This window comes from Streptomyces sp. NPDC006643, assembly GCF_042870175.1.
Taxonomy (GTDB): domain Bacteria; phylum Actinomycetota; class Actinomycetes; order Streptomycetales; family Streptomycetaceae; genus Streptomyces.
Map to the genome: position 1 here is coordinate 403,049 of NZ_JBIAHA010000001.1, position 56,661 is coordinate 459,709.

Below are 56,661 nucleotides of genomic sequence, written 5' to 3' on the forward strand. Positions count from 1 at the left end.
CGCTCAACGAGCTGCCCTCCGTACGGAAGTCGGCGAAGGCGGCCGATCTCGCGGGCCTGGACGTGGTCGTCTCGACGGCGGCCAAGTGGGCGCATGTGCAGGGCGTGGAGCCGTGGCGGCACGCGATCGTGGACGAGGCGTACCAGATGCGCTCGGACGCGCTGCTCGCCGTCGCCGGGCTCTTCGAGCGGGCGCTGTTCGTGGGCGACCCGGGCCAGTTGGACCCGTTCAGCGTGGTCGGCGCCGACCAGTGGGCGGGTCTGTCGTACGACCCGTCGGCGAGCGCGGTCACCACGCTCCTCGCGCACAATCCCGAACTGCCGCAGCACCGGCTCCCGGTGTCGTGGCGGCTGCCGGCGTCGGCGGCGCCGCTGGTGTCGGACGCGTTCTACCCGTACACGCCGTTCCGCAGCGGTACGGGCCCGGCGGACCGCCGGCTCACCCTCGCCGTCCCGTCCGACGGCTCGGGCCCGGACCGCGTGGTGGACGAGGCGGCGGCCTCCGGCTGGGGCCTGCTGGAGCTGCCGGCGCGGCGTACGCCCCGTACGGACCCCGAGGCGGTACGGGCCGTGGCCCTGGTCGTCCGCCGGCTGCTGGACCGGGGCGGCGCGACGACCGGCGAGCGCGGCCCGGACCCGACGCCGCTGACGGCCGACCGCGTCGCGGTCGGCACGGCGCACCGCGACCAGGCGGCGGCGATCCGCGCGGCGCTCGCGGAGCTGGGGGTGACGGGCGTGGCGGTGGACACGGCGAACCGGCTCCAGGGCCGCGAGTTCGACGTCACGGTCGTCCTGCACCCGCTGTCGGGCCGCCCGGACGCGACGGCGTTCCACCTGGAGACGGGCCGCCTGTGCGTGCTCACCTCCCGCCACCGCCACGCCTGCATCGTGGTCTGCCGCGCGGGCGTCCCGGAACTGCTGGACGAACACCCGTCGACGGAACCGGTCCAACTGGGAGTCACGATCAAGTTCCCCGACGGCTGGGAGGCGAACCACGCGGTGCTCTCCCACCTCGCGGAACACCGCGTGCCCTGGACACCGTGAGCCACCGGACACCTCACACGAGGCCAACCCCCGCACCCCACCCGCCGGACGGAGTCCGGCACGCCGCCGGAAGCGGCCGAAAGACACAGCCCCGACGGCTGGGAGGCGAACCACGCGGTGCTCTCCCACCTCGCGGAACACCGCGTGCCCTGGACACCGTGAGCCACCGGACACCTCACACGAGGCCAACCCCCGCACCCCACCCGCCGGACGGAGTCCGGCACGCCGCCGGAGGCGGCCGAAAGACACAGCCCGGACGGCTGGGAGGCGAACCACGCGGTGCTGTCCCACCTCGCGGAGCACCGCGTGCCCTGGACACCGTGAGCCACCGGACACCGCGTGACCTGGACGCCCTGAGCCACCGGACACCGCGTGACCTGGACGCCCTGAGGCCCCCTTGCGCGGGGCGGGACAATGGACGGTGGCCGAAGCCGTACGTATGCCGGCGCGGACGCCCGCACCAGGAGCAGTAGGAGGACCACATGGCGGAATCCGAGTCCAGTCAGCGACGGCTGCGGCCCGCCCCGCTGCTGTTCGAGCCGTCGGAGGCAGCCGCCGATCCGGAGCACTTCTTCGACCTGGAGTCCATCGACGACCCGGGCGCGCTGCTGGACCGGGCCACCGAGCTGACGCTCGCCTTCCGGGCGGCGACCGACCGGGCCGTGGAGTTCCAGGCCGTCGCCGCCGCGCAGCTCGCCGACCCGCGGCGGTTCGACCGGCTGACGGCCGCCGACATCGCCGAACGGGCGGAGTGGACGGAGGACTACGCCAAGAAGATGGTGGAGTTCGGCCGCGATCTGCTGCGGAACGGGCGCACGCCCGGGGAGTGACGGCCGCGTCATCCCGGCCACCCACCTGGCATATGCCGACGCGCAGGTTACGCCCTCCCGCACCACCCTGTCCCGGTTTCCGACAACTCCCCGGAACGAGACGGTTACTCCAGGTAGACGTAGGTGTCATGAGCGCATGGCTGCGAGATGAATCCCCTCTGAGCCCGGGAGCTTGCGACGACGAGCGCCGGACCGACATCTTCAACTACCTCCGCGAGGAGGGCCACCACCACACCGCACAGGTCACCGCGGCCGGTGCCGGATGGCTCGCCTCCGCCGGGTCGTACCCCCGCTCCACGCTCTCCCTGTGGGAGGCCAGGCCGACCGCGCCCGGTGTGCTGCCCTGCGGCGGTGTCTTCGACGTCGTGAACGTGCCCGCGATCTTCGGCAGGCGCATGCTCGACCGTCTGTGGTCCGAGGGTCCGGGCTCCGGTCCCGTCGCCACGCACCGGGGGCGGATGTTGCTGTTCGCGGCGCCCGGCACCGCCCAGCGGCTGCCGTCGCTGCTGTCCTGGGAGGAGTGGGGGCGCTCGGCCCCGGAAGGCGCGGCGCCCGCCGTTCCGCCGCTGCTCTGCCATGGTTCGGGCGACGCGGTGACCGTCCCGTCGCTGGTGCCCGGCGCCGGTCAGGCGCCGCGCTGGGTGGTGGCCCCCGACACCCGTCATCCGTGGCTGCCGGGCCCCGAGGTGCTGCTGTGGGCGTGCGTACGGGCGAGCCGCCCCCTGGTGCGGACGGCGGCCACCCGGCCCCGCACCGGCGCGGTGACGAGCCTGCCGGGCTCCCGCCCCTGAGCTGCGCGGGGGGCCTGTCATATCGATTTTTCTTCGCACCGATCCTGGTGCTAAAGTCAACGACGTCAGCAGGCGCCGCTAGCTCAGTTGGTTAGAGCAGCTGACTCTTAATCAGCGGGTCCGGGGTTCGAGTCCCTGGCGGCGCACAGACAGAGAAAGCCCCTCGCGGAAGCGGGGGGTTTTCTCGTGCGGCCCCGCCGCCCCCGCCGTCACACCCCCGTCGTGACCTTCACCGTCCACGCCCCCGTCCGTGTGCGGTCCGCCACCTCCACCTTCGTCCCCGTCCCCTCCCCCGGCACCGTGAACGCCTCCCCGATTCCCAGCGGCGCGTCCGCCAGCGGCGGGTAGACCGACTGGTCCCAGCACGCCTCGCTGTCCGGATGGGTGTCCACCACGTCGATGGGCCCGCCGCCCGACTCCGCCTCGCCGCGCACCCGGTAGATCAGCACGCCCTCGGTACAGGTGGTCGCGTCGTTCCCGGTCGAGCCGCGCGCCTCGATCGCCAGGGCCGAGTGCTCGCTCGTCCTGACGACGGCGAGCCGGGTCCCGGCGCTCGCGCCGGCCGGGGGCGCGGCGTCCAGCGGTTCCAGGGTGAGCATGCTGGTGCCCGTGGGCTTCACACAGCTCACCTGCCGCCGCTCCAGCCAGCCCAGCTTCCACTTGTGCCAGCCGAACAGGTCGGGCGCCAGGCCGAATTGACTGCCCATCACGTCCCAGTCGCCGACGTGGGTGTCCCAGTCGCCCTTGCCGTCGGTCGGCCGGTGGTAGAGGTCGGGCAGGTCGAAGACGTGCCCGGTCTCGTGGGCCAGCACGTTGCGGTCGGGCGGGTGCCGTTCGAAGACGGTGACGACGCGCTTGATGTCCGTACCGTCCGCGCTCATGGGGTGATCGAAGTTGACCACTTTCGTCGCGTCGGAGTCCACGCCGGGCGCGTCCGGGTCGGCGACCAGATAGACGACGTCGTACCGCGAGAAGTCGATCACCGGATCGGCGACCGTCAGCGCGTCCCGCAGGTAGGCCGTGCGCATCGCCGGATCCCAGTCGCGCTTTATGGCGTAGTCCGTGGAGCCGCGCGGCATCTCGATCCACTGGAGCCGCGGGTGCGGGCGCAGGGCGAACTTTCCGTACGAGGCCCGCTCGAAGAATCTGCTGGTCGCCGGGAAGTGGTCGGCCACCAGCTCGGCGGGCCCGATGCGCGGCGTCGCGTCCGGGAAGGACAGGAAGACCATGACCGCGTCCAGGGTCCTGGCCGGGCGCGGGTAGGAGGCGTTCCAGGTGTCGAGGCCGAGCGAGTGGTGCGCGGTGGTACGCGGCAGGGCGCACGGCCCGGCGGAGCCGGCGGCCACGGCGGGGCCCGCCACCAGTGAAGTGGCGGCGACCGCGACGAGTGAGGTGAAGGCCGCCGCGGTACTGCGCAGGCGCGGCCGTCCCACTCCCCCGGGTGTCGGGCGACGCTCCACGTGGACCTCCGGCTGAGGAATGCGGGACAGCTCACCCACCTTGTGCTGTTTTGAGGCGATACGCCCTGTTCCAGTGGCCCAGTTGGGTGAGTGCGCCGACACCCCCGACGGATCACGGAAAGTCACAATCGATCAGCCCTGAAACATGGGGAGACATCCCGCGCCGCAGCCGAGCAGAAACGATCGTCCGCCGTCCCGGCGTCCACGGCGTACGCCCGGGTTCACCACCGGGGAGCTGGAACGGCCTACCGGCCAGCCTCTATGATCGGCACACTTTCTGCGCCGAACTTCGCGAATCACACCCCTGTACGACACCACTGCACCGCGGGAGCCAGCCGTGAGCGGAATCTCCGAAGGGCCGCGATCCGCGGCAGTCGCGGCACCCGATCCCACCACGCCGTCCGTCACGGAACGTGATGCTCTGGGCAGCGTGCAGCGCGACTGTCGCGCCGCCTTCAATGCCGCCCAGTTCCCCATGGCCGTCGTGGACCGCCGAGGCACGGTCGTCACCGCCAACGACGCCCTCGCCGAGCTGGTCGGCACCGACCGCGCGGCCCTGCGCGACCGCGCCGCCGCCGATCTGGTCGACCTCGCCTCCGACGAGCGGACCTGGTACGCGTACCACGAGGTGCTGCGCGGCCGGCGCTCCCGCTTCCGCTGCACCCGTCGCCTCAAACACCCCGACGGCCGCGCACTGTGGGCCGAGGTCAGCGTCGCGCCCCTGCCCGACGGCGGCAGCGTCCTGCTCTCCGTCACGGACATCAGTGAGCGGCGCGAACTCCAGGCCAGGCTCCGCCATCTCCAGATGCACGACCCGGTGACCCGGCTGCCCAACCGCACGCTCTTCTTCGAGCGTCTGTCGACCGCACTGGAATCGTCGTACGACCATGGCAGAACAGGGCGGATCGGGCTCTGCTATCTGGACCTGGACGGGTTCAAGGCCGTCAACGACACGCTCGGACACCGGGTCGGCGACCGGCTGCTCGCCGCCGTCGCGGGCCGGCTCACCGAGTGCGCCGACAACGACCCGCACCGCCACGGCGGCAGTCATCTCGTCGCGCGCCTCGGCGGCGACGAGTTCGCGATCCTGGTCGAGGACTCGGCCGGTACGGAACAGCTCGCCGACCTCGCCCGCGCCGTACTCGCCGCGCTCCAGCTCCCCTTCGACCTGGCCGGCCAGCGGCTGTCGGTCTCGGCGTCGATCGGCGTGGTCGAACGGGCCGCCGATGGCACCACCCCCACCGGGCTGATGCAGGTCGCCGACACCACGCTGTACTGGGCGAAGGCGGACGGCAAGGCGCGCTGGACCCTCTTCGACCCGGAGCGCAACGCGCACCGGATGACCCGTCAGGCGCTCTCGTCCACACTGCGCCCGGCGGTCGAGCGCGAGGAGTTCGTGCTCCAGTACCAGCCGCTGGTGGGCATGGCCGACGGCGCCGTCCACGGGGTGGAGGCGCTGGTGCGCTGGAACCACCCGCAGTTCGGCATCCTCGCGCCCAACCGCTTCATCGGGATCGCCGAGGAGGACGGTTCGATCGTCCAGCTCGGGCGCTGGGTGCTGCGTACGGCCTGTCTCCAGGCCCGCCAGTGGCACCGGGACCATCCGGCGGACCGGCCGCTGTTCGTGAGCGTCAACGTCGCCGTACGGCAGGTGTGGGACTCCGACCTGGTGGCCGATGTGGCGGCGATCCTGGCCGAGACGGGGCTCGCGCCGCATCTGCTGCAACTGGAGCTGACCGAGTCCGCGGTGATGGGCTCGGCGGGCCGGCCGCTCCAGGCGCTCCAGGCGCTGAGCGACATGGGTGTGCGGATCGCCATCGACGACTTCGGGACGGGCTACTCGAACCTGGCGTATCTGAGCCGGCTGCCCGTCTCCGTACTGAAGCTGGACGGGTCCTTCGTACGGGGCTTCCGTTACGACGAAGGTGTGCACCCCAATCCGGCGGACGAGACGATCGTGGAGACCCTGGTGCATCTCGCGCACCGGCTGGGTCTCACCGTCACGGCGGAGTGCGTGGAGACGGCGGGGCAGGCGGCGCGGCTGCGCCGGATCGGGTGCGACACCGGGCAGGGCTGGCTGTACTCGCGGGCGGTGGCGCCGGAGCGGATCGCGGAGATGATCGGGGTCGGCCCGCTGAAGGCCTGACCCCGGTCACCACGGACGAAGGCCCGGATCGGCACGGACGAAGGCCCGGATCGGCACGGCGGAGGGCCCGGCCCCGGGCGCCTCCGCGGTCAGACGGGGGCGCGCGCCCGCGGGTCCCGCGCCGCCGGGCCCCGCGTCCGTCAGGCGGGCAGCCCGTACGCGTCGGCGATCAGACCGTAGCTGCGCAGCCTGGCCTCGCCGCCGTGGGCGTTGGCGGTGATCATCAACTCGTCGGCGCCGGTGCGCTTCTGGAGGTCGTCGAGGCCGGTTCGGACGGCGTCCGGCGTGCCGTGGACGATGTTCGTCAGCCAGCCGTCGACGAAGTCACGCTCCTGCGGGCTGAAGCTGTACGCCTCCGCCTCCTCGGGCGTCGGGACCAGCCCGGGGCGCCCGGTGCGCAGCCGCAGCATCGACAGCGCGCCGGTCAGGACCTGGCGGCGGGCCTCGTTCTCGTCGTCGGCGGCCAGGGCGGCGACGCCGATCACCGCGTACGGGGCGTCGAGCACGGCGGACGGCCGGAAGGACTCCCGGTACAGCTCCAGCGCGGGGATGGTGTTCTGCGCGGAGAAGTGGTGCGCGAAGGCGAAGGGCAGCCCGAGCGTGGCGGCGAGCCGGGCGCTGAAGCCGGAGGAGCCGAGGAGCCAGAGCGGCGGCCGGGCGGCGGGGCCCTGGACGGGGCCGGGGACGGCGTGGATCCGGGAGTACGGGTGCCCGTTGGGGAAGTCGTCGTCCAGGAAGCGGGTGAGTTCCGCGAGCTGCTGCGGGAAGTCGTCGGCGCCCTCGTTCAGCCGGTCGGTGCGGCGCAGCGCGGCGGCGGTGGCCCCGTCGGTGCCGGGCGCCCGCCCCAGCCCGAGGTCGACCCGGCCGGGGGCCATGGCCTCCAGGGTGCCGAACTGCTCGGCGATGACGAGCGGCGCGTGGTTGGGCAGCATCACGCCGCCCGAACCGAGCCGGATGCGCTCGGTGTGGGCGGCGAGATGGGCCAGGATCACGGCGGGCGACGAGGAAGCGACACCGGGCATCGAGTGGTGCTCGGCGACCCAGTGCCGGTGGTAGCCCCGGCGCTCGCCGAGCTTGGCGATCTCCACGCTGGTCCGCAGGGACTCGCGCGCGGTGCTGCCGCTACCGACGGTGACCAGATCCAGCACGGACAGCGGCACGGGCGCGCTGCCCAGCGCCGTACCTCGAATTGCGTCAACCACCGGTGCGGCCTTCCTTCTGAGCGGGAGATGAGTACAGCCCGGCTCAACAGGAGGATGACTCCGCTTTATTCCCGGGGCCGGCCTGCGGGCCGGCCCCGGTCACCCGGTCCGGGGGTGCCCCGCACCCCTCGGTCGCGTCAGTCGCGGCTCGCGAACAGCGTCCCCAGCTTCGGGGCCCACGCGCGGCGCTCCACCAGCCGCAGGCCCTCCCAGACCGTCACCTGGTTCGCGGTGAGGACCGGTTTGCCCAGGGCCTCCTCCAGCTCCGGCAGAAACGCCACGGTGTGCAGCGCCGTGTCGGGGAGGAGGACCACCTCCGCGTCCGGGTGGTCGCCCTCGCGGGCCAGGGCCAGGACCTCGTCCCGGCCCCACGTACCGACCTCGGCCGCGGTGATGATGCCGCTGCCGCGTGTGGAGACCACCTCGATGCCCGCCGCCTTCAGGAACGCGGCGAAGTAACCGGCCACATCGTCCGGATAGGTCGCGGCGACCGCGACCCGGGTCGCGCCCAGCGCCTGCACGGCGTGCGCGAAGGCGAAGGACGTGCTCGAAGCCGGCAGCCCCGCCTCCAGCGCCAGCTTGCGGGCCTGCTCGTGCGCGCCGTCCCAGCCGTACACGAAGCTGCCGCTCGTGCACGCCCAGACCACGGACTCGGCGCCCGCCATCCGCAGCTCCTCGACGCCGTCCGCCAGCCGGTGCGCCGCGCCCATTTCCAGGAGCGCGTCGACCCGGTGGGCGTCCTCGCCGATGTCGGTGTGGACGAGGGGCAGTCTGATGTCGCTGTCGAAGAGCATCTCCAGACGGGGGTAGTCGTCCTCGGCGGAGTGGCCGGGGTAGAGAAGTCCGACGGTCGTCATGTCCACCCTTCCTGTTCCTCGGTCGGAGTGTCCGGCTGGGAGGGCTGTGCCCACTCACCGGGCTGGACCGGCTGGGCGTCCTGCATGTGCTGGACCGTTTCCATCCGTCCCATCTCCGCGATACCGGGGATGTCGCTGATCTCGGAGATCTCGTTGAACTGCGCGATCTCTCCGAGGGGGACCTCCGGGACCGGAATCCCGGAGATTCCCGAGATCTCGGGAATCTCTCCCATCTCTTCCAGCGTAGGCACGCGGCGGGCCGGAGGCGGGTCGAGCAGCAGACCCTGGTACGGGCCGACCGCGTGCGCCCCGATTCTGCGCAGGGCCGCCCACATCGTGACCTGGTTCGCCGACAGCACCGGCATCCTCAGCTCGGCCTCCAACTGTGGGATCGCGTCGTATGTCGGCAGGTTCGTACAGCTGATGAACAGCGCGTCGGCCGCGCCGACGACGGCCCGCCGCGCCATGTCCACGACCGACCGGTACGGCACCTTCCAGATGTGCCGGGTCAGCCCCAGAAAGGCGCGACCCGTGACGGTTACCCCGGCCTCCGCCAGGTAGTCCTCCAGCGACTCGGTGACCGACTCCGTATAGGGGGTGACCAGCGCGATCCGTTTCGCGCCCAGCTCTTCGAGCGCTTCGAGCAGCGCGCCCGACGTGGTGAGCGAGGGCACCTCGCCCGCCGTGTTCATCGCCTCGCACATGGCCCGCTCGCCGACGACACCGCCGACGAAGCTGCCCGACGTGCAGGCGTACGCGATCACCTCTGGTTCGGACGCCCCAAGGGCCCTCACCGCCTCTCCGAGGGTCTCGTGCTCACTCACCAGCCGGGCGAGGTCCAGCGACACCTCGACGGGGACATAGGGGGTCCTCGTCAGGCGCAGCGAGATCTCGTCGGGCATCCATCGCCAGAGTTCGCGGTCGAGAGCAAAATCGAAAGGGGCGACCACGCCGACACCACGCTGCGGCTGTGGTCCACCCAGAAAGGAGACATCCATCGCACGGCCCCCTTTGGCTGTTGTTGACGACGGTAGGAGGTGAATGCGAGCGTGGTCAATCCGCACAGGAAATACGTTGCACCGAATTTTCCTCGGGGAAATCCCCGCCCCGCTCCGAAGGGCTCTCCCGATGGCTGAACCGACTCTTCTCGTCCTGGGTGCCGACCCGCCGCCGCGCCTCGGCCGGCTGACCGGCCGGGCCCGGATCCGGTACGCCGACGACTCCACCCTCGCTGCTCAACTCCCCCTGGCCGACGTCTTGTTGGCGTGGGACTTCACCTCGGACGCGATCCGGCTCGCCTGGCCGGGCGACGGCCCGCGGCCGGCCTGGGTGCACACGGCGAGCGCCGGGGTGGACCGGCTGCTGTGTCCCGAGTTGATCAACTCCGAAACATTGGTGACCAACGCCCGCGGCATCTTCGAGGAGCCCATTGCCGAATACGTGGCGAGTCTTGTACTTGCCATGGCCAAGGACCTGCCGGGAACTCTCGAACTCCAGCGGCAACGGCGCTGGCGTCACCGTGAGGGACTACGTGTCGCCGAGAGTCGCGCGACGGTCGTCGGCGCGGGTCCGATCGGCCGGGCCATCGCCGAGACGCTGAAGGCGCTCGGGGTGACGGTCGCGGTCACCGGCCGCACGGCGCGCCCGGGGATCCACGGCGCCGACCAGCTCGACCGGCTGCTGATCCGCTCCGACTGGGTGATCTGCGCCGCGCCGCTCACGGAGAGCACCCGCGGCATGTTCGACGCGCGCCTCTTCGGACTGATGCAGCCGTCCGCCCGCTTCATCAATGTCGGCCGCGGCCAGCTCGTGGACGAGAACGCGCTGGTGGAGGCCGTGTCCAAGCGGTGGATCGCGGGCGCGGCCCTCGATGTCTTCGAGTCGGAGCCGCTCGATCCGGAGAGCCGGCTGTGGGACGTGCCCGGTCTGATCGTGTCGCCGCACATGAGCGGTGACACCGTGGGCTGGCGGGACCGGCTGGGCGAGCAGTTCGTCGGTCTTTACGACATTTGGGCGTCCGGAGAGCCGTTGCCTAACGTGGTGGACAAGAAACGTGGGTACGTCCCCATGCATGACTGAGTCCATGTTCCTCACCGATCTCACCGCCCGACAGCTGCTGGCCGGTTACGAGAAGGGCGACTTCTCACCGGTCGACGTGGTGCGCGCCACGCTGGACCGGATCGAGGCGGTCGAACCGCTCGTCAACGCCTTCGTCCGGGTCGACGCCGACGAGGCGCTGGCCGCCGCCGAGGCGTCCACCACCCGATGGCGCGGCAAGAAGCCGCAGGGGCTCCTCGACGGCGTCCCCGTCTCGGTGAAGGACATCTTCCTCCAGCGCGGCGGGCCGACCCTGCGTGGTTCGCGGACCGTCGACCCGGCCGGCCGCTGGACCGAGGACGCGCCCGCCGTGGCCCGGCTGCGCGAGAACGGCGCGGTCCTGATCGGCAAGACGACGACCCCGGAGTTCGGCTGGAAGGGCGTGACGGACTCCCCGCTGAGCGGGGTGACCCGTAATCCGTACGACCTGTCCAGGACGGCCGGCGGATCGAGCGGCGGCAGCGCGGCGGCGGTCGCGCTCGGCGCGGGTCCGCTGTCGATCGGCACGGACGGCGGCGGCTCCGTCCGGATCCCGGCGTCCTTCTGCGGGATCTTCGCGCTCAAACCCACCTACGGGCGCATCCCGCTCTATCCGTCGAGTCCGTTCGGCACGCTGGCGCACGCCGGCCCGATGACACGGGACGCCGCCGACGCGGCGCTGCTGCTCGACGTCATCAGCGGCCCCGACTGGCGCGACTGGTCGCAGCTCGCCCCCGCGCCCGGCCTGCGCGCCGGTCTCGGGGAGGGCGTGACGGGACTGCGGATCGGGTATTCGCCATCGTTCGGCGGCCAGGTCGCGGTGCGGCCGGACGTCGCGGCGGCGGTACGGCGCGGGGTGGGGCGGCTCGCCGAGCTGGGCGCGTACATCGAGGAGGCCGACCCCGACATCTCGGACCCGGTCGAGGCGTTCCACACCCTGTGGTTCACCGGCGCCGCGCGGGTGACACAGCCGCTCGGCGACGAGCAGCGCGCGCTGCTCGACCCGGGGCTGCGGGAGGTCGTGGCGGCCGGGTCGGAGGCGAGCGCGCTGGACTATCTGGCGGCGGTGGACGCGCGGATGGAGCTGGGCCGGCGGCTCGGGCGGTTCCACGAGACGTACGACCTGCTGGTCACACCCACCCTGCCGATCACCGCCTTCGAGGCGGGCGTGGAGGTGCCGAAGGACTCGGGGCACCGGCGCTGGACCGGCTGGACCCCGTTCACCTATCCCTTCAACCTGACGCAGCAGCCCGCGGCGACCGTGCCGTGCGGGGTGGACGCGGACGGGCTGCCGATCGGACTCCAGCTGATCGGCGCCCGCCACGCGGACGCGCTGGTGATGCGGGCGGCACACGCGCTGTACGAGTCGGGAGCGGCGTCGCTCCCGGCCCCCACCGGCGCGTAGCTCCCGGCGAGGCGGGCCGTGGCCGGCGGGCCCCGCTGGGCCCGCCTCCGGCCGGCGCCTACACCCGCGCCCCAACCCGCGACCAGCCCCGCCCAGCCCCGCTCAGACCCGCCGGAAGTTGAGCGTCTCGCCGGTCGCGCCCGCGCGCCACAGGTCCTGGCACGCCTCCGCCATCTCCGGCAGCCCGTCCACGACCGAGCCCCACACGATGCCGGGGATCCACCCCGTGTCGCCGTTGATCAGCAGGTTGTTGCGCTCGTAGAACAGCGCGAGGTCGACGACGGTACGGCGGCCCCGGTGGGCGGCCTGGTCCTCGTACCCGTACGACGTGGTGCCGAGCACCGTGTCGGAGAAGGTGAAATAGCACAGATCGCCGGGGATGGGGGTGACCGTCGGGTTCTCCAGCGGCGGCTCCTCGGCCGCGAACCCGGGCATCAGCGCGTAGATCTCGTTGCGCGCGTACTTGGCGTGATAGACGTCACCGCCCAGCGGCAGCGCGTCCCACACCGCGGCGCAGGTGATCGGGGCCAGTTCGTCGAGGAGCTTGGCGGTGCAGCGTACGCCGCGCTTGTCCAGGGACACTTCGATGAAGCGGTCGCTCATGGTTCTCGCGCCCTTCTCGTCGGTTCGGATGCAGCCTGTGTCCGGCCATGAATACCCGCCCCGGCCGAGCGAATGCCGGGCCGGGCGGACCCGCCCCGCCGCGGGTAACGATAGGCATATCGGTCCGAAAATGATCCGCATACCCTCGAACGTTTCGGGTAGCCGCGCGCCTATGGCTCCACTAAAGGGGAACAACACACGAAGCACGGGAAGCGGGCTCCGGCGCCGTTCGCTGCTCGCCGGTGCCGCGGCACTCGGCGTCGCGGGCGCGGTCGGAGCCACCAGCGGATGCAGCCGCGTGGCCACCGCCGACGCCGGGGACGGGGGGACCCTCCTGGACCAGCTGCGCGCCAAGGGGACGGTGCGCCTCGGGCTGGCGGGTGAGCAGCCGTACAGCTACATCGGCAAGGACGGTGAGATGACGGGCTCGGCCCCGGCCATCGCCAGCCGAATCTTCAAGGAGCTGGGCGTGGACAGCGTCCAGCCCTTCGCCACCGAGTTCGGCTCGCTGATCACGGGACTGAACTCGCTCCAGTTCGATGTGGTGGCCGCCGGGATGTACATCAACCCGGAACGCTGCGAGCAGGTCATCTTCGCGGACCCCGAGTACCAGATGCTCGACGCGTTCATCGTGCCGAAGGGCAACCCGAAGAACCTGAACAGCTACAAGGACATCGCCGAGGCGGGCGCCAGGATGGCGACCGGTGTCGGTTACGCGGAGATCGGCTACGCGGAGGAGGCCGGGGTCAAGGACATCACGACCCTGCCCGACCAGCTGGCCGGACTGCTCGCCGTCGAGCAGGGCCGTGTCGATGTCTTCGCCGGCACGGCGGTGACGGTGTTCAACGTGATCAAGGAGACCGAGAGCACCAAGGCCGAGGCCACCAAAGAGGTCACGCCGATCGTGGACGGCAAGCCCGTCATCGACGTCGGCGGCTTCGCCTTCCGCTCACCGGAGACCAACCTCCGCGACTCCTTCAACCGTGAGCTGCACAAGCTCAAGAAGAGCGGCGAACTCCTGGAGATCATGCGGCCCTTCGGCTTCACGAAGGACCAGATGACGACCATCACGGCCAAGGAGAAGTGCGCGCCATGAGCGAAATCACCTGGGGTCTGTGGGAGATACTCCTCAAGGGCGTGTGGATCACCGTCCAGCTGACCGTCTTCAGCGCCGCGCTGGCCGCCGTGGTCGCCCTGGTCGTCGGGCTCGCCCGCTCCCACCGGCTGTGGATCGTGCGCTTCATATCCGGGGCCTACTTCGAGATATTCCGCGGCACGTCCGCGCTGATCCTGATGTTCTGGATCTTCTTCGTGCTCCCGCTGGGCTTCGGCTGGCAGCTCGTCCCGCTGTGGGCGGCGACGCTGGCGCTCGGGCTCACCTACGGGGCGTACGGCTCCGAGGTCGTCCGGGGCGCGGTGCAGGCCGTGGCTCCCGCGCAGCGCGAGGCGGGGATCGCGCTGAGCTTCACGCCCGCGCAGCAGCTGCGGAAGATCATCCTGCCGCAGGCCTGGCCGGAGATGATCCCGCCGTTCAACAACCTGCTGATCGAACTGCTCAAGGGCACGGCACTGGTCTCCATCATGGGCGTGGCCGACATCGCCTTCGGTGCGTCGCTGGTGCGTAACGCGACAGGTCAGAGCGCGCCCGTCTACACGATCATCCTGCTGATGTACTTCGTCCTCGCCTTCGTGCTCACGCGCGGTATGCGCGTCCTGGAGCGGCAGGCGAAGGCCGGGATCGGACAGCGCCCCGAGAAGACGTCGTGGTGGCCCGGACGCAAGGCCGAGGTCCCCCAGCAGCAGCAGCCGGACGCCGCCGTGGCGACCGCGGGAGGTGAGCGCTGATGCAGTGGAACTGGTCCGCGGTCGGCGACTTCATGCCGATGTTCTGGGACGGCCTGCTCGTCACACTCCAGGCACTGTTCCTGGGCGCGCTGCTCGCCTTCGCGCTCGGTCTCGTCTGGGCGATGGCCCAGCGATCCAGCCTGGCGGTGGTGCGCTGGCCGGTGAACGTCATCACCGAGTTCGTCCGCAACACCCCGCTGCTCGTGCAGCTGTTCTTCCTCTACTACGTGCTCCCCGAGTGGGGCATCACGCTCAGCGCCATGGTCACCGGTGTGGTCGGCCTGGGCCTGCACTACTCGACGTACACCGCCGAGGTCTACCGCGCCGGTATCGACGGCGTCCCGGCCGGCCAGTGGGAGGCGGCCAAGGCGCTCAATCTGCCGAGGTCGCGCACCTGGGGTGCGGTGATCCTCCCGCAGGCGATCCGCCGCGTCGTGCCCGCGCTGGGCAACTACGTCATCGCGATGCTGAAGGACACTCCGATGCTGTTCGTCATCGGAGTGCTGGAAATGCTCGGCGAGGCACGGCAGTTCGCCTCCGAGACCTTCCTGACGGTCGAGGTCTTCACCGTCGTCGGTGTGGCCTTCATCGTCATCTCCTATCCGGCATCCCTTCTCATGCGAGCATTGGAGCGTCGCCTTGTCCGCTGACAGCACACCCGCCAACACCTCGAAGGAAACGGCCAATCCCGCCGCCGACGGCAGCGAGCTGATCCGCTTCGACAAGGTCACCAAGCGGTTCGGGACCAACACGGTCCTGGACTCACTGGACTTCACGGTCAACTCCGGCAAGCACGTGACGCTGATCGGCGCCTCCGGATCGGGCAAGACGACGATCCTCAGACTCCTGATGACGCTGATCAGGCCGGAGGAGGGCACCATCAAGGTGGCCGGCGACTACCTCACGCACGAGGAGAAGGACGGCAGGCTCGTCCCCGCCGGCGAGCGCCATGTCCGTGAGGTGCGCAAGAACATCGGCATGGTGTTCCAGCAGTTCAACCTCTTCCCGAACATGAAGGTGCTGCGGAACGTCACCGAGGCACCCGTGCATGTGCTCGGTCTGTCCACGGACGAGGCCGACGAGCGGGCGCGCGGGCTGCTCGACCTGGTGGGGCTCGGGGACCGCTGCGACGCGTATCCGAGCCAGCTCTCGGGCGGGCAGCAGCAGCGGGTGGCGATAGCGCGGGCCCTCGCGATGCGACCGCAGGTCCTGCTCCTGGACGAGGTGACGTCGGCGCTCGACCCGGAGTTGGTCGCCGGCGTTCTGGACGTACTGAGGGACATCGCCCGGACGACGGACATCACGATGCTCTGCGTGACGCACGAGATGAACTTCGCGCGCGACATATCCGACGACGTACTGATGTTCGACGCCGGGCGGGTCATCGAGTCGGGACCGCCGGAGAAGATGTTCAGCGACCCGGAGCACGAGCGCACCAGGGAGTTCCTGAGCGCGGTGCTGTAGGCATCCGTCGCGTCCGCCAACAGGCGTACGCCCGGCGCGTTCACGCAGGCGGCGGCCTCGCCGAATTCGGGGGAACCCGGTCCTTCCCAGCGGACCGGGTTCCCCCGTTTCCGGGTCCGGCCACTCGGATGGTTGTGCCGCTGGCATATGCCTAGGCGATACGCCCCAGCTAGAGCCGCCGGACGGGCCGCCCTTCTGGTCAACAGCCGCCCCGGAAGGGGGTCTTGACGGCTATCGTGGTAGGGAAGCTTGCGGTCACAACCTGCTAGGGGGAAACCGTGGCGCTGAAGCCAGAGCCGACCGCGCCGTTCCACTCGGTGCAATACGTCCTGCGCGTCCTCGAAACGGTTTCCAGGCACGCCGGTGGCGTGATGGATGTCCAGATCGCCCGCGAGACGGGGCTGCCGACCGGCCATCTCGCCCCGCTGCTGGCTATGTTGCGGCGCGAGGGCTATGTGGAGCAGGTGACGGACGGCGCGTATGTCATAGGCGACTCGCTGGTCCTGCTCGGTTCCGGCACCACCCGCGAGGAGGCCCTGGAGTCCAAACTCCAGGACACGCTGGGCGAGTTGCGCGACTCGGTCGGCGCGGCCGTCTACATCAGCCGGTACATCGACGGCGAGGTCAAGATCACTCAGTACGCCGACGGGCCCGACGCGCCCGCCGTCAACGAGTGGGTGGACTTCCGCTCGGCGGCGCACGCCAGCGCGGTCGGCAAATGCCTGCTGACCCAGCTCGACCAGAACAGCCGCCGGGACCATCTCTCCCGCCACAAGATCGCGCGGCTCACCTCACGGACCATCACCAACGAGCGCGTGCTGTTCTCGAAGCTGGACAGCCAGCCGGCGACGGTGCCGATCCTGGACCTCCAGGAGTACGCGGTGGGCACGGTCTGCGCGGCGGTCCCGCTGACGGCGGGTTCGGCGGTCGGCTGTCTCGCGCTGTCGATGCCGATCGAGCACGCGCACCGGCTGCGCTCGGCGGCGGACACCCTCAACCGGGGCGCGGCGCCGGTGGTGCTCTCGCTGGCCATCTGACCGAGACCGGCCGCCGTACGGGGGGTGCGGCACACACCCCGCGTACGACGGCCCGGCCCGTCAGCGATGAAGCAGACCCTCGCCGGTCACATGCTGATGGAACTGCGTCGTGCGGTACTGCGTCATGCGATACCGCCTCGTGCGGTACTGCGTCGTGCGGAACTGATCGGGACTGATCAGAACTTGACGTCCGAGCAGGCGTAGAACGCGTTGGTGGTGTCCGCGACGTTCCAGACGGCCAGGACGATGTGCTTGCCCGTCTTCCCGGCGGGCATCGAGCCCTGGTGGACGAGCGTGGCCGGCGGCTGCTGGTTGCCGTACGGCACGGTCATGAACGGCTGCGGGTCGAGGGCCGCGCGGGTGAGCGGCTTGGTCGGGTCCCATCCGTTCTTGGTGATGTAGTAGCGGAAGTCGGACGTGGAGTGCCGGGCGGTGAACTGCCAGCGGAAGCTGTAGGACTGTCCGGCGGTGACGTTGGTGGCGGGCCAGTTGCCGCCGCGCGGGTCGTCGAGCTGCGCGAAGCCGCCGTTGCCGCCCGCGCAGATCTTGCCGTCGGCGGGACCCGCGCCGGGGAAGCCCTTGGGCCCCTCGACGCTCTGCGGCTCCCACTGGATGCTTCCGCACCCGGTGACGGTGCCGGCCTGGCACAGCTTCTGACGGCTGATCGGTGAGTCGGTGTAACCGTGGCTGTTCGCGCTGCCGGTGGCGAGCAGGGACACGCCCGCCACCGCGAGACCGAGTACGGCGGCGCTGATTCTCTTCTTTCGCATGCTCTCGCTCCTGGGGACCGTGGAGTGTTCGGTGAGCTGTGCTGCACGCGTGCGGTGGTGCGGTGACTCCTGACTGCGCAATCAGGTCTAGACCAAGTCCCACAGTATTGACCGAAGTTGACCGTGTCCATAACAACGACCAAGAAAGGTCCAGACCAATCAACGAGAGCGGAACGGTCAGTTCCCCTCGTTCAACCCGTGCCTGCCGGTGTAGAACGCCACGGTCAGGTCCTTCACGAGGACCTTGCGCTCGTAGTCGTCCAGCTCCACAAGACCCCGCGACGTCAGCCGGTGCACCGTGTCGTCCACCGCGTCGACCACCGACGTGAGCACCGTGTCCCGGTGCCTGGCGTCGATCGCCGCGATCCGGCTGCGCTGCATCGCGGCCGAGATCTCCGGCGCGTACTCGATCCGCGTCGGCTGCGCCGAGAAGACGTCCAGCCCGACCGGCCGGCACTCGGCCGACAGCATCCGGGTCAGCGCGTCGCCGACCACCTCGGCGTTACGCAGCGTCGGCGCGGCCTCGTGGAAGGCGTCGGCGGGCAGTTGCGAGAGCACCCGCGCCATCGCCGCCTCGACCTGCTCGCGCAGATACTCCTCGTGGTCGCGCACCCCGAGCGCCGCCCGGACGGTGTCCCTGACCCGCCAGACCACCAGGACCACGACGCGCAGCGCCGTACCGTTCGCGTCGACGGCGGGCATCGGCTCACTGCGCCAGTGCCGGAGCCGTACGTCCACGCGGCGGCGCAGCAGCAGCGGGCTGACCCAGAGAAGTCCCGTACGGCGCACGCTCCCCCGGTACTCGCCGAAGAGCGTCAGGACCCATGCGTGCCCGACCCGGCCGCGGCCGAGCCCGCCGAAGGCGAAGAGCGTGAGCGTCACGGCGACGGTGAGCAGCGCCCACATGCCGATGCCGATGCCGTTGTACGGATTCGAGGCCAGCCCGAACATCTGCGTCAGCGCGTCGGGTACGGCCCCGACCCACCAGAGCACCACGGCGCAGCCGAACAGCCCGGCGACACCGACCAGCGCCGCCGTCCAGCCGGGCAGCGTGGGACCGGGCCGCTCGACCAGCTTCGTGTCCACGGGCGTCGCCGGCCGCGAGGTGGCGGCGGGCGGCAGGACCGGCGCGGAGACGACGGGCGCGCGGCGGGCGCGCGGGCGTCCGGCTGCCGGGCCGGTCACCTCGTCGTCACGGAAGAGGAGATGGACGGGGATCTCGTGGGTGGCCTCGCCGACGATGAGCGGGCTCCAGCGGTGGCTGTCGAAGGTGACGGAGGCCCGCGTAGGAACGGCGCCCCCGGACCCGGCGGGCACGGAGACGTCCCACACGGGGGCGGAGATCCCGCTGGTCGCGTTCGCGTCGGGCTGCCCTGACGGCTCGTCAGCGACCGTGCCGCCGTCGCCGTCGCCGTCGACCGGGCCGGACTCCGTGTCCGGTCCGACGTAACCGTCGGCGGCGGAAGCGTCCTCATCCGCCACCCGCGTGGCCCCGGCGTCCTCGTCCCGCTCGGGGCGGTCCTGCGGTTCGACGTACCCGGCCGGCGCCGGGATCTCCGCGTCCGGCACGGAGACGACCGGGGCCGCCGAGCGGACGTCCGCGTACAGGTACGCGGACGGCACGGAAGCGTCGACATGGGCGGCCGGAGCCGAATCGTCCGCGCCCTGTTCGGTACGGCTCTCCGCACCGACGTTCACGTCCGGTACGAGGGCGCCGTCCCGCTCGGGGCGCGCCTCCGGACCGACGTACGCGGCCGGGGCCGAGGCCCCCGCGTCCGGCTCGACGTACGCGGCCGAGACCGACGCCGACGCCGATGCCGAAACCTCGCCCTCCGGCACGAAGGCCGCCGCGGCTGCCGCGCCCGCCTCCCGCTGCGAGCGGATCTCCGCATCCCCGCGCACGGCCGGAGCGTCCTCGTCCCGGTCCGAGCCGGACCGTGAACCGGCATCTCCGGTGGGGCGCTCCGGGGAGTCCTGCGGCTCGACATACGCGGCCGGCTCCGGGGCGGCGGCGTCCGCACCCACGTGCGCGGTCGGCGGTACTTCCACCGACACGACCTCGGGCTCGCGCTCCTGTCCCGGCTCACGTCCCGGTTCACGTCCCTGCTCGCGGTCCTTCTCCGCCGACGCCCACTTCACGATGTCCGCGACCTCGGGGACCGTCCCGCCGTAGCAGGACTCCCGCTCGGCCTCCGCCGTGGCCGCCGTTCCCGGTGGCTCCCCCTCGTGGGGCGGGGCGGCGGGCTCGGCCGGCGGGCCCGTCAGCAGGCGGACGTTCTGGTACCAGCCGGCCGGGGGCTCCGGCGGCTCGGCCGGGGCCACGGGCTCGGCCCGGTCGACCGGATCCACCGGCTCCGCCGGCTCCCGTGCCGTCAGCGCGTTGCGTGCCGCCGCCCGCAGCGCCGGTGCGCCCCGCAGCATCTGCCCGTCGCCGTTCGGTTGCGATGTCTGTGTGGTCATCCTTGCCTCCGTCGTCATGCGAAGAGTCGTCGCCAAGTCTCGGGGCCGGGGTACCCGTCGGCCGCGCTGCCGCGCCAGCCCTGCGCCCGTTGGAAGTCCTCCACGTTGCGCCGGTCGGCCTCGCCCCAGCGCGGGCCGGGGCCGGAGACGTAGTGGCGGCCGTAGCCGCGCTCGACCAGCCGGTGGCCGAGCCGGGTGACGTGCGCGCCGGACCGGCCCGGCCGGAACTGCCCCGCCCCGGGGTACTCGGGTTTGGCCGCGCTCGTCCCGCCGGGACCGCCCGCGCCCGCCGCCCCCGCCGCCGGGATGTCCTTGCCGAGCCCGTTCACCAGATACCGCCAGGTGTCGGGTCCCGGCAGCCCGTCGGCCTCCGCACCCCGCCAGCCCTGCGCCCGCTGGAACGCCTCGGTGGCTCGGCGGTCGGCCTCGCCCCAACGGGGACCGGGGCCCACGCCGTAGAAGCGTGCGCCGCCCCGTGCGACGAGCATCTCGCCGAGCCGGGTGACGTTCGCGTTGTCGGCGCCGGGCCCGAACGACTTCGCACCGGGGAAGGCGGCCGGCTTCGGCGTGTCCACCGTCTCCGGTGTGCTGCCGCCACTGCCCCCGGCGACGCCCTTGTAGCGGTACGCGACGTAACTGGCCGAGTTGCTCCAGTACGCCATCGGCGTGGACTGCGCCCGCGTGCTCGGCTTCGTCTGCTCGTACGCGAGGTAGTAGGTGTGCGTGTAGTCGGTCCAGCCGCCGAACAGCGTCACGTGCGACCCCTTCGTGGGGTCGGACGGATTGTGGAACAGCAGCATGTCGCCGGGCTGGAGGTCCTCCCGCTCGATCCGGGTGCCGAAGCGGGACAGGCTGCCCGTCCACTCGTTGCCGTCCAGGTTCCAGGCCATCGAGACATAGCCCGAGCAGTCCTGGCGGTAGCCGTCGGACCAGTACTTCGTCATGGAGTAGGGGACCTTCGCGTCCACCCACAGCTTGGCGCGGTTGATGATGTCCGCGCGGCTGGTCCGGCGCAGCGTGTCGATCGAGTGGTCCGGCGAGGGTCCCGCCGACGGGGACCCGTACAGCGGGCCGCTGGCGCCCTGCGGGCTCGTCGGATCCGGTTCGGCGGCGGACGGCGGCCCGTCCGGCTGCGCCGTGCCGAGCGCGGGCCCGGCGGTGTCCGCGTCGGCCTCGCCCGCGCCCGCTCCCGAGACGCCGAGGGCGACGCCGGCCGCGGTGACGAGGACCAGGGCGCGGCGCGCGCCATGAGCGGCGGGGTGGCCGCCCGCGCGCAGGGACAGACCCCGCGCCAGCCGGCGGCGTTGTTCGGCGCAGCCGCCACAGGGGCAGTCGCAAGCGGGTTCGTACTCCTCGAAGACCGGTGCGGTCATGCGATCCCCTCCACGCTCGACAAGATGCTGTGCGGTGTTGCACGCGCGTCAGGCACTAACGGTCCTGACTAATCACATTTTGACGGATCAAAGGTAAAAAACGACCATCCGACAGGCCACATCGCTCATCAAATGGTCGGGAGCACTCCGGAGCGTCGGGTAGAGTTCTCCAGGTCAGCAGGCGCCGCTAGCTCAGTTGGTTAGAGCAGCTGACTCTTAATCAGCGGGTCCGGGGTTCGAGTCCCTGGCGGCGCACGCACGGCTGAGGCCTCTTCGCATCACGCGAAGGGGCCTCGCTCGTTTCCCCCGTATCGCGTGACGCGACGGGGCGGCCTTCGCGGCAACTTCACAGTCCGGCCACAGCTCCACCTTCGACCGGCGCCCCAATCAGGGCATATGACACGCAAGTAATATCTTTCACTCTTGCGATCTTGGCGGGGGTCATAGAACCTATCCTGAAGCCGACAGGCCCAAGGAAGCGCGCGTTCCGTGCAGTTGGGGCAGCTGAAGAATTTGCTCCGGTTTGCATACCGAGCGGGGTGGGGGTCCCGTTCATGGGCCGATGTCGCGAACAGCATCATGCAACCGGAAGGTCCCGATGCGCTGTCTGTACTGACGGCGGCGCGCGACCTGCCGGACCGACCGACTTATCACGCACCAGCATGCGTGCGGGGGGATGACTGATGACGTCGACGCCGAACGGCGAGCGGCCGAGGAACGACGCTTCCCGGACCACCCAGCTCCGGATCCCCTCGCAGTTGCGGACCGGCGGACACCGGCTCCGGCCCAAGAAGGAACTGCCCAAGTACGACTACGAGCACTACAGCCGGCTCGCCGGGCCGCTCACCCAGCCCGACCCCAACAAGCCGTACAAGGTGCAGTACCGCTCGCTGCTCTCGCAGGAGCCGCACCGGATCCGGGCCGCCCTGCTCCTCGGCGCCGCCCCGCTCCTGTCCCTCGGTCTCTTCGCCTGGCTGATGCAGCCGCAGCACTGGACCGAGCGCGACCCGAATCTCAAGAACGACACGCTGCTCGTCCTCGACATCGTGATGCTCGTCTCGATCGGACTGATCGAGCTGTTCCGCACGATGAACGTGCTGTCCAACGCGCACGCCACCCTGGTCGCACGTGACCCCGTCCCCGTCGTGCCCGCGAGCGGCACCCGCGTCGCCTTCCTCACCTCCTTCGTGCCGGGCAAGGAGCCCCTGGAGATGGTGACGAAGACGCTGGAGGCCGCCGTCAAGATCCGGCACCGCGGGCTGATGCACGTCTGGCTCCTCGACGAGGGCGACGACCCCGCCGTCAAGGAGGTCTGCGCGCGGCTCGGGGTGCACCACTTCTCCCGCAAGGGCGTGGCGAAGTGGAACCAGTCCAAGGGCGCGCACCGCGCGAAGACCAAGCACGGCAACTACAACGCCTGGCTCGACGCGCACGGCGACGACTACGACTTCTTCGCGTCCGTCGACACCGACCACATCCCGATGGCCAACTACCTGGAGCGGATGCTCGGTTACTTCCGCGACCCGGACGTCGGCTTCGTCATCGGCCCGCAGGTGTACGGCAACTACGACACGTTCGTCACGAAGGCCGCCGAGTCGCAGCAGTTCCTCTTCCACGCGCTGATCCAGCGCGCGGGCAACCGCTACGGCTCGCCGATGTTCGTCGGCACGAGCAACGCCGTACGCATCTCGGCGCTCAAGCAGATCGGCGGGCTGTACGACTCGATCACCGAGGACATGGCGACCGGATTTGAGATGCACCGCGCCAAGAACCCGCAGACGGGCAACAAGTGGCGCTCCGTGTACACCCCGGACGTGCTCGCCGTCGGTGAGGGCCCGACCGCCTGGACGGACTTCTTCACCCAGCAGCTGCGCTGGTCGCGGGGCACGTACGAGACGATCCTCAAGCAGTACTGGCGGGGCTTCACCACGCTGCCGCCCGGCAAGCTCTTCAACTACACGATGATGATCATCTTCTACCCCATGTCGGCGCTCAACTGGATCCTGGCGGCGCTGAGTTGCGCGCTGTTCCTGGGCATGGGCGCCTCGGGTGTGCAGATCGACCCGGCGATCTGGATGATGCTGTACGGCAACGCGTCCGCCCTCCAGATCGGCCTCTACATCTGGAACCGGCGGCACAACGTCTCGCCGCACGAGCCCGAGGGATCGGGCGGTCTCGCCGGTATGGCGATGTCCGCGCTCTCCGCGCCGATCTACGCGCGCTCGCTGCTCGACGCCGTACTGCGCCGCAAGAGCGGCTTCGTGGTGACGCCGAAGGGCGACTCGTCCAGCCCGGACACCCTGTTCGGGACGTTCCGGATCCATCTCTTCTTCATTCTCGTGTTCGCCGGCTCGCTGATCTCGTCCTTCTTCTTCGGGCACGATCATCCGGCGATGATCACGTGGGCGTCCCTGGCGCTGCTGATCACGGCGTCGCCGATCATCGTGTGGCGGCTGGGGATGCGGGCGGAGAAGAAGAAGCGCCGGAAGCACGGGGCGCACCGGGGCGGCGGGAGTACGCCTCCGGCCCCACGACAGTCCCCGCCGCAGTCCCCGTCACAGACTCCGAAGCAAGCCGCTCAGGCCACTCGGGCCCCGCAGCGAACGCCCCCCGGGGACCTCGACCAGACCGTACAGATTTCCCTTGGGGGACCTAAGCAATGAGTGCGCTTCCCGTCCGGCCGAACCACCGCAAGAACCGCGCCCGTCGCCTCGCGATAGGCGCCGCGGTGGTCGTCGTGGTGGCCGGGATGAACGGGCCGGCGATGTGGCGGTTCGGTTCGGAGCAGTACCACGACTACAAGATCAACCGGCCCGAGTACAAGGCCGAGAACGGTCACTGGGACTTTCTCGACATCCCGTCGAAGTACAAGATCAATTCCATTCACGCGTCGCTGCTGCACACCGGCAAAGTGCTGCTGATAGCCGGGTCGGGAAACAATCAGAAGAACTTCGACGCGAACAAGTTCGAGTCCGTCCTGTGGGACCCGGCGACGAACGACTTCAAGATGATCCCGACGCCCAAGGACATGTTCTGCTCCGGGCACACCCAACTGCCCGACGGCAAGCTCCTGGTGGCGGGCGGTACGAAGCGGTACGAGAAGCTCAAGGGCGACACCACCAAGGCCGGCGGCCTGATGGTCGTCCACAACGAGGATCCCGACAAGCCGATGACTCTGCCGGCGGGCACGATGTTCACCGGCAAGAAGAACGGCAAGACCTTCGAGTCCAAGGATCCGGTCCTGGTCGAGAAGGCGGAGAAGATATTCGACCCGGTGACCGGGGCCTTCCTGCGGACCGAGCCCGGACTGGGCCGTATCTACGTCGAGGCCAAGGAAACCGGGAAGAAGTACGAGACCGGCACCGAGGACAACTACCGGGTGCAGGGCATGAAGGGCGCCGACGCCCGTAACGTCTACGGCATCGCGCAGAAGCTCGCGCTCGACAAGAAGGACTTCCAAGGCATCAAGGACGCCTTCGAGTTCGACCCGGTCGCCGAGAAATACATCAAAGTGGACCCGATGAACGAGGCCCGCTGGTATCCGACGCTGACGACGCTTCAGGACGGCAAGGTCCTCGCGCTGTCGGGCCTCGACGAGATCGGGCAGATCGTCCCCGGCAAGGACGAGATCTACGACCCGGAGACCAAGGAGTGGGAGTACACCGGCATCATCCGGAAGTTCCCCACCTATCCGGCGATCTTCCTGATGGACAACGGCAAGCTCTTCTACAGCGGCTCCAACGCCGGTTACGGCCCCGCCGACGTCGGCCGCAAGCCCGGCATCTGGGACCTGGACACCAACAAGTTCGAGAACATCCCCGGTCTGAGCGACGCGGACACCATGGAAACGTCGGCCACCGTCATGCTGCCGCCCGCGCAGGACCAGAAGTTCATGGTCATCGGCGGCGGTGGCGTAGGCGAGTCCGAGAAGTCCAGCGAGAAGTCCCGGCTGGTCGATCTCAAGGACGACAAACCGGAGTTCAAGGACGGCGCCGCGCTCGACAAGGGCACCCGCTACCCCAGCGCGTCGCTGATGCCGGACGATTCGGTCCTGGTGACGGGCGGCGCCGAGGACTACCGGGGCCGCAGCGGCTCCAACATCCTCGAAGCGCGGATGTACGACCCGAAGGCGGGCGAGTACAAGCGCGTCGCCGACCCGCAGGTGGGCCGCAACTACCACTCGGGCTCGCTCCTGCTGCCCGACGGCCGCGTCATGATCTTCGGCTCCGACTCGCTCTACGCCGACAAGGCGAACACCAAGCCGGGCGTCTTCGAGCAGCGGATCGAGATCTACACCCCGCCGTATCTCTTCCGGGACTCCAAGCCGGCGCTGACCGACGGGCCGAAGCGCATCGAGCGCGGGGACTCCGGGGTCTTCAGGACGAAGGACGCGGCGTCGCTGAAGAGCGCGAAGCTGCTGCGGCCGAGCGCCGTCACCCATGTCACGGACGTCGAACAGCGGTCGATCGCGCTGGACATGGAGAAGACGGCGGACGGGATCGAGGTGACGGTGCCCGAGAACAGCGCGCTGGTGCCGTCCGGCTGGTACATGATGTTCGTGACGGACGACAAGGGGACGCCGTCCGAGGGCGTGTGGGTCGAGGTGCCGTAGCCGGAAGCGTGACATGGATCGGCGGGCCCGTACTGCGCGTACGGGCCCGCCGATCCATGTCCAGCCTCTACTTGGCGTTGCGCGCCAGCTCCAGGGCGTACTCCGGATACCAGTCGCCGGCCTTCGGCCCGCCCTTGCAGTCGCCGTCCGACTCACCCGGGCGCTTGATCCACAGATACGCCTTCACCAGCGGATCACCGGTCTTCGTGGTGGGCGGCTCGCCGAGCGCGCGGCCCGGCGGGTTGCACCAGTTCTCGGCCGGATCGCCGCCCGTGTAGGGGCCGTTGCCGTTGCGGCTGGTGTCGATCACGAAAGGCTTGTTGCCGACCTTGGCCGACAGCTTCTTGCCGAACTCCTGGCTCACGTCGGTCGGGAAGAAGTTGGAGACGTTGACCGAGAAGCCGTCCGCCGCCTGGACACCCGCCCGCTGGAGCGGCTCGAAGAGCGCGTCGGGCGACTGCCAGCCGGCGTTGCCCGCGTCCAGATAGACCGTGGTGGCCGGCTGCTGCTTGAGCCGTTCGACGGCGCCCTTCAGCAGGTCGTACCGCTCCTCGTGGAACTCCGGGGGCGTGCACCCGTCCACCAGGTGCAGCAGCGCGTCCGGCTCCAGTACGACCGTGGCCCGCCGGTCGCCGATGCCCTTGGCGACCTTGTCGACCCAGTCCCGGTAGGCGTTGCCGTCGGCGGCGCCGCCCTTGGAGAACTGCCCGCAGTCGCGGTGCGGAACGTTGTAGAGGACCAGCAGCGCGTCCCGGTCGGCCTTGGCCGCGGCCTCGGTGAAACCGCGGGCCTCGTTCTCGGGGTTGTCCGGGCCGATCCACTCGCCGACCGGCTGCGAGGCGATCTTCTTGATGAGGCCGGCGTTCTTGTCGTCGCCGTCCTTCGTGTAGTCGGCGACCTGCTTGGCCGCGTTGCCGTCGGGGTTGACCCAGTACGGATCGGTCGCCTTGGGCTGCTGGCTCGACGCGGCGTTCTTCTCGCCCTTGTCCTCGCCGTCGGAGGAACAGCCGGCGACGAGCAGCGCCGCTCCCGTGGCCACGGCGCAGGCCGTCACTCGTAGTCCGCGACGTTCGCGACCGGTTTTACTGCCGTACATCAACTCCCCCTCGGTGACCGTTCGTCGGAGCCGGCCCCCAGGCGCCCCGTTCCTGCCGTTGCTGCTGCCCCGCCCGCTGCCCGCCTGCCCGGACAAGACCGGTCGAATCCATCCTGGCACACGGGCCGGGGCCGAAACGGCGCCCGTTCGCCCTTGTGCACGAGCTGTGACAGCGGTGCCGTGGGGAGGCCGGTTCAGCCATCGTGACGTGCCTCTTTCACATCCGTGAGGTACGCCGAGACGACCACGTTCGCCGTGTACGCACGGCTCTCGCGGTCGAAGGTCCCACCGCAGGTGATCAGGCGCAGTTCGGCGCGGTCCCGCTCGTGGGGGCCGTACACCTTCCGCGCGTCGAACCGCTCCCGGCTGTAGACCTTGACGTCGTCGATGGTGAACTCCGCGACGGAGCCGTCGGCCCGGGTGACCCGGACCTTCTCACCGGGCCGGGCGGCGCTCAGGTCGTAGAAGACGGCCGGTTCGGTCCGGGTGTCGACATGGCCGACGAAGAGCGCGGTGCCCTTCGCGCCGGGCCGGGCGCCGCTGCCGTACCAGCCGACGGTCCCCGGGCGTTCGTACGGCGGCGGCTCGACCGCCCCGGTGATGTCGAGGCCACGCGAGACGACGGGCGCCTTTATGCCGACGGAGGGAACGTCGACGCGGCGCGGTTCGGCGGGCTCGGGAGAGTCGCGCGCCGCCGGCGGGCGCTGCTCGACCGGGCGGCCGACGGCGGCGACGTCGCCGGTCATGGGCGAGGAGTTGCCGACGAGACCGTCGGCTCCCCAGCCCCAGAGGCCGAGCAGCAGCACGGCCCACGCGACACCGGTGAGCAGTCGGCCCGATCCGGTCGGGCGGTGGGTGGTCGGCGTCTCAGCCATCTCAGTCGTCTCCGCCGTGTCAGTCGTGTCGGTCGTGTCGGTGGTCTCGGTGGTGTCAGTCGGAGTCGCGCGCTGCGGAACGCCTGCGGCGGGCGCTGCGGACGGCCACGGCCACGGCGGCGACGCCGGCGAGGACGAGACCGATCACGGTGTGCGGGGTGCTGGGGCCCGCCCTGTCCGCGGCCAGGTCGGTGGTGGTGGTCCGGCCGCCACCGCCGGCGCGCACGGGGGCGACGGGTGAGGCCGACGCGGACCGGGAGGTGTGGGAGGTCTGGGAGGTGTGGGAGGTCTGGGAGCGCTCGGGCTTCGGGTTCCTGGACGGCGGCGCGGAGGCGGCGGCCTTCCCTTCAGGCTTCGCGGAAGACCTGGGCTTCGCGGAGGACTCGGCGGAAGGCTTGGGCTTGGGCTTCGCGGAAGGCTTGGCGGAGGGCTTGGGGCTGGCAGAGGGCTTCGGCTTCGGCTTGGGCTTCGGGTTGCGGTTCACCTCGAAGACCCCCGCGCCCCGGTGGTCGTGCCCGTCGCACCAGACGTCGACCTGGTACTTGCCGTCCTCGGTCGACGACTTGATCTTCGCCTCACCGCGTAGCCCCCCGCGCCCCGACAGCTCGGAGTCGGCGACGAAGACATCGGATCGCGCCGACACCGAGCGGGGGTTCTCGCAGCCCGTGACCTTGATCTTCACCTCGCCGCCCGGACGGACGGCGGACGGCGAGAGTGTCGCCTTCACGGAGTCGTGGGCGTCGGCGGCGGTGGTACCGAGGACAGGGACCGCCACCATGGCGGCGACCAGTCCGGCGGCACGGAGAGCGAGCAAGCCTGAACGCATCGTGAACCTCCTGATGAAGGAAGCCTCACGCCTCCCACCGGATCCCGCATCCGCAGCGCGCGCCACGATGCCCGTACACCGCTGTGACCAGCGGGTATCCGGTCGGGCCCGATCCTCCAGATCGGCGATCAGGTCATCGGCGCTTCCTCTTGGACTCCGGGGCGGCGGCGTCCGTCCGAGGCTGCCGGGTCTGCCGCGCCGCGGCAGAGGCGTGTCCGGCGGCCGGGACGGCCGGAGGCCGGAGCGTCGAGGCAAGGCCGCCCACCGGGTTGGGCAGTGTCTTCAGCTGTTCGAAAGCGACTGGAATCCCCAGATGGTCACTGAATTTCTTTGCGATCACCTGACCCCATTCCGCGATCTTCTCCGGGGCCTTTTCGGTCTCGGGCCTGTGCGACTTACTCATGTAGCGGCCCGACTTGTCGTTCAGCCTCCCCGAGCCGAGCGCCGGATCGTAACGGAATTCGCCGCTCAGTGCGGCTTTCCCTACTTTCGTCACGCCATGGATCTTGAATTCAACGGCGATTGTCGGATGCCCGAGCCCATGAATACCTTTCGCCAGATCCTCCTGGCTCGGATAATCCGTCTCCGTCTCCGGATCCTCTTCCCGCTGCCGGTTCGCGGCCTGCCGCATCCCGCCCAGCACCTTGAGGAAATCCATCCGGCCCATGACCGTGAGAGCCTCTTCGCTGCCCAGCATGACGCCCCAGTCCACGACGCCCGGCCTGGCGGATTCCTCGCGCAGTGTGGCCGAGAAATGCCAGACCGCCCCGGCCTTTCCGTCGAGGATCACTTCGGGCGGAATCTCGTCGAGCGGCACCCAGAAGGGATTGACCCTGATCTGGTGCTCGTCGTCCTTTTCCTCGGCCTTGATCCGCTTGGGCGGCAGGGAGGTCCCCAGCAGGCCGTTGTTACGGGTGAGACGCCGGTCGCCGGTCTCTTCCGACCGGGACGGTCCGGAGTTCTCGGGCATCGCTACCTCAGTTCATCGGCTATGGATTTCAGAGGCACATCGGTTGCCGGGTTGATCTTGGACGACGCGGAGACAGACACCGGGGAAAGAGTGGGCGAAGACCCGGGTGTTCACCGGCAGGAGGAGGGGGATGCCCAGCCTCGGCGACCGTTCCCGCGACTGAATAGGATGGCGGCCTCGGAGCCTCCGGCCCCTCGGGGTCTCCGGGTGATCATCCCGTCGAGTCGCCTGGAGCGAGCCCGCATGATTGACCGCAAGCCCATCGAGTCATGGCTCACCGACATGGACGGCGTACTGATCCACGAAGGCGTCCCGGTGCCCGGCGCCGATGCCTTCATCAAGCGCCTGCGTGAGACAGGGCGTCCCTTCCTCGTGCTCACCAACAACTCCATCTACACCCCGCGCGATCTGCACGCCCGGCTCTCCCGCATGGGTCTGGACGTGCCGGCCGAGAGCATCTGGACCTCGGCGCTGGCGACCGCCAAGTTCCTGGACAATCAGCACCCCGGCGGCACGGCGTACGCGATCGGCGAAGCGGGTCTGACCACCGCTCTGCACGACGCCGGTTACGTCCTGACGGACACGGACCCGGATTTCGTGATTCTGGGCGAGACGCGGACGTATTCCTTCGAGGCACTGACGAAGGCGATCCGCCTGATCAACGACGGCGCCCGCTTCATCGCCACCAATCCCGACAACACCGGTCCCTCGCCGGAGGGTGCCCTGCCCGCGACCGGCTCGGTCGCCGCGCTCATCACCAAGGCGACGGGCAAGGACCCGTACTTCATCGGCAAACCGAACCCCCTGATGATGCGCACCGGGTTGAACGCCCTGGGCGCGCACTCCGAGTCCTCCGCCATGATCGGTGACCGTATGGACACCGACATCCTGGCGGGACTTGAGGCCGGTATGGAGACGTTCCTGGTACTCACCGGGGTCACGACGGGCACGGCCGACATCGACCAGTACCCGTTCCGGCCGACCAATGTCGTGGATTCGATCGCGGATCTGGTGGAACTCGTCTGAGCGGGGCTTTGGGCGAACGGGGCGTCAGTTGCCGGTGGCCGTCTTCCACGAGTCGACGTAACTGTCGAGCTTGGGCTCGATGCTCTCCCAGTTGGGCTCGAAGAGCGTGACGCCGTCGAGCAGCCCGGCCAGTTCGATGGCGTTCTCGTCGGTGGGCCTGACGTCCGTACGCGCGGGGAAGCCGCCGCCGATGCCGCTGATCTGCTTCTGGGCCTTCTCGGTGAGCATGTAGTCGAGCAGCTTCTTGCCGTTCGCGCTGTGCGGGGCGCCGTCGACGAGGCCGGCGCCGTAGTACATGGCGAACGTGGTCGGCTTGCCGCCTTCCTTCGCCGGGAACCAGATCGCGATGTTCGGCAGGCTCTTGGACTGGTCGAAGTTCGTCTGGACGTCACCGTTCGCGACGAGGATCTGGCCCTTGTCGACCTTGGCCGCGAGCTTGAAGGTCGAGGGGGTCGGGCCGACGTTGTTCTCTTCGAGCTTCCGCAAATACTCCATGGCCGGCTTCTCGCCGCCGAAATCCTGCATGGCCTTGATGAGGAGACCCGTGCCGTCGCCGGCGACGCCGGGGGTCGAGTACTGGATCTTTCCCTTGAACTCGGGGTCCAGCAACTCTTCCCAAGTGGCCGGAGGGTCCGTCAGTTCCTTCTTGTTGTATATGAAGCCGAAGTAGTTGTTGACGACCGACGTCCACCGGTTGTCGGCGGACTTCCCCGAACCGTGCACCCGGTCCGAGCCCTTCGGGTCGTACGACGCCAACACCCCCTTGCGCTCCGCGTGTTGGATGTACGGCGGCAGGGCGACTATGAGATCGGCGCCGGGGTCGTCCTTCTCACGGACGACACGGTCCACCATCTCGCCGGAACCGCCCTCCACATACGTCACCTTGATGCCGGTGTCCTTCTCGAAGTCGGCGAAGACCTTGTCGTACCAGCCGTCGTCCTCGACTCCCTTGAGTCCGTCGGCGCTGTAGACGGTGACGGTCTGACCCTCCGAACCCCCAGTGCCGCCGCCGCATCCGGCGAGCGTCGCGGTGAGGACGAGGCTGCCGGCGACGGCGGTGAGCGGTGTGCGGAAGCCTCTGGAGACCACGGAGGTTCTGGAGACCACGGAGGTTCTGGAGGTTACGGAGGCTCTGGAGCCTCTGGTGGTGCGGGAGTTGAGAGAGTTGAGGGATTGGCGGGGCATGACGACTCGTATCTCCTAGCGGGAGGTGGCTCGGCGGGGCAGGGCTCGGTCCCGTACCGCTGTGCACGGACACGCCCGCTCACCACCCGTAGATCACACAGGGACCCGCGGAAATGGCGATGTCGAGGACCACGCACGCGACTTCGTGGGTCGCGGGGGTGGTTCGGACTCCGGATTCGCTTCGTTCAGGCCCAGGACGACCCCGAGAGTACCGCTCACGGCGCGGGTCGGCAGCGCCCTCGCACGGATCGAGACAGTGTCAGCGGCGCTTGCGCGGACGGCGGAGACCGACGACCAGGGCGACACCGGCGAGCACGAGCACCCCGGCGGCGAGGGCGGGGCCGGCGAGGGAGCCGGAGCCGGTGTCGGCGAGTGCGCCGATTCCGAGGGGCGGGGAGGGCTCAGGCGTACGGCGCTGATCGCCGGAGCCGGTGCCGGTCTCCGTACCGTCCTTGTGGGTGGGGCTGGGACCGGGGCTCCGGCCTTGGCTGTGGCTGGAGTTGGGACTGGAGTTGGAGCTGGAGCCGGTGCTGGGGGTGTCGGTGCCGGTCCCCGTGCCTGGGCCGGTGTCGGTGTCCGCGTCCCTGTCCGTGTCCGTGTCCGTATCCCGGTCGCTGTCGTCCCGGTGCGCGCCGCCCACGGTGAAGCGGTAGTCGTTCGACTCCCCCACCCAGTCGCCGTCGCCACCGCGCCGCTGCACCGTCGCCGCGTTCGCCACGATCTTGTTGGCATCGGCCGCGGCCGTGAAGGCCAGCCTCGCCCGTACGGTGACGGTCTGCCGGGCCGGTACGGCGAAGCCGGGGAAGCCGCCTTCGAGTACGGCGATCATCTCGTCCTCGTCCGACTTCTCCAGCGACATGGTCCGCCATCCGCCCTTGTCGTCGGTGAGTTGGAGCCGGACCTGGCCCACGGTGAGGGACCGCTGCCGGTCGCTGAGAACGATGACCGGATGGATGTTGTGGCAGACCTCGTCGGTGCTGTTGGTGAGATCGATGGACCAGGTCCCCGGCCGCCCGCCCGCGCGGTACTCGCCGGGGCCGCCGTGGATGCGCGTGTCGATGGGGAAGCGCGGGTCGGACGCCTTGCCGCAACTCGGCTGCCGGTCGGCCCCGGGGCCGGGGTCCGAGACGGTCGTCGGCTTCGCGTGCGCGCTCGCGGTCGTCGCGGGCAGCACGGTGGGGACGATCGTGCCGACGGTGACACCGGCGGCTCCGACGGCTCCGAGGATTCCGGTGACGAGGGCGGGGCGCAGTCGCGTGGATCGCATGAGCATGAGGAGGGGTGCCTTTGCTGATCGCGAGGCGGTCGGGACGGGACAGGGCGCGATGGAGCCCCGACGCTGCCACGGGCCGGCCGCCGCGCCGGGAAGCCACGTCCGAGCACGGTCCGAAGATCGTACGAATACGCCCCAACAGCCCTACGGCGTGTCCCGCAAACGGGGCCGGGCCCTTGACGGACCCGGCCCTGCCCATCCGAGGGAGCGTCAGCCCGCCCAGACCTCGGCGTCGTCGGCCGGGACGGTGGTGGCCAGGCCCAGCTCCTTGCGGGCGGCGACCGACTCGTTCGGGTCGATGCCGGTGAAGGCCGAGTCGTAGGCGATGTAGAACGCGTCGGCGTCGGCGGCGTTCGCGGCCTTCTTCCAGTGCCCCGCCGCTGCCTTCAGGGTCGAGCGGAGCTTGCCGACCTCGGCGCCCTCGATGCCGTCCAGGCCCTCGACGTGTGCGTCGAGGGCCGCCGTGACGGCCTTGGCCTGTGCCTTGTAGCCGGCCAGGTCGTCCTCGACGGCGTCCTTCTCGGACTGGTTCGCCCACAGGGCGTCGTAGACCGCGTTCGAACCCTTCAGATACGTGGTCTGCTCGGGCTTGAGGGACTTCGCGGTGTTCAGCGAGCCGCTGAACTTGCCCGCCTCCGAGGTGTAGGTGCAGCTCACCGCGCGGTCACCGGTGGCCCAACTCTCCTTGGTCGGGGTGTAGTAGAAGAGGGCGACGCCCTTGGGGAGCGCCCAGGTGTCCGGGGCGTACTTCTGCGCCTCGACCGGGCAGCGGCCGTCCGCGATCGTGGAGATCCCGTCGTCGCCGGGGTACTCCATGCCCTTGTCGATCGCGAACTCGCCGACGACCTGGCCCTCGTGCGCCTCGTCGCAGGGCACGATCTCGACGGTGTACGCCGTCCCCTCGGCCTTGCCGCTCGGGTTGTAGCAATCGCCGTTGTCCAGCGAGAACACCGAGCGCTGACGAGCGACCTTCTTCGCGCCGTCCTTGGCGCTGTCGACGGCGTCGGAGACCTCCGAACATCCCACCGCGCCGAGCGCGAGCAGGACAGCAACGCCGGATATGCCGCGAAGTGAACGATACGGGGCACGGATTGTCATGACGTGTACATCCTCTTATGTAATCTTTATGAGGGGCACGCGCATCGTATGCCGTTCCTGTGGCCCGGCTCACCCGGAGGCCCCCACGAGGACCCCCACAAAGGCCCTCACCTCATCGCGGCGTCTCAGACTCGCGACGGGCCGCGAAGGTTGTATTCCAGCCGCTCAGCGGCGTCCGAAGACCCGTGCGTGCCCGAAGACCGGCGCGAGCACCAGTTGCGCCGCGCCCTCGGCCACCGGGTGGGTGCCGCCGTCGGCCACGGTCACCGGTACGACGGGGCCGCGCGCACGCTCTTCGAGTACGGCTCCGACTCCCGTGACGAATCTTTCCTCGGCGGCTGCGACGACCCGGCCCCCGAGCAGCACCCGGTCGATGTCCAGCAGCCCGACCAGATTGGCGGCCCCGGCGCCCAGCACCCGCGCGGCCTCCGCCAGATCCCCGCGCGCGACGGCCGCCAGGCAGAGCGCCTCGATGCAGCCGCGGTTCCCGCAGTCGCACGGCGGCCCGTCGAGTTGGATGACCTGGTGCCCGAACTCGCCCGCGCCGGTGCGGTCGCCCCGGTAGAGGGCGCCGCCGAGCACGAGGCCGGCCCCCAGGCCCGTACCGAGGTGGAGGTACGCGAACGAGTCGCCGCGCCCGCGCAGCGCGAGACCGAGGGCGGCGGCGTTCGTGTCCTTGTCGAGGACGACGGGCAGGCCGAGTCGGGCCGCGAGCGCGTCGCGCAGCGGGAAGCCGTCCCACTGGGGAAAGCCGGTGACGCGCTGGGGCACGCCGGTGGCGTGGTCGAGCGGTCCGGGCATGGCGACGCCGACGCCCAGCAGGTTCGCCGTGCCCGGAGCCTCGGCGTGGCGCTCCGCCCCCGCCCCTACCCCTGCCCCTGACGACTCCGACTCTGCCTCCGCCCGTACGGACTCCACCTGCGCCGCCGCGGTCTCCACGACCTCGGCCGCCCCGGCGCCCAGGTCGAACGGTGCCGTACGGACCGCGACCGGCGTGCCCGCCAGGTCGACCACGACGGCCGTCAGTTCGTCGCGGTCCAGGTGGAGGCCCACGGCGTGCGCGGCGGAGGGGACCAGGCACAGGACGGTCCGGGGTTTGCCGCCGGTGGACGCCCGCTGGCCGGCGCCGGCCGCCAGGCCCTCCGTACGGAGCCTGGCCGTGATCTTGCTGACCGCCTGCGGGGTGAGGCCGGTGGATTCGGCGAGTTCCAGGCGGCTGATGCCGCCCTCGCCCGCCGTACGGAGGAGGTCGAGCACCAGCGCGGAGTTGTGGCTGCGCAGCGACGGCAGATTCGCGCCGGTGGTGTGGGAGCCGGGCCTTGCGCCCGTACCCGCGCCCGTACGCCCGTCCGTACGGATGCCGCCGGGCACCCGCCCGCGCCCGCTCCCGCCACACTCGCCGGCGCCGCCACTGTCTCCGTTGTCTCCACTGCTCTCACCGTTGCCCACGGTGTCATTGTGCCGCGCGCTTGCACTATGGCAACACCGTTGCTTAAGTGGAACGCATGACTGGCACCGGTACCCCTCTGCGCGTCGCACTCGTGGGCTACGGCCTCGCGGGCTCCGTCTTCCACGCCCCGCTGATCTCCGCGACCGACGGCCTCGTCCTCGACACGGTCGTCACCTCGAACCCCGAGCGCCAGGCGCAGGCGCGCGGCGAGTTCCCCGACGTCCGGTTCGCCGTGTCGCCGGACGAACTGTGGGAGCGGGCGGACGAGTTGGACCTGGTCGTGATCGCGTCGCCGAACAAGACGCACGTCCCGATCGCGACGGCCGCGCTGAAGGCGGGCCTCGCGGTCGTCGTGGACAAGCCGATCGCGGGCACCGCCGCCGAGGCGCGCGAGCTGGCCGCTCTCGCCGAGGAGCGGGGCCTGCTCCTCTCCGTCTTCCAGAACCGCCGCTGGGACAACGACTTCCTCACTCTCGCCCGCCTTGTCGCGGGCGGTGAGCTGGGTGACGTACAGCGCTTCGAATCACGCTTCGAGCGGTGGCGGCCACAGACCAAGGGCGGCTGGCGCGAGTCGGGAGTGCCGGAAGAGATCGGAGGGTTGCTGTACGACCTGGGCAGCCATGTCGTGGACCAGGCGCTGGTGCTGTTCGGTCCGGCGGCGCTGGTGTACGCGGAGTCCGACGTACGCAGGCCCGGCGCCGCGTCCGACGACGACACGTTCATCGCGATCACGCACACGGGCGGGGTCCGCTCGCATCTGTACGTCAGCGCGACCACGGCCCAACTCGGCCCGCGCTTCCGGGTGCTGGGCTCGAAGGCGGGCTATGTGAAGTACGGCCTGGATCCCCAGGAGGCCGACCTGCGCGACGGCAGGCGCCCCAACACCGGGGAAACGGCCGGAAATTGGGGTACGGAGCCCGAGTCCCTGTGGGGCCGGCTCGGGGCCGGTGAGTCCCCGGCGACGGGCGGCGGCCACCCGGTGGAGAGCACACCCGGTGACTACCCGGCGTACTACGCGGGTGTCGCACGGGCCCTGCGCGACGGTACGGCGCCGCCGGTGACCGCGCACGAGGCCGCGGCGGCGCTGGACGTCCTGGAGGCGGCGCGCCGCTCCGCCCGCGAGGGTGTCACGGTCGCGATCGGGAGCACGTCATGACGGCGCGCGACGCCCGCTCGTTGCCGACGGTGGCCGAACTGGAGGCGCAGGAGGAGCGGTTGGTCCTGCCGCACTTCACGTACGACGACGCGTGGGCGCTCGGGAGCATGCTGGTGCAGCTGTCGCGCGAGCGCGAGGCGCCCGTCGCGATCGACATCCGGCGCGGCGGTCAGCAGTTGTTCCACAGCGCGCTGCCGGGCTCGTCGGCGGACAACGACGCCTGGATCGACCGCAAACGGCGGGTCGTCGAGCGGTACGGCGCGAGTTCGTTCCTGGTCGGTACGCGCTTTCGCGCCAAGGGCAGCACGTTCGAGGAGTCCTCGCGGCTGGACCCTGACCGGTACGCGGCCCACGGCGGCTCGTTCCCGATCACCTTGGAGGGGGCGGGAGTTGTCGGCACGGTGACGGTCTCGGGCCTGCCGCAGGAGGAGGACCACGCGCTGGTGGTGGAGGCGATGGAGCGGCTGATGAGCCAGATGCTGGAGCACGTACTGCGCAGGTGACGCCGGGCCGGCGACGCGGGTGTCAGGTCTTGATCTCGCGGAACCCCGGCACGCCGGTGACGAGCAGCGTGCCGTCCCACAGACGCAGCGCGTCGTCGGGCGCCGGTGTCTCGGTGACGACGGGGCCGAAGAACGCGTGCCGGTCCCCGGAGGGGTGGGTGACGGCGAGCACCGGCGTCCCCACCTCCCCGACGACCAGGCTCATGGCCTCCTCGTGCGAGGCGCGCAGCGCCGCGTCGTGGTCGGTCCCGAGCCCGGCGGCGGCAAGCGCCACCGGCAGCCCCGCGCCGGTCAGGGCGTCGGCGATGTCGCCGATCCACTCGCGCCGCGCGCCGTCGGCCCCGGTCCACAGGGCGTCGTAGAACCTGCCGAGGGCGGCATGCCCGTACGCCGTCTGGATCGCGGCGCACACGCGGGCGGGGATCCAGAGGTAGCCCTCCTCGTCGCCCTCGGGGTCGACGTCCTTGCCCTCGTTCAGGATCGACAGGCTCATCACCCGCCAGCGGATGTCGATCGGGCGCTGTTCGGCGACGGAGACGATCCACGACGCGGTGACGCGGCTGAGCGGGCAGGCGGGGTCGAACCAGAAGTCGACGGTCCGGCGATCGGTCCGGCTGTCAGTCCGACGATCGGTCCGGCTGTCGGTCCGGCCGTCGTTCCCTGTGTCGATCCGACGATCGGCGGCCATCGGAACGTTCCTCCCTGTCGGTCCGGCCCCGGCCAATGCCCTTCACCCACCCGCGAGTTACGCGTCCTTGAGTTCCTGGCGCTGCCGCCCCAGCCCGGCGATCTCCAGCTCGACCACGTCCCCCGCGCGCAGGTACGGCTTCGGCTCCGGCTGCCCGAGCGCCACCCCCGCCGGGGTACCGGTGTTGATGACGTCGCCCGGGTAGAGCGTCATGAACTGGCTGACGTAGCGCACCACTTCGGCCACCGGGAAGATCTGCTCGGCGGTCGTCCCGTTCTGCTTCCGCTCCCCGTTGACGGACAGCGTGAGCGACAGCGCCTGCGGGTCCGGCACCTCGTCGGCCGTCACGAGCCACGGGCCGAGCGGGTTGAACGTCTCGCAGTTCTTGCCCTTGTCCCACTGCCCGCCGCGCTCGATCTGGAACTCGCGCTCGGAGACGTCGTGCGAGACGGCGTAGCCGGCGACATGCGCCAGGGCCTCCTCGTGCGACTCCAGATAACGGGCGGTGCGGCCGATCACGACGGCCAGCTCCACCTCCCAGTCCGTCTTCACGCTCTTGCGCGGTACGAGGACGGTGTCGTCCGGGCCGACCACCGTGTCCGGGGCCTTGAAGAAGATGATCGGCTCGGACGGGATGTCCGCGCCCGTCTCGCGCGCGTGGTCGTGGTAGTTCAGCCCGATGCACACGATCTTGCCGATCCTGGCGACGGGCGGCCCGGTGCGCAGTCCGGCGGGGTCGACGACGGGCAGCTCGCCGGACGCGGCGGCGGCCCGGATCCGCTCCAGCGCGGCATCGTCGGCGAGCAGCGCGCCGTCGATGTCCGTGACCAGTCCGGACAGGTCCCGCAGGGTCCCGTCCTGGTCGAGCAGCGCCGGGCGCTCCGCACCCGCCGTACCGACACGCAGCAGCTTCATGGTCTGTATCTCCCTCTGGTCGAGCGGGGCACCCGCCGACGGGTCGCGGCCGTCAGGGGATTGGCCGATCGTCCAAGACATCGGATCACTCCGCAAGACCCCGTTCACACCCTGGACCGGGCCGCACCGGGCCGGCGCGCGGGGCGGTACCGGGCGCCGAGCGGCTTCACGCGGCGGTGGCCAGCGCCCCCGGCGCCGGGACGTCCCGGTAGAGGAAGGCCCGTTCGACGGCGGTCCATGTGGTGCTTGTCACCACGTACAGCGCGGCGGCCAACGGCACCACGCCCACCGTCATCAGCGTCGCGAAGGACAGCAGCGGCATCAGCTTCGTCATCGCCCCCATGCCGGGCATCGGCTGTCCGTCCGGGCCGGCCGCCGGTGTCGGCATGGCGGCCATCTGCCGCTTCGTACGCCGGTAGTTGAAGGTGGCGACGCAGACGACGACGGCGAACAGCGCGACGTACACCAGCCCCGCTCCCCCGAAGATCCCGCCGTCGGCGAGCGCGTCCTTCCAGCGGTCGCCGAGGGGCGCGGCGCCGATGGAGTGGCCGAGCATTTCGTTGGGCCTGCCGCCGATCTCGCGGCTGGAGAAGAGGTGGTACATCAGAAAGAACGCGGGCAGTTGCAGCAGGCTCGGCAGACAGCCCGAGAGCGGCGAGACCTGCTCCTTCTTGTGCAGCTCCATGATCGCCTTCTGGAGGCGCTCGGGGTTCTTGGAGTGCTTCTTGCGCAGCGCGGCGATCTGCGGCGAGAGCTTGGTGCGGGCCTTCTGGCCACGGGCCGCCGCCCGCGAGAGCGGATGGACGGCGAGCCGTACGCAGGCGGTGAACAGGATGATCGCCGCGGCGGTCGCGCCGCCCTGGAAGACGGGCTGGAGCAGGTCGGCGATGTGCCCGACCAGGGAGGCGAAGCCGGACAGGAAGACGGACATGGGTGAGCCCTCCGAGGGTCTCGTCGTGCCGGATGGAAGGCGCGGCGCCGGTGGTACGGCGCGGCGCGGTTCGGCATGACGACCCGCGTGGGATCACTCGCCCGAGCTCAAGCGGGGCTGGAGCCTTGAGGATCGGATTGGCGAAAGGGCCCTACGCGGTCGTCGCGACGGGGCGACCGGGGGCTCGGGGCCGCGTACGGCCTCGCGCGTCGGGATCTCGCTGGGGCAGGAAGGCCGTGCGCTGCTCGCGGTCGCGGATGGCGGTACGGACCCGGGTGGGCGGTACGGCGGGGGCGCACCGCGCCGAGATGGCGGCGGAGGCGGCGAACGCGGTGGAGGCCGCGGCGGTGGCGGCGAGTGCGACGGCGGCGGAGAGGCTGCCGGCGTCGACGAGCAGGATCTGGACGAGCCCGACGAGCAGGAAGAACAGCAGGGCGGCGGAGCGCAGCGGCGGTGTCGCGCGTCGGTTCACGCCCGGCTCCTCCCTACTGGCTCGCCCTCGGTCCGTTCAGACCCTCCCAGCCGTTATACACGATCGGTTTCGATGGGCAGAAGGAGAAGGCGGGGGGCGAGCAGCGCCCGGCTCACCGGATTGTCCGGGTCCGGATCGAGTCCGCGGCCCGGCAGCATCCGTACGTCGCGCGGCGGTACGGCCATGGCGCAGGCCGGGCACTCGCCGTACGAACCCAGCTCGGTCCCGCAGACGGCGTGTGTGAAGACACGCATCGGCAGGACGCCTTCGATGTGTTCGCGGCCCCAGAGACCGAGGGAGCGCAGGACGGGCCAGAGGGCGATGCCGCGCTCCGTCAGGACGTACTCGTCGCGCGGCGGCGATTCCTGGTAGCGCCGCTTCTCCAGGATGGAGGCCTCCTCCAGTCGCTTGAGACGGGTGGCGAGGACGGCGCGGGGGACGCCGAGGTGGGTGAGGAAGTCGTTGTAGCGGCGCACTCCGTAGAAGGCGTCGCGTACGACGAGCAGTGTCCAGCGCTCGCCGACGACCTCCAGGGCTCGGGCGATCGAGCACTGCTGGGTGGAGTAGTCCTTGCCGAGGGCCATGACCTCACCTTAACCAATTCAAGGTTCAATGAACGAACTCACCATGTTACGGTCGTCGAGCTGCTGGGTTCATTCACCGAACTCACCGAGCCTGGAAAGGTGGCCATGCCCCCGACGCCCGTGTCCACGAGCCCCGCCGCTCCCGCCATCACCTCCGGTGGCCGGCCGGGCGCCACGCTCGCCGTCACCAGCGCGGCGACGACCGTCGCGCTGATGAACTACACCGTCCCGATGCTCACGCTCCCCGACCTGACCGCCGACTTCGGCACCGCGATATCGGCGCAGGCCTGGCTCCTCAACGGCGCCCCGCTCGGCCTCGCGGCCCTCCTGCTCGTCGCGGGCAGCCTCGCCGACGACTACGGCCGCCGCAGACTCTTCCTCGCGGGCACCCTCGGCCTCGCGCTGACGACCGGACTCGGCGCGCTGGCCGGCTCCACCCTCACCTTCACCCTCGCCCGCATCGCGCAGGGCGCCTCCAGCGCCGCGATCATCGCCAGCAGCCTCGGCCTGCTCGTGCACGCCTTCCCTCCGGGGCCGGGGCGGATCAGGGCCACCGGCGTCTGGGGAGCGTTCGTGAGCGCGGGAATCGCCACCGGGCCGTTGCTCGCCGGTGCGCTGGGTACGTACGGCTGGCAGCAGCCGTACGCCGTACTCTCCGCCGCCGCCCTCGTCATCGCCGTCCTCGCCTTCCGTACGCTCGCCGATTCCCGGGCGCCGCGCGGCGCGCGCCCCGACCTGGCGGGCGCGGTCGTACTCGGCGCGGCCATGACCGCCCTCCTGAGCGCGCTCACGCTGGGGCGCGACGGATGGCTGCGTACGCCCGTCGTGCTGCTGCTCGTGGCCGCCGCCGTACTGACCGGCGTCTTCGCCGCCGTGGAGCGGCGCGGCGGCGCCCCGCTGATCGATCTGCGACTGCTGGGACGGCGGCCGTTCCAGGCGGCCACGTCGGGGGCGCTGTTCACGGGGCTCGCGGTGATCGGCCTGTTCAGCTATCTGCCCGCGCTGCTCATGCGCACGCTCCACATCTCCCCGATGGGCGCGGCGGGCCTGTTCGTCCTCTGGTCGGGCACGGCCTTCCTGGTCGCCCTCCAGACCCGCCGCCTCGCGGGCCGCGTACCCGCCCGCCACCAACTCGCCCTCGGCTTCGCCCTGCACGCGGCCGGCGCCCTGTCCATGCTCGGCGCGGTGGGCGCGGGCTCGTGGGGCCGGCTGATACCGGGCCTGATCGTCGCGGGCGTGGGCAGCGGCCTGCTGAACGCCGCGCTGCCCCGTCTGTCGGTCGAGTCCGTCCCACAGGAGCGCGCGGCGATGGGCTCGGGCGCGAACAACACGGCCCGGTACATCGGCTCGGCGGCGGGAGTGGCACTGATGATCGCGGTGGCGACATCGGCGAGCACCCCGGAACACGGCACGGACCTGGCGATCCTGGTGTCGACGGGCCTGACGCTGCTGGGGGCGGCGCTGGTGCTGTCGCTGAGGGACGGAAGGGGGCGGCGGCCTGAGGGCACCGGCCCCCGGGTGTGAGCCGGGGCGGGGCCGGCCTGTGCCCCGAACCCCCTCCGCCCTGACCGGCGTACAGCAGTACGGTGTGGACCATGCGCCCCGACATCCCTGCCGACCACACCACCGAAGCCGAGCGCCTGCTGCGCACAGCTGCCCAGTACCCCGAGGACCGCGAGCCCCTGCTCCTCCAGGCCGCGGCCCACCTGGAACTGGCCGGCGCCCGCGACCGCGCCACCGGCCTCTACGACGACCTCCTCGCCGGCACCCCGGACCACCCCCACCTGGTGAAGGCGCTGAAGGCCGCCAACCTGTGGGAGTACGGCCACGAGGCCGAGGCCCGCGCGATCATCGACGGCCTGCGCATCGCCGAACCGCTGGAGCCCGCGCCCTGGGAGATCGTGGCGGAGACGCTGGAGGCCCACGACGAACTCGAAGCGGCCCACGACTCCTACACCACGGCCCTGAACCTGCTCCTGACCCCCGGCGAGGAAGTCCCGTACTCCGCCGGCTCCCTCCTCCTCGGCCGCCACCGCCTGCGCCGACTGCTGGGCCTGGAGCACGACGACTGGGACGCCCTCGGCGACCAGGTGAACAAGACGTCCGTCCCCCTCGACGAACTCCACGACCCCAAACGCCTCTGGGCCCTCGGCTCCGACAACCCGGCCGAACTCCGCGCCGAGATCGCCCGCCTGCGCGCCGAGTTGGGCTCGTACCGCTCGGCCCTCTCCCGCCCGTTCCCGGTCGCGGTCCTGCACTGGCCGGCCGCCGAACTGACGGAACTCCTCACGGCGTACCCCGACCTCCACACCGAGTACCCCTCCCGCGAAGCCCACCTCGCCCAACTGGAGGCGTCCCTCCGCGAACTCTCCGCGGCGGGCACCCCCAACCTGGGCATCGTGACGGGCACGGTCCCCTCGTACGAGGCTTTCGCGGCCTCGGAATCAGCTTCCCCCTCGGACCCCAACCTGCTCCCCCAGTACGCCACCACCCTGGCAGCCCGCGGCCGCGCCACCTCCTGGCCCCCGGCCCGCAACGCCACCTGCTGGTGCGGCTCGGGCAGGACGTACGGGGAGTGCCACGGGGCGGGTTAGGGGTCGGCAGAGGAACGGGTTCGCAGCCAATGAACACAGCCAAGCCCTCATCGCCCGCGGTCTCGGCCCGGATGAGCCGACAGGCACGCCGGGACACCGCACCCGAGGTGGCGGTCCGCAAACTGCTGCACGCCTCCGGGCACCGGTACCGGGTCAACGCCCGCGTCCCCGACATGCCTCGACGAACCGTCGACATCATGTTCACCAAGGCCAAGGTCGCCGTCTTCCTCGACGGTTGCTTCTGGCACGGCTGCCCTCTGCACGCCACCCGGCCGAAGGCCAACGCCGAATGGTGGCGCGAGAAGCTGGACAAGAACATGGCCCGGGACAAGGAAACCTCGGCACACCTGCAAGCGGGAGGCTGGACGGTTCTGCGGTTCTGGGAGCACGAGTCGCCCGTTCACATGGCGGATGAGATCGCCGAGACCGTGGCCCGGAACAGGAGACACGAGACAAGGCCCGCGAAGGACGGAGACGAATGAGACAGCTACGATCCCTGGACGTGTGCGCGGGAGCCGGAGGTCTGACCCTGGGCCTCGAACAGGCGGGATTCCAGCCTGTGTTGCTGCTCGACAAGAAGTCCGTGGCATGCGAGACACTCCGGCTGAACCGACCCTCCTGGCAGGTGCTGGAGACCGACCTCCTGGACTTCGACCCGGTGAACCACCAGCAGTGCTACGACGTGGACCTGCTCTCGGCCGGTCTCCCTCGGGTGAAGTCGGCGGCAACGCACGCACGGACGACCGACGATGACGAGGAAGTGCGCCTTCTGGAGGCCACGATCTACCTCGTGCACGCCGTACAACCGAGGGCGCTGCTCATCGAGAACGTTCCCGGACTGGCGGGCGCGCCCGAATTCGCCGAGTTCCGCGACTTCGCCCACAAGGAGCTGGTCCATCTCGGATACACGTTCAACTGGTTCGTGCTCAATGCCGCCGACTTCGGAGTCCCGCAGGATCGCAAGCAGGGCGTGCTGGTCGCGATGAAGAGGGACGGCTCACGCGACTACCTCCCGCCCCGTCCCACGGTGACTCGGCATGTCACCGTGGGCGAGGCTCTGCACGCCTCGATGTCCTCTCGTGGGTGGACCGGGGCCGACCACTGGGCGGCGTCGGCCGACAGCGTGGCCCCGACCGTGGTGGGGGGCTCCGAGAAACGTGGCGGCGCGGATGTCGGCCCGACCGGTACCAAACGGGCCTGGGCCCGGATGGGCATCAACGGCAACGCCTTCAGCGAGGAGGTCCCCGGACCTGACGGGGTCCAGGAATCGGACACGTCCGGCTCGCCGCTCAAGAAACTCACCGTGGCACAGACCGCCGCTCTGCAATCCTTCCCACCAAGTTGGCAGTTCGCCGGCGGCAAGACCGCCCGCTACCGGCAGATCGGTCACGCCTCGCCGCCACCTGTGGGGCACGCTCTGGGGTTGTCCATCGCCGAGGCTCTGATCTGACGCGCCGATCCCGACAGGTGGTCGTGGTCCGCACGGGCTCGATCTCCGGCTGCCGGCACGCCCCGGGCGCGGGCGCGGGTATCCTGTCCGACGGCGATCTTCGTGGATCGGGCACGACGACCGACCACGCGACGCCTGTGCCGACAGCCACTTCGACAGCCTGGAGATCATGTGCGTGCCGTCCAAATCGTGGATCTGTTCGCAGGTCCCGGCGGGTTGGACGTCGCCGCGGAGCAGCTGAATCTCCCGGTGGAGGGCATCGAATGGGACCCGAGCGCGTGTGCGACGCGCCGCGCCCACGGTCTCCCCACGCACGAGGGTGATGTCAGGGACTTCAGTCCCTTGGACTTCAAGGACGCTTCCGTCCTTGCCGGCGGGCCCCCCTGTCAGACCTTCACCGTCGCAGGGACTGGTGCTGGGCGCAAAGCCCTGGACCTGGTCAAGCACTTTGTCCGCCAAATGGCTGCCGGAATCGACATCGAGCCGGAAGTGGCGCTGCTGGATGACGAACGTACGGGTCTGGTCCTGCAACCGCTCCGCTGGGCGCTCCTTGCCGAGAAAGCAGGAAAGCCCTACGACGTAATCGTGTTGGAGCAGGTGCAGTCGGTACTTCCGGTGTGGGAGGAGATCGGCAAGGTACTCGGGGACCGCGGCTACTCGGTGGACTGGGGAGTTCTCCGTACGGAGCAGTTCGGAGTCCCCCAGACACGCCGTCGTGCCATCCTGATTGCCCGCCGCCACGGAAAGGCGAAACTGCCCAAGCCGACCCACCAGCCCTACCAGAAGGGAAAAAGGCCGGACCCGGGCCACCCGAAGCTGGAAGAGTGGGTGGACATGCGCCGAACACTGGATCGGACAGAACCGTTCGTCGTCGTCTCCAACTACGGCACGGGCGGTGACCCCAAAGAACGCGGCCGACGGAGCTGGGACGAGCCCTCGGCAACGGTGACCGGGAAAATCTCCAGGAACCGTGTGATGACGCCCGACGAATCGAAGGAACTGCCTCGATTCACCCACGCCGAGGCGGGACTGCTTCAGACGTTTCCACGTGATTATCCGTGGAGCGGCAAAGACATCGCGCAGCAGATCGGCAACGCCATCCCGCCACTGCTCGCCAAGCACGTGCTCAGGGCCGCGCTCGGTCTCTCCGAGCCGTCCGTCTCCGAGGCCGAGCCAGGCATGCTGGACTTCGTCGTCGCTCGTTGAGTCGCCGGGTCCTACCCCTCGGCCGATGCGGTCCTCCCTCGTACCGGAGCCTCCTGGAACAGTTCACGGAAACGTTCGGCGAGCGTGTCCACCGCCAGCTCCGAGACAGGGTCGTCGGCCGGCCCGTCCGGCAGCTGTCGTCGAGACACCACCTGCGCGGAGTCGGCTCCGGCGACCCATGCCTCCAGAGCGTCGCCGTACCAGTCGTCGTCCTCCGCCAGCACGTCGTAGAGCAGCGTGCCGGCCGCCGCGTTCGCCACGGTGGCGAGGGCGTTCACCTCACGACCGGTACGGGCGACGCCGTTCTCCACCAGTCGGATCACCGCCTGGGCGGTGGGGCGATGATCGATGATGTCGAGGCGCAGGAGCGTGTTGAGTACGTCCTGATTACCGCAGGCCACCACCGCCGGGGCGTAGTCGGCACCATTCCTGAACAGCTCCGCCGCCCACCAGAGGCGGGAGAACGCCTGGGTGTAGTGGGCCCCGCGGAAACGGCTCGCCGACACCATCGGCGGGAGCCCGTCCTTGCCTTTGGTCGGCAGGTGACGCCACACCAGATAGTCCGGGGCGACGGCAAGGGCGAGATGATTCCACATCGCCTCGTCGGCGGCCTCCCTGCGGGTGAGTCGAAGAGTCGCGTGCAGCCGAGGTGCGAGCCAGGCGTCGGCCCTGGTGCGCTCGTCGGCAGGATAGAGGTGCATCACGTCGTCGATCAGGTCTCGCACCGGTTCGACACGTAGGCGAACGTCGTCGTCGGGCAACGACGTCACCTGGCGCCCCAGTTCGATGTACGGCGGATTCTCACGGCCGGACCGGACACCCATCCCGATGTACTTGACCGCATTGATGTCGGAGAGCAGAGCCAACCGGTCCGGGAGCGGTTCGGGCTTGTCGGTCATGCCTTGCTCGCCTTCTGTGACGCGTCGAGTACACGGATTGCGGTGCTGAGGTTCCTGGCCACCTTGGCGCGGCGACCCGCCGCGTAACTGATGCGCGGCTGCAGCTCGTTCCAACCGGAGGACTCCTGGCGCCTGGCGTGGATCTCACTCAGAGCGTCCATTCCGGACATTCCGGGGAGTACGTCGGCGAGCATCCCGCGAAGTACGGCGTCACGCCAGCCGCCCGGCCATTCGGGATTGCCCTCGTCGTCCAACTCCAGGTCGCTGACGGCGGAGTGGAACACCGCCGTCCAGATGTCGGTGGCGATCTGGGTGGCGAGCATGTCCCTGACGGCCCGCTCCACGGGACCTCCGCCGGAGTTGAGCAGCTCGGACACGCCTTCGAACCCGGTGTTGAGGTGCACTGTGGGTAGGTCGCCCGACGTCTCCACGATCCACGGAGCGTCCTTGAAGGGGCGGAGCCACTCCTCGGGACCGGAGGCGAAGTCGACCTCGTTGATCTGGAGTTCCCTGCGCCGTACGGGCGTTCGCGCCGTGAGGTCGACGACCCAGTTCTCCTCGGATCCACCGATGATCCGCCCCGGTACGCCGTCGACCGTGGCCACGACGGACACGGACAGCTCCGCCTGACTTCGATGCGCGGCCCGCCACAGCCTGATCCGCCCCGTCCACTCCGCGTCGGCGCCGCCCCGAGGGTGAAGAACCGCCGTGGTACGTACGTTGGTCGCCTTCTCCGTCAGGACCAGAACCGCGGACACGTCCTGCCAAGGCCCCTCTTCGAGCTCCTTCATCGGGAGGATGGCGGTGACACTGATCCTCGCGCACTTCCAGTCGTCCCGTTCGACCTGGTGCAGTGCGACCACGCGCTCGTCCCCGGAGAACACCGACGTGTGAAGGTCCTTCTGGTCCTGCTTCACGGCGGTCACCCGCAGGGCGATCTCGCCGGCCGGCGTCCGATAGGGAAAGACCTTCACGCCAGGGCCCCTTTCGTCTTCTGGAGGTCGACGATCAGTCCCGCCAGCGCCGCACGGACCGGATGGGTGGACACGTCGGTGGTTGCGGTGAAGGTGGCACTGCGCGCACCGGCCTTGAAGCGTAGGGCGCCGTCCACGAACTCGCAGTTGGCACCGGCGACGACCCGTGCCCAACCGACCGACGGCCGACCACCTGATCGGACGTCGAACCGGGCGACGGGGCTCATGACCCAGGGATCCTGGCGCAGGGGCAACTTGACCTCGGCCTCGATCTGCCAGGCACCTCCTTCGTCCACGAACGCGTCCACATCGATGATCGTGGGGAAACCACCGCCCCGGACGGCGGCCGGCGGGGCGCCGTCCAGCCCCAACAGGTCTCGCAGTGCCTTCGGACCGCCCTCGCTCCGCTCCTTGCGCTGTCCGACGAGTTCCCGCACCGCGTTGTTCGCGGCCCTGGTGAAATCGGCGATCCGACGGTGTGCGGTGGGTGAATAAGTGGCACGCAGCTCTTCGGTCTGTGCCCACTTGTTGTGCTCGGGAGGTTCGGACGCTCGGAGGAACGCCTCGGCCCGATCGGCCTCGACGGCATCCGCGCCGGCCGCGTGCCCGGCCAACAGCACCGCCTGGAACGAGTTGGTACCCAGAGGAAGATCGGGGACGCGTGCGGATCGCACCTTCATCCGGCTGCCTCGCATGGTGACCATGTGGTTCGGTTTGCCGTCGTCCGCGTCCTCGGCCGCTGTCACCAGAAGAACCGCCTCGTGCTCGGCGGCCTTTCCACGCCCCCTCACGGCAGGAACCTTGAGGGGGACCTTGGCCATGGCGACCTGTCCGATCTCGGTGAGTTCGTCGACGGTCCGACCGTCGAAGTACGCCTTCAGGGCTCGGGTACGTGACGGCTGCACGAGTCGAGGATCGACGCGCTGCTCCTTCATCACCACGACGCCGTTGCGCAGGGTGCGGACCGAGGCCTCCAACAGAGGCGAGGTGTTCTCGCCGGAGGTCATCGCGGCCCAGAAGTTGTTCGCGAGTGCGACCACGAGCTTCTTGTGCATCGCCTGGACGGACTCGTCCTCGTCACTGTCGTCACTCGCGGTGGACTCGTCGGTCCCGCTCGCGACGTCATGGGCGCCGACCACGAGGAAGGACGTGCCCGGCTCGTCGTTCTCGCGGGTGAGGTGCAACCGCTCGACCGTCTCCTCCTCGGCCCACCAGGAGCGCGCCACGTTCTCGCTGCCCGGAACGGTGTCGGGCTCGCCGAACCATGCGGGGCCGGCGCAGGCCTCGCCGTTCACCACACGCCACGGCAGGTCGAGTCGTCCGATCAGCCGGCGTGCCGTACGGCCCTCGTGCGGCACGGACAAGGTGGAGTTGATGAGAACCAGGCCCAACCTGCTGGCGGCCCAGAGCGTGGCCTTACCGAGGCCGTACGAGCCACCCGCCCCGTCGTCCGACTTGTTGCTGTCGAGCTGGCGTCGGACGACGGCGGCGAACCGGCCGTCGTCGTAGTCGTCGCCGGTGAGGCCGGACGCGTTGTAGTCGTCGACCCTCAACAGCACGAGCCGGTCACGCTCGTTCATGTCTCTCAGGCCCTCGGCGATGACCCGGCCCACCTTCTGCTCCTGTGCGGCGGCGGCCTCGTAGTGCGGTCGCAGATACGCCCAGCCGATCGCGTCCCGGAAGCGCGCGAGAGGTTCGCCGCTCAGCTCGTGCAACGTGTAGCGAACGCGAACCGGTCGTGTGCGGTCGAGACGCTCGTCGAGACTGTTCTGGGTCGCCTCACGCGCCAGCACCTCGACATCCGCCTCGAAGGCGAAGGCGGCGGCGTTGCCGAACTCACGGCCGCCGTCCTTGTGGGCGGGGCGGTGATACCAGGAGACAGGACGTCCGGTCACGGCATCGGTGGTGCGGGTGTGCACGGTCCCGGGATCCGTGCCGATCGCCGTCGCGATGCGGCGCATCATGTCCTCGCGCGGCACCGCCCTGCCGGTGATCCAGGCGGAGACCGCGGCACGGGTCAGCCCGACCCGCTCGCCCAGCTCGGCCTGACTGATGTCCAGAAGCCTCAACTGCCGTGCGAGCCAAGGGCCGAAGTCCTCTCCCACGTCCATGTCACACCACACCCCTCAACCACGCTCGGCACATCCTGCGACACCACGATACACCGTCATTTGACGTCACGACTCTGCGACAATATTGGTTGACAGCCGAGCCGCTCCGCCAGGATGGTCTTGACTCTCACTTCTTCAAAACTCAACAAAATTCACATTTACCCGAAAAGTCTCACACATGGACATACATGCCGAAATCGGAAGTCGGGCGGGACGTTGAGGATTGAGTGCCCGTCAGCCGCCCTTTCCAGGGCGCGAGTTGACCATCAAGACCGGTTGACTCCTTCGAGAGGAACGTCTAACGTTCCTCGCCAAGCGCAAATCGGCAGGCACATCGAGCAATCCTCGATCAAGTGCCTCTATTTTGCCGTGCATAACAACAGGGAACCCAGTTCGTCGCCTCCACCGGCGTGACGAGCTTCGTCGCCCTGTTCAAAATCACAAACCATTCGGGAAGGCCATCTCCAAAAGAGAATCGGAGCCGAGTCAGCCCCGTTTCGCAATTCCCCGGTCGTACTCCCTGAATTCCCGACGGAGGCTTTCCCATGCCCGAAGACGACTTCACCTACATCGACCTTCACGACTCCATCGAAGAACCGGACCTGAGGTACGAGTTCCTGCTGTCCGTCGGGAAGACCCCCACCGAAATCAAGTACGACCGTCGGCGGCGTGCCGAGGCCGCCCTGAAGCGGGATGCTCGGAAGGGCGACAACAGGAGGTCCGAGGAGCCGGTCGTCTCTCCCGGAGCCAGGTCCGAACTCAGTGACGTCCGGCGTTCGTTGCGCGCCGCCGGTCGCTCCACCAGGTCTTCTGCGGCCTCGACGACCCGTCCTCCCAACAGGAACACACCGCGGGTCCGGAATCGCCCGACGTCGTCCCGGCGCAATCAGGTCGTCATCGTCATCATCGGTCTCTGACAACTCGATACACCGTCGGACAACACGTCTATCGTTTCGAGTGGGGCCGGCCACACCCATGACGTGGTCGGCCCCACTTCTTCCCCGCGTCCGGCTGCCACCGGCCCAGAAACGGATTTCATCATGAGTCAAGCCTCCGCGACGGACGCCTCGACCGCTTCGCCCGTCATCCGTACGATTCTTGAGCAGTCGGCGCGCGTGCTGGAGACCTACCGTGTCGACCCAGGTCTGATTCTGGAGCACGCCAACGGTGAGCGTCGTATCACCCAGGGCGGCTACGGGGACCGCCAGTTGTTCGAGTTGGTGCAGAACGCCGCCGACGAGATCTCCGATCAACCCGGTGGAAAGGTCCACGTCATCCTGACGGAGAATCATCTCTACTGTGCGAACGAGGGTACCGAGGTCACCCCGGAGGGCGCCGAGACCATTCTCCGCATGAGCGTGTCAAGAAAGCGCGGCGGTCAGATCGGCCGCTTCGGAGTAGGGGTCAAGTCGATCCTCGCTGTCACCGACACCCCTCAGTTCTTCAGCAGTTCAGGTTCCTTCGGGTTCGACCGCAGTTGGTCCCACGACGAGATCGCGAAGGCTCGTGGGGCCGGATCCCACGAGCCGTTCGAAGCTCCCGTTCTTCGGATGGCCCGCCCGCTCGACTCCGCCGAGGAGCGTCTGGCCGACCCGGTACTGGATCAACTGCTCGACTGGGCCACGACCGTGGTGCGACTCCCCCTCCTTCCCGGCGCCGCCGAACGTCTCGCCGGCGACATGCACCAGATGTCGACCAACGAGGAGGAGGGGCGGCGGGAGTTTCCGGAGCGCTTCCAACTCTTCTCTCGCCACGTGGGTACCGTCGTACTCGAAGATCGACGCGAATTGCCGTTCGTCCGCCGCGAGATCACTGTCGAGCACGACGGTTTCCACCACACCATCCACGAGTCGCGGACGGGCAAGGCGGCTGTCAGGACCGATTGGAAGGTCTTCACCCACGCCCACCGCCCCACCGAGGTCGCCCGACGCAGTGCGGGTGAGATGCATGACCGGGGAACGATCGACATCGCCTGGGCGGTGCCCGAGTACGTCGGTGACACCGTACTCACTGCCCCGAGAGGTCGTGGCGAGTTCTGGTCCTTCTTCCCGACCAAGTACCCCATGACCTTGAGCGGGGCCCTCAACGGGGCGTGGAAGACGAACGAGGACAGGCAGAATCTGCTCGACGCGAGCCCCTTCAACCGGGAGATCATCCAGGTCGCGGCCCGACTCGTCATCGACTCACTGCCTCACCTGTGCCCGCCGTCGGACCCGGGTGCGTACCTCCCGCTGCTCCCCGGACGCCCGCGGGAATCCGAGACGTTGAACTGGGCCGACAGATATCTGACCGAGCAGATCTGGGAGTTGACCGCTCAGCGCCCCTCGCTGCCCGACCAGGACGGTGTCCTTCAGATACCGCGGGATCTGAAACTCCATCCCGACCTGGGCGGTCGCGGACGTCTGAAGACCCAGTGGCTTCAGATGTGGAGCGCGTATCCCGGTCGGCCGTCGAACTGGATCCACCCGTCGGTCGAGACCTTCGACATCCGCTCCGGCAAGGTCGAACACGTCCTCAACGAGACGAAGCAGCAGCGCGAGTCGGTGCGCGGGTGGCTGGAGGCTCTGGTGTCCGACGAGACTGCCGAGGCGTCCGCGGTCGCCATCCGCATTCTCGCCGAGATGATCCGTGACGGCTCGCCCTTCGCACAGGAGGCCCGCACGGCCCACATCGTTCTCACCGAGGAGCACGGCATGGTCCCGCCCGTCGCCGGCCGGGTGTTCCGCCGCACGGTGCAGGACGGTCTCAGGGACGACCTGGTGTACGTCGACCCGGCGCTCTCCCTCTCTGACGACCCGACGTTGGCCGCCGCGCTCAACGAGATCGGTATCCGGGAGGCGGATGCCCGTGGCCGCTTCGTGGGCGTCCTGGACCAGGGTTTCGACAGCTACGGACCGCAGGACTGGACCCGTTTCTGGGAGCTCTTCCACAGCGCCGGGGGCAGCCACGTCTCCGGGGAGGTACGGTCCCGCGTGCCCTCTCCCTCGACGACGCTCTTCGTCCGTACGTCGGACGGCCGATACCACCGGATGCGGGACTGTCTGCTGCCCGGCCCTGTCGTGCCCGCCGACGGGAGCAGGGACGCGTCGCTCGCGGTGGACATGGACTTCCACTCCGATGACATGGCCGTGTTCCGTGAGTTCGGCCTGCGCAGCGGACCGACCGGAGGGCAGCAGCCGACCGACGACGACTGGTTCGCGGAGTACCGGACCTCCGTCCACGAGGACTACTGCAGGACGCTCGACAGCAGCGCGAGCCGTCCGACCCTCAACCGCCTCAAGGTGGAAGGCGCCACTCCCGGTGGACCCTTGCACCTTCTGCCCCGCCTGTCCGACGAAGGGAAAGCCGCTTTCGTCAAGGCCCTGCCGGACGACAGCGTCATCGACACATGGATGATGCAGATCGGAGCGCAGACCTCGACCCGACGGAGAGTCGTCTCGCCGTTGCGGTGGATGCTCCGCCGTCACGGCATGCTGCCGACGTCGCAAGGAGTCGTCCAACTCGCCGACGCCGTGGGCCCACAACTCCACGCGTACAGCGATGTCCTTCCCGTCGCGGACATCAGCGAGGAGAAGGCCCGCAAACTGCATCTCCCCGTCGTGGCGAGCGAGGTCCCGGCGAGGCAGTGGGACCGGCTCCTGGCGCAGCTCGCGGTGAGCGACGACGACGCATTCGTCGGTCGCACCTACGTGATGCTCACGCGCCTCGAGGTCCCGTTCCCCGCGGACACCCTCACCCGCTGTCGTACGGGCGCCGAGTGGGCTGCCCGCGAGGACGGCGAGATCGCGGTGGCCGCCTCCGAGGACGAGTATCGCGCGTTGCGTGCCGAGCAGCTCCCCGCACTGCTCGCGGGCAATCCGGCCGACGCCGACCTTCTGGTCCGAACCTGGGGGATGCTGCGGTTCGCCGACGTCATCAGCAAGGAGATCCGACACGTGGGGGCGGGTGAGCCGATCCTCCTGCGGGACGAGTACCCCACCCTGCGCCAGCGGCTCGGCAACTCGGTCAACAACTACGCCCTGCTGCGCTGCTCCGAACTGGAGGAGGTGACCCGTACCCCCCAGGGGACCCGGGTGGCTCCACTGGCAGGCGCCCTGCACGGTACGACCGTGCTCGTACTCGCTTCGCAGTCTCGGCTCGAAGCGCTGATCTCCGCGGACCGCGAGCTGCGCTGGGGGTTGCGCGAGACGGGCTGTCGAGCCGTGCTCGACGCCCAGGAGCGGCAGGAGTCCGACCAGCAGGTGCAGAGCGCTCTGCGCAAGGTCCGTGAGGCGCAGACCGTGGAAGAGAAGTTGGAGTTGCTCATCGGGGCGACAGCGCTTCGCGCCGGGTTGCCGCCCGGCCTGCTGGAGAGCGAACGTGCCGCCCTGGGGGACGAGGAACCATCTCCCCGACGGATCGCGCGCATGGCGTACAACGCGCACGGTGACGGCGTGTTGCAGATGCACGCCAGGGACCTGGTGGCGGCTTACCCGAGTCACGCACCGTCGTCGTTCACGGGCGGATCCCCCGCCGTGCGGTTCGTGTCCGAGTTCGGCTTCCCCGACTCCTTCGCCGGAGCCAGGACACCTTCCCTGGAGCCGAGGATCGACGTGTCCGGGCCGACCGCGTTCCCCCGCCTCCATGACTATCAGGAGCGGCTCGCCGCCAACGTCTTCGCGATGTTGGACCGGGTCACGCCGCAGCGCGGAATGTTGTCGTTGCCGACGGGCGCGGGGAAGACCCGGGTGACGGCGGAGGCTGTCATCCGCTGGGTCAAGCAGGCCGGGCAGTTGGACGGTCCGATCCTGTGGATCGCGCAGACCGAGGAACTCTGCGAGCAGGCCGTCCAGAGTTGGAGTTTCGTCTGGTCGAAGGTGGGGGCCGACAATTCACTCGCGATCAGCCGGCTCTGGTCCTCGAACGAGGCCGGCCCCGTGAACGACCGCCCGCACCTCGTCGTCGCGACCGACGCGAAGCTGCGCAACTGTCTGGATACCGACAGCTACGAATGGTTGCGCGCGGCGAGCCTGGTCATCGTCGACGAGGCCCACATGGCCATCGCGAAGCAGTACACCGAAATCCTCGCGCAACTGGGCCTGACCGCACGTGAGACCGAGCGCCATCTGCTCGGTCTCACGGCCACGCCCTTCCGTAACACCAACGACGAGGAGACTCGGCGACTGGTCCAACGCTTCGGGGCTCGCCGCCTCGACGACGGGATCTTCCCGTCGGGGGACGCCTATGCGGAACTCCAGGAGCTGGGCATGCTGGCGCGTGTCACCCATCGTGAACTACCCGGTGGCACCATCGAGTTGACCCATGACGAGAAGGAGAGGGCGGACCAGCTCAGTCTGTTGTCGAAGGCCGCCGAACAGCGACTCGCCGATGACCAGGACCGGAACAACCGCATTCTCGAAGAGATCGGAGGCATGCCTTCCGACTGGCCGGTCCTCGTGTTCGCCACATCGGTGGGCCACGCCAAGTTCCTGGCCGCCAAACTCAGAGATCTGGACATCACCGCGGCGGCGGTGGATTCGGCGACGTCCACGGGCGAGCGCAGGCAGCGGATCGACGCCTTCAGGCGAGGCGGCATCCGCGTCCTCACCAACTACGGTGTCCTCACCCAGGGCTTCGACGCGCCCGCGACCCGAGCGGTCGTGGTGGCCCGTCCCAGCTACAGCCCCAACGTGTACCAGCAGATGATCGGGCGCGGTCTACGAGGACCACGTAACGGAGGCGAGGACACCTGTCTCATCCTCAACGTCCGCGACAACATCACCAACTACGGAAAAGCCTTGGCCTTCACACAGTTCGAGCACCTGTGGGGTACCAAGTGAGCACCGTGCGGGTCGAGTCCCCGGAGCTCACGGGGGAACAGCAAGCTGTCGTCGACCAACCGTGGGACACCCGTCTGCTGGTCACCGCCGGTGCCGGATCGGGCAAGACCCACACTCTCGTGCGTCGACTCGACGCCCTGATGGGCGACGAGGACGTGGCCTTGGAGGCCCGGGAGATCCTGGTACTCAGTTTCTCCCGGGCGGCCGTCAGGGAACTGCGCGAACGGATCGCCCTGCACGCCAGGGAGGCCCGCAGGGTCAGGGTGCAGACCTTCGACTCGTGGGCGTACGCGCTGTTGCAGAGTGCGTATCCGGACCGCGAGTGGGGACGGCTCTCCTTCGACGACCGCATCCGGGAGGCCACCGAGGCCATCATGCGGGGGGCACTGGAGGCGGGTGAGGTCGGTCCACCGGCCCATGTGGTGATCGACGAGGTCCAGGACCTCGTGGGTGATCGCAGAGACATGGTGGAGACCTTGCTCGACCGTTTCCGGAACAGTTGCGGTTTCACCGTGGTCGGCGACGGCGCACAGGCGATCTTCGGCTTCCAGGTGTCGGACGAGGACGCGCGTGCGGCTGAGACCAA

General features: G+C 69.7%; 47 protein-coding genes, 2 tRNA genes and 1 pseudogene (2 of these 50 only partly in view). 26 read left to right on the forward strand and 24 right to left on the reverse strand.

Annotation, left to right across the window (positions count from 1 at the left end; all coding sequences use genetic code 11):
* From ACFYNU_RS01625 to ACFYNU_RS01640, 4 genes and pseudogenes are all read left to right on the forward strand, one after another.
* Positions 1–1,043, forward strand: the 3' portion of a protein-coding gene (locus ACFYNU_RS01625) for an AAA domain-containing protein (protein WP_356590273.1). Its footprint begins 313 nt before the window's first position; the window shows 1,043 of its 1,356 coding nt (coding positions 314–1,356); its start codon lies off the left edge, out of view; it ends in the stop codon at positions 1,041–1,043.
* Positions 1,044–1,525: 482 nt separating this feature from the next.
* Positions 1,526–1,873: a hypothetical protein gene (locus tag ACFYNU_RS01630; RefSeq protein WP_356590271.1), complete on the forward strand. Its 348-nt coding sequence runs from the start codon at positions 1,526–1,528 to the stop codon at positions 1,871–1,873.
* Between the two features lie 128 nt (positions 1,874–2,001).
* Positions 2,002–2,746: pseudogene (locus ACFYNU_RS01635) on the forward strand (hypothetical protein).
* Positions 2,737–2,810, forward strand: a tRNA-Lys gene (locus tag ACFYNU_RS01640). The pseudogene ACFYNU_RS01635 and the gene ACFYNU_RS01640 overlap by 10 nt, the downstream one beginning before the upstream one ends.
* 63 nt (positions 2,811–2,873) lie before the next feature.
* On the opposite strand, the gene ACFYNU_RS01645 is transcribed toward ACFYNU_RS01640, so the two are convergent.
* Positions 2,874–4,124 carry a M6 family metalloprotease domain-containing protein gene (locus ACFYNU_RS01645; protein ID WP_388764756.1) on the reverse strand — a complete coding sequence of 417 codons (1,251 nt, stop codon included), beginning with the start codon at positions 4,122–4,124 and terminating at the stop codon, positions 2,874–2,876.
* A gap of 337 nt (positions 4,125–4,461) precedes the next feature.
* Between ACFYNU_RS01645 and ACFYNU_RS01650 the strand changes: the two genes are divergently transcribed.
* The gene (locus ACFYNU_RS01650) at positions 4,462–6,270 is read left to right on the forward strand and encodes an EAL domain-containing protein (RefSeq protein ID WP_356590267.1); all 1,809 of its coding nucleotides are present in this window, start codon (positions 4,462–4,464) and stop codon (positions 6,268–6,270) included.
* A gap of 140 nt (positions 6,271–6,410) precedes the next feature.
* Here the strand turns inward: ACFYNU_RS01650 and ACFYNU_RS01655 are convergent, their stop codons facing one another.
* The 3 genes from ACFYNU_RS01655 to ACFYNU_RS01665 form a co-directional block, all read right to left on the reverse strand.
* Complete coding sequence (locus ACFYNU_RS01655) at positions 6,411–7,472, reverse strand: LLM class flavin-dependent oxidoreductase (protein WP_356590265.1); 1,062 nt, start codon at positions 7,470–7,472, stop codon at positions 6,411–6,413.
* 137 nt (positions 7,473–7,609) lie between these two features.
* Positions 7,610–8,329 (reverse strand): decarboxylase, encoded by a 720-nt coding sequence (locus ACFYNU_RS01660; RefSeq protein WP_356590263.1) that lies wholly within the window; start codon positions 8,327–8,329, stop codon positions 7,610–7,612.
* Positions 8,326–9,327, reverse strand: a complete 1,002-nt coding sequence (locus ACFYNU_RS01665) for a decarboxylase (RefSeq protein ID WP_356590261.1) — start codon at positions 9,325–9,327, stop codon at positions 8,326–8,328. The genes ACFYNU_RS01660 and ACFYNU_RS01665 overlap by 4 nt, the downstream gene beginning before the upstream one ends.
* A 130-nt stretch (positions 9,328–9,457) precedes the next feature.
* Here ACFYNU_RS01665 and ACFYNU_RS01670 point away from each other — a divergent pair, with 130 nt between their 5' ends.
* A complete protein-coding gene (locus ACFYNU_RS01670; RefSeq protein ID WP_356590259.1) occupies positions 9,458–10,408 on the forward strand; it encodes a D-2-hydroxyacid dehydrogenase in 951 nt (316 codons plus the stop codon).
* A complete protein-coding gene (locus ACFYNU_RS01675) occupies positions 10,401–11,810 on the forward strand; it encodes an amidase (protein ID WP_356590257.1) in 1,410 nt (469 codons plus the stop codon). Before ACFYNU_RS01670 ends, ACFYNU_RS01675 begins: the two co-directional genes overlap by 8 nt.
* Positions 11,811–11,912: 102 nt before the next feature.
* On the opposite strand, the gene ACFYNU_RS01680 is transcribed toward ACFYNU_RS01675, so the two are convergent.
* The gene (locus tag ACFYNU_RS01680) at positions 11,913–12,413 is read right to left on the reverse strand and encodes a DUF3830 family protein (protein WP_356590255.1); all 501 of its coding nucleotides are present in this window, start codon (positions 12,411–12,413) and stop codon (positions 11,913–11,915) included.
* Positions 12,414–12,585: 172 nt separating this feature from the next.
* Here ACFYNU_RS01680 and ehuB point away from each other — a divergent pair, with 172 nt between their 5' ends.
* The 5 genes from ehuB (at position 12,586) to ACFYNU_RS01705 (ending at position 16,759) form a co-directional block, all read left to right on the forward strand.
* Positions 12,586–13,509, forward strand: a complete 924-nt coding sequence (ehuB, locus tag ACFYNU_RS01685) for an ectoine/hydroxyectoine ABC transporter substrate-binding protein EhuB (RefSeq protein WP_356590253.1) — start codon at positions 12,586–12,588, stop codon at positions 13,507–13,509.
* Positions 13,506–14,258, forward strand: a complete 753-nt coding sequence (ehuC, locus tag ACFYNU_RS01690; RefSeq protein ID WP_356590251.1) for an ectoine/hydroxyectoine ABC transporter permease subunit EhuC — start codon at positions 13,506–13,508, stop codon at positions 14,256–14,258. The genes ehuB and ehuC overlap by 4 nt, the downstream gene beginning before the upstream one ends.
* Positions 14,258–14,908 (forward strand): ectoine/hydroxyectoine ABC transporter permease subunit EhuD, encoded by a 651-nt coding sequence (gene ehuD, locus ACFYNU_RS01695; RefSeq protein ID WP_356590249.1) that lies wholly within the window; start codon positions 14,258–14,260, stop codon positions 14,906–14,908. The genes ehuC and ehuD overlap by 1 nt, the downstream gene beginning before the upstream one ends.
* Positions 14,898–15,722, forward strand: a complete 825-nt coding sequence (gene ehuA, locus ACFYNU_RS01700; protein WP_356590247.1) for an ectoine/hydroxyectoine ABC transporter ATP-binding protein EhuA — start codon at positions 14,898–14,900, stop codon at positions 15,720–15,722. Before ehuD ends, ehuA begins: the two co-directional genes overlap by 11 nt.
* A 278-nt stretch (positions 15,723–16,000) precedes the next feature.
* The gene (locus ACFYNU_RS01705) at positions 16,001–16,759 is read left to right on the forward strand and encodes an IclR family transcriptional regulator C-terminal domain-containing protein (RefSeq protein WP_356590245.1); all 759 of its coding nucleotides are present in this window, start codon (positions 16,001–16,003) and stop codon (positions 16,757–16,759) included.
* Between the two features lie 176 nt (positions 16,760–16,935).
* Here the strand turns inward: ACFYNU_RS01705 and ACFYNU_RS01710 are convergent, their stop codons facing one another.
* From ACFYNU_RS01710 to ACFYNU_RS01720, 3 genes are all read right to left on the reverse strand, one after another.
* The gene (locus ACFYNU_RS01710; protein ID WP_356590243.1) at positions 16,936–17,529 is read right to left on the reverse strand and encodes a lytic polysaccharide monooxygenase auxiliary activity family 9 protein; all 594 of its coding nucleotides are present in this window, start codon (positions 17,527–17,529) and stop codon (positions 16,936–16,938) included.
* Between the two features lie 177 nt (positions 17,530–17,706).
* Entirely contained in the window at positions 17,707–19,989 is a 2,283-nt protein-coding gene (locus ACFYNU_RS01715) for an SPFH domain-containing protein (RefSeq protein ID WP_356590241.1), read from the reverse strand.
* A gap of 14 nt (positions 19,990–20,003) precedes the next feature.
* Positions 20,004–21,362, reverse strand: a complete 1,359-nt coding sequence (locus tag ACFYNU_RS01720; RefSeq protein WP_356590239.1) for a peptidoglycan-binding protein — start codon at positions 21,360–21,362, stop codon at positions 20,004–20,006.
* A gap of 181 nt (positions 21,363–21,543) precedes the next feature.
* Here ACFYNU_RS01720 and ACFYNU_RS01725 point away from each other — a divergent pair.
* The 3 genes from ACFYNU_RS01725 (at position 21,544) to ACFYNU_RS01735 (ending at position 25,974) form a co-directional block, all read left to right on the forward strand.
* A tRNA-Lys gene (locus ACFYNU_RS01725) sits at positions 21,544–21,617 on the forward strand.
* A gap of 428 nt (positions 21,618–22,045) precedes the next feature.
* Positions 22,046–24,025 carry a cellulose synthase catalytic subunit gene (locus ACFYNU_RS01730; RefSeq protein ID WP_356590237.1) on the forward strand — a complete coding sequence of 660 codons (1,980 nt, stop codon included), beginning with the start codon at positions 22,046–22,048 and terminating at the stop codon, positions 24,023–24,025.
* On the forward strand, positions 24,022–25,974 hold the full coding sequence (locus ACFYNU_RS01735) for a galactose oxidase-like domain-containing protein (protein WP_356590235.1): 1,953 nt from the start codon (positions 24,022–24,024) through the stop codon (positions 25,972–25,974). The genes ACFYNU_RS01730 and ACFYNU_RS01735 overlap by 4 nt, the downstream gene beginning before the upstream one ends.
* Before the next feature lie 67 nt (positions 25,975–26,041).
* On the opposite strand, the gene ACFYNU_RS01740 is transcribed toward ACFYNU_RS01735, so the two are convergent.
* The 4 genes from ACFYNU_RS01740 to ACFYNU_RS01755 form a co-directional block, all read right to left on the reverse strand.
* Positions 26,042–27,070 carry a glycoside hydrolase family 6 protein gene (locus tag ACFYNU_RS01740; protein WP_356590233.1) on the reverse strand — a complete coding sequence of 343 codons (1,029 nt, stop codon included), beginning with the start codon at positions 27,068–27,070 and terminating at the stop codon, positions 26,042–26,044.
* A gap of 194 nt (positions 27,071–27,264) precedes the next feature.
* Positions 27,265–27,945, reverse strand: a complete 681-nt coding sequence (locus ACFYNU_RS01745; protein WP_356590231.1) for a class F sortase — start codon at positions 27,943–27,945, stop codon at positions 27,265–27,267.
* Between the two features lie 55 nt (positions 27,946–28,000).
* Positions 28,001–28,771, reverse strand: coding sequence for a hypothetical protein (locus ACFYNU_RS01750; RefSeq protein ID WP_356590229.1), 771 nt, complete (start codon positions 28,769–28,771; stop codon positions 28,001–28,003).
* Positions 28,772–28,904: 133 nt separating this feature from the next.
* The gene (locus ACFYNU_RS01755; protein WP_356590227.1) at positions 28,905–29,741 is read right to left on the reverse strand and encodes a hypothetical protein; all 837 of its coding nucleotides are present in this window, start codon (positions 29,739–29,741) and stop codon (positions 28,905–28,907) included.
* A gap of 243 nt (positions 29,742–29,984) precedes the next feature.
* Here ACFYNU_RS01755 and ACFYNU_RS01760 point away from each other — a divergent pair, with 243 nt between their 5' ends.
* Positions 29,985–30,767: an HAD-IIA family hydrolase gene (locus ACFYNU_RS01760; protein ID WP_356590225.1), complete on the forward strand. Its 783-nt coding sequence runs from the start codon at positions 29,985–29,987 to the stop codon at positions 30,765–30,767.
* A 24-nt stretch (positions 30,768–30,791) separates the two neighbouring features.
* Here the strand turns inward: ACFYNU_RS01760 and ACFYNU_RS01765 are convergent, their stop codons facing one another.
* The 4 genes from ACFYNU_RS01765 to ACFYNU_RS01780 form a co-directional block, all read right to left on the reverse strand.
* Entirely contained in the window at positions 30,792–31,874 is a 1,083-nt protein-coding gene (locus ACFYNU_RS01765) for a 2-aminoethylphosphonate ABC transporter substrate-binding protein (protein WP_356590223.1), read from the reverse strand.
* A 337-nt stretch (positions 31,875–32,211) separates the two neighbouring features.
* Positions 32,212–33,219 carry a hypothetical protein gene (locus tag ACFYNU_RS01770; RefSeq protein ID WP_356590221.1) on the reverse strand — a complete coding sequence of 336 codons (1,008 nt, stop codon included), beginning with the start codon at positions 33,217–33,219 and terminating at the stop codon, positions 32,212–32,214.
* A gap of 216 nt (positions 33,220–33,435) precedes the next feature.
* Positions 33,436–34,323 carry a septum formation family protein gene (locus tag ACFYNU_RS01775; RefSeq protein ID WP_356590219.1) on the reverse strand — a complete coding sequence of 296 codons (888 nt, stop codon included), beginning with the start codon at positions 34,321–34,323 and terminating at the stop codon, positions 33,436–33,438.
* Positions 34,324–34,488: 165 nt separating this feature from the next.
* Positions 34,489–35,682, reverse strand: a complete 1,194-nt coding sequence (locus ACFYNU_RS01780) for an ROK family protein (RefSeq protein ID WP_388764881.1) — start codon at positions 35,680–35,682, stop codon at positions 34,489–34,491.
* A 146-nt stretch (positions 35,683–35,828) separates the two neighbouring features.
* Between ACFYNU_RS01780 and ACFYNU_RS01785 the strand changes: the two genes are divergently transcribed.
* A complete protein-coding gene (locus ACFYNU_RS01785) occupies positions 35,829–36,929 on the forward strand; it encodes a Gfo/Idh/MocA family oxidoreductase (protein ID WP_356590217.1) in 1,101 nt (366 codons plus the stop codon).
* Positions 36,926–37,432 (forward strand): heme-degrading domain-containing protein, encoded by a 507-nt coding sequence (locus tag ACFYNU_RS01790; protein ID WP_356590215.1) that lies wholly within the window; start codon positions 36,926–36,928, stop codon positions 37,430–37,432. Before ACFYNU_RS01785 ends, ACFYNU_RS01790 begins: the two co-directional genes overlap by 4 nt.
* Positions 37,433–37,454: 22 nt before the next feature.
* On the opposite strand, the gene ACFYNU_RS01795 is transcribed toward ACFYNU_RS01790, so the two are convergent.
* The 5 genes from ACFYNU_RS01795 to ACFYNU_RS01815 all read right to left on the reverse strand — a co-directional run bounded on the left by ACFYNU_RS01795 (position 37,455) and on the right by ACFYNU_RS01815 (position 41,022).
* A complete protein-coding gene (locus ACFYNU_RS01795; protein ID WP_356590213.1) occupies positions 37,455–38,120 on the reverse strand; it encodes a disulfide bond formation protein DsbA in 666 nt (221 codons plus the stop codon).
* Between the two features lie 57 nt (positions 38,121–38,177).
* The gene (locus ACFYNU_RS01800) at positions 38,178–39,035 is read right to left on the reverse strand and encodes a fumarylacetoacetate hydrolase family protein (protein WP_356590211.1); all 858 of its coding nucleotides are present in this window, start codon (positions 39,033–39,035) and stop codon (positions 38,178–38,180) included.
* A 166-nt stretch (positions 39,036–39,201) separates the two neighbouring features.
* On the reverse strand, positions 39,202–39,966 hold the full coding sequence (locus ACFYNU_RS01805) for a YidC/Oxa1 family membrane protein insertase (protein ID WP_356590209.1): 765 nt from the start codon (positions 39,964–39,966) through the stop codon (positions 39,202–39,204).
* Positions 39,967–40,117: 151 nt separating this feature from the next.
* The gene (locus ACFYNU_RS01810) at positions 40,118–40,438 is read right to left on the reverse strand and encodes a DUF6412 domain-containing protein (RefSeq protein ID WP_356590207.1); all 321 of its coding nucleotides are present in this window, start codon (positions 40,436–40,438) and stop codon (positions 40,118–40,120) included.
* Positions 40,439–40,491: 53 nt separating this feature from the next.
* Entirely contained in the window at positions 40,492–41,022 is a 531-nt protein-coding gene (locus ACFYNU_RS01815; RefSeq protein WP_356590205.1) for a helix-turn-helix domain-containing protein, read from the reverse strand.
* A gap of 105 nt (positions 41,023–41,127) precedes the next feature.
* Between ACFYNU_RS01815 and ACFYNU_RS01820 the strand changes: the two genes are divergently transcribed.
* The 5 genes from ACFYNU_RS01820 to ACFYNU_RS01840 all read left to right on the forward strand — a co-directional run bounded on the left by ACFYNU_RS01820 (position 41,128) and on the right by ACFYNU_RS01840 (position 46,272).
* A complete protein-coding gene (locus tag ACFYNU_RS01820) occupies positions 41,128–42,546 on the forward strand; it encodes an MFS transporter (RefSeq protein ID WP_356590203.1) in 1,419 nt (472 codons plus the stop codon).
* A 71-nt stretch (positions 42,547–42,617) separates the two neighbouring features.
* Positions 42,618–43,616 (forward strand): SEC-C domain-containing protein, encoded by a 999-nt coding sequence (locus ACFYNU_RS01825; RefSeq protein ID WP_356590201.1) that lies wholly within the window; start codon positions 42,618–42,620, stop codon positions 43,614–43,616.
* 29 nt (positions 43,617–43,645) lie between these two features.
* Positions 43,646–44,098, forward strand: coding sequence for a very short patch repair endonuclease (locus tag ACFYNU_RS01830; RefSeq protein WP_356590200.1), 453 nt, complete (start codon positions 43,646–43,648; stop codon positions 44,096–44,098).
* Positions 44,095–45,066 (forward strand): DNA cytosine methyltransferase, encoded by a 972-nt coding sequence (locus ACFYNU_RS01835; RefSeq protein ID WP_356590198.1) that lies wholly within the window; start codon positions 44,095–44,097, stop codon positions 45,064–45,066. The genes ACFYNU_RS01830 and ACFYNU_RS01835 overlap by 4 nt, the downstream gene beginning before the upstream one ends.
* A gap of 189 nt (positions 45,067–45,255) precedes the next feature.
* Positions 45,256–46,272 carry a DNA cytosine methyltransferase gene (locus ACFYNU_RS01840; protein ID WP_356590196.1) on the forward strand — a complete coding sequence of 339 codons (1,017 nt, stop codon included), beginning with the start codon at positions 45,256–45,258 and terminating at the stop codon, positions 46,270–46,272.
* An 11-nt stretch (positions 46,273–46,283) separates the two neighbouring features.
* Here the strand turns inward: ACFYNU_RS01840 and ACFYNU_RS01845 are convergent, their stop codons facing one another.
* From ACFYNU_RS01845 to ACFYNU_RS01855, 3 genes are read right to left on the reverse strand one after another with little or no spacing between them, the layout of a single operon-like run.
* The gene (locus ACFYNU_RS01845) at positions 46,284–47,171 is read right to left on the reverse strand and encodes a DUF6339 family protein (RefSeq protein WP_356590194.1); all 888 of its coding nucleotides are present in this window, start codon (positions 47,169–47,171) and stop codon (positions 46,284–46,286) included.
* Entirely contained in the window at positions 47,168–48,145 is a 978-nt protein-coding gene (locus tag ACFYNU_RS01850; RefSeq protein WP_356590192.1) for a hypothetical protein, read from the reverse strand. The genes ACFYNU_RS01845 and ACFYNU_RS01850 overlap by 4 nt, the downstream gene beginning before the upstream one ends.
* The gene (locus ACFYNU_RS01855) at positions 48,142–50,256 is read right to left on the reverse strand and encodes a helix-turn-helix transcriptional regulator (RefSeq protein WP_356590190.1); all 2,115 of its coding nucleotides are present in this window, start codon (positions 50,254–50,256) and stop codon (positions 48,142–48,144) included. The genes ACFYNU_RS01850 and ACFYNU_RS01855 overlap by 4 nt, the downstream gene beginning before the upstream one ends.
* A 545-nt stretch (positions 50,257–50,801) precedes the next feature.
* Between ACFYNU_RS01855 and ACFYNU_RS01860 the strand changes: the two genes are divergently transcribed.
* The 3 genes from ACFYNU_RS01860 to ACFYNU_RS01870 form a co-directional block, all read left to right on the forward strand.
* On the forward strand, positions 50,802–51,173 hold the full coding sequence (locus ACFYNU_RS01860; RefSeq protein WP_356590188.1) for a hypothetical protein: 372 nt from the start codon (positions 50,802–50,804) through the stop codon (positions 51,171–51,173).
* A 123-nt stretch (positions 51,174–51,296) separates the two neighbouring features.
* Complete coding sequence (locus ACFYNU_RS01865) at positions 51,297–56,075, forward strand: DEAD/DEAH box helicase (RefSeq protein WP_356590186.1); 4,779 nt, start codon at positions 51,297–51,299, stop codon at positions 56,073–56,075.
* Positions 56,072–56,661, forward strand: partial view of a UvrD-helicase domain-containing protein gene (locus ACFYNU_RS01870; protein WP_356590184.1) — the start only. Its footprint extends 1,327 nt past the window's final position; the window shows 590 of its 1,917 coding nt (coding positions 1–590); its start codon is at positions 56,072–56,074; the stop codon falls past the right edge of the window. Before ACFYNU_RS01865 ends, ACFYNU_RS01870 begins: the two co-directional genes overlap by 4 nt.

What these genes read in the sequence shown, in the direction of transcription:
- ACFYNU_RS01795 (WP_356590213.1), bottom strand. Translation starts at nt 38,120, where the DNA reads ATGGCCGCCGATCGTCGGATCGACACAGGGAACGACGGCCGGACCGAC.
- ACFYNU_RS01855 (WP_356590190.1), bottom strand. Translation starts at nt 50,256, where the DNA reads ATGGACGTGGGAGAGGACTTCGGCCCTTGGCTCGCACGGCAGTTGAGG.
- ACFYNU_RS01680 (WP_356590255.1), bottom strand. Translation starts at nt 12,413, where the DNA reads ATGAGCGACCGCTTCATCGAAGTGTCCCTGGACAAGCGCGGCGTACGC.
- ehuD (WP_356590249.1), top strand. Translation starts at nt 14,258, where the DNA reads ATGCAGTGGAACTGGTCCGCGGTCGGCGACTTCATGCCGATGTTCTGG.
- ACFYNU_RS01865 (WP_356590186.1), top strand. Translation starts at nt 51,297, where the DNA reads ATGAGTCAAGCCTCCGCGACGGACGCCTCGACCGCTTCGCCCGTCATC.
- ACFYNU_RS01770 (WP_356590221.1), bottom strand. Translation starts at nt 33,219, where the DNA reads ATGCGATCCACGCGACTGCGCCCCGCCCTCGTCACCGGAATCCTCGGA.
- ACFYNU_RS01735 (WP_356590235.1), top strand. Translation starts at nt 24,022, where the DNA reads ATGAGTGCGCTTCCCGTCCGGCCGAACCACCGCAAGAACCGCGCCCGT.
- ACFYNU_RS01825 (WP_356590201.1), top strand. Translation starts at nt 42,618, where the DNA reads ATGCGCCCCGACATCCCTGCCGACCACACCACCGAAGCCGAGCGCCTG.
- ACFYNU_RS01745 (WP_356590231.1), bottom strand. Translation starts at nt 27,945, where the DNA reads ATGGCTGAGACGCCGACCACCCACCGCCCGACCGGATCGGGCCGACTG.
- ACFYNU_RS01815 (WP_356590205.1), bottom strand. Translation starts at nt 41,022, where the DNA reads ATGGCCCTCGGCAAGGACTACTCCACCCAGCAGTGCTCGATCGCCCGA.
- ACFYNU_RS01730 (WP_356590237.1), top strand. Translation starts at nt 22,046, where the DNA reads ATGACGTCGACGCCGAACGGCGAGCGGCCGAGGAACGACGCTTCCCGG.
- ACFYNU_RS01715 (WP_356590241.1), bottom strand. Translation starts at nt 19,989, where the DNA reads ATGACCACACAGACATCGCAACCGAACGGCGACGGGCAGATGCTGCGG.
- ACFYNU_RS01805 (WP_356590209.1), bottom strand. Translation starts at nt 39,966, where the DNA reads ATGTCCGTCTTCCTGTCCGGCTTCGCCTCCCTGGTCGGGCACATCGCC.
- ACFYNU_RS01760 (WP_356590225.1), top strand. Translation starts at nt 29,985, where the DNA reads ATGATTGACCGCAAGCCCATCGAGTCATGGCTCACCGACATGGACGGC.
- ACFYNU_RS01710 (WP_356590243.1), bottom strand. Translation starts at nt 17,529, where the DNA reads ATGCGAAAGAAGAGAATCAGCGCCGCCGTACTCGGTCTCGCGGTGGCG.
- ACFYNU_RS01775 (WP_356590219.1), bottom strand. Translation starts at nt 34,323, where the DNA reads ATGACAATCCGTGCCCCGTATCGTTCACTTCGCGGCATATCCGGCGTT.
- ACFYNU_RS01785 (WP_356590217.1), top strand. Translation starts at nt 35,829, where the DNA reads ATGACTGGCACCGGTACCCCTCTGCGCGTCGCACTCGTGGGCTACGGC.
- ACFYNU_RS01675 (WP_356590257.1), top strand. Translation starts at nt 10,401, where the DNA reads ATGACTGAGTCCATGTTCCTCACCGATCTCACCGCCCGACAGCTGCTG.
- ACFYNU_RS01630 (WP_356590271.1), top strand. Translation starts at nt 1,526, where the DNA reads ATGGCGGAATCCGAGTCCAGTCAGCGACGGCTGCGGCCCGCCCCGCTG.
- ACFYNU_RS01665 (WP_356590261.1), bottom strand. Translation starts at nt 9,327, where the DNA reads ATGGATGTCTCCTTTCTGGGTGGACCACAGCCGCAGCGTGGTGTCGGC.
- ehuB (WP_356590253.1), top strand. Translation starts at nt 12,586, where the DNA reads ATGGCTCCACTAAAGGGGAACAACACACGAAGCACGGGAAGCGGGCTC.
- ACFYNU_RS01830 (WP_356590200.1), top strand. Translation starts at nt 43,646, where the DNA reads ATGAACACAGCCAAGCCCTCATCGCCCGCGGTCTCGGCCCGGATGAGC.
- ACFYNU_RS01750 (WP_356590229.1), bottom strand. Translation starts at nt 28,771, where the DNA reads ATGCGTTCAGGCTTGCTCGCTCTCCGTGCCGCCGGACTGGTCGCCGCC.
- ACFYNU_RS01720 (WP_356590239.1), bottom strand. Translation starts at nt 21,362, where the DNA reads ATGACCGCACCGGTCTTCGAGGAGTACGAACCCGCTTGCGACTGCCCC.
- ACFYNU_RS01860 (WP_356590188.1), top strand. Translation starts at nt 50,802, where the DNA reads ATGCCCGAAGACGACTTCACCTACATCGACCTTCACGACTCCATCGAA.
- ACFYNU_RS01845 (WP_356590194.1), bottom strand. Translation starts at nt 47,171, where the DNA reads ATGACCGACAAGCCCGAACCGCTCCCGGACCGGTTGGCTCTGCTCTCC.
- ACFYNU_RS01790 (WP_356590215.1), top strand. Translation starts at nt 36,926, where the DNA reads ATGACGGCGCGCGACGCCCGCTCGTTGCCGACGGTGGCCGAACTGGAG.
- ACFYNU_RS01800 (WP_356590211.1), bottom strand. Translation starts at nt 39,035, where the DNA reads ATGAAGCTGCTGCGTGTCGGTACGGCGGGTGCGGAGCGCCCGGCGCTG.
- ACFYNU_RS01740 (WP_356590233.1), bottom strand. Translation starts at nt 27,070, where the DNA reads ATGTACGGCAGTAAAACCGGTCGCGAACGTCGCGGACTACGAGTGACG.
- ACFYNU_RS01755 (WP_356590227.1), bottom strand. Translation starts at nt 29,741, where the DNA reads ATGCCCGAGAACTCCGGACCGTCCCGGTCGGAAGAGACCGGCGACCGG.
- ACFYNU_RS01660 (WP_356590263.1), bottom strand. Translation starts at nt 8,329, where the DNA reads ATGACGACCGTCGGACTTCTCTACCCCGGCCACTCCGCCGAGGACGAC.
- ACFYNU_RS01835 (WP_356590198.1), top strand. Translation starts at nt 44,095, where the DNA reads ATGAGACAGCTACGATCCCTGGACGTGTGCGCGGGAGCCGGAGGTCTG.
- ACFYNU_RS01820 (WP_356590203.1), top strand. Translation starts at nt 41,128, where the DNA reads ATGCCCCCGACGCCCGTGTCCACGAGCCCCGCCGCTCCCGCCATCACC.
- ehuC (WP_356590251.1), top strand. Translation starts at nt 13,506, where the DNA reads ATGAGCGAAATCACCTGGGGTCTGTGGGAGATACTCCTCAAGGGCGTG.
- ACFYNU_RS01670 (WP_356590259.1), top strand. Translation starts at nt 9,458, where the DNA reads ATGGCTGAACCGACTCTTCTCGTCCTGGGTGCCGACCCGCCGCCGCGC.